52 protein-coding genes, 2 tRNA genes and 4 pseudogenes (2 of these 58 only partly in view) are annotated in these 57,671 nt (G+C 32.1%); 19 read left to right on the forward strand and 39 right to left on the reverse strand.

Features of this window, described 5'->3' with window-relative positions; translation table 11 throughout:
* Positions 1–87: the start of a DNA-3-methyladenine glycosylase gene (locus AAHM86_RS03695; RefSeq protein WP_342267311.1), read on the reverse strand. Its footprint begins 420 nt before the window's first position; 87 of the gene's 507 nt are visible here — the first part of the coding sequence; the start codon lies at positions 85–87; the stop codon falls past the left edge of the window.
* A gap of 153 nt (positions 88–240) precedes the next feature.
* Between AAHM86_RS03695 and AAHM86_RS03700 the strand changes: the two genes are divergently transcribed.
* Both AAHM86_RS03700 and AAHM86_RS03705 read left to right on the forward strand, forming a co-directional pair.
* On the forward strand, positions 241–444 hold the full coding sequence (locus tag AAHM86_RS03700) for a hypothetical protein (protein WP_341748342.1): 204 nt from the start codon (positions 241–243) through the stop codon (positions 442–444).
* 80 nt (positions 445–524) lie between these two features.
* Positions 525–599, forward strand: a tRNA-Ala gene (locus AAHM86_RS03705).
* A 23-nt stretch (positions 600–622) separates the two neighbouring features.
* Here AAHM86_RS03705 and AAHM86_RS03710 read toward each other — a convergent pair.
* On the reverse strand, positions 623–1,066 hold the full coding sequence (locus tag AAHM86_RS03710; protein ID WP_342267312.1) for a hypothetical protein: 444 nt from the start codon (positions 1,064–1,066) through the stop codon (positions 623–625).
* 627 nt (positions 1,067–1,693) lie between these two features.
* Here AAHM86_RS03710 and AAHM86_RS07180 point away from each other — a divergent pair.
* Positions 1,694–1,786 (forward strand): annotated as a pseudogene (locus tag AAHM86_RS07180) (transcriptional regulator); the annotation flags it as partial.
* Positions 1,787–1,872: 86 nt separating this feature from the next.
* Here the strand turns inward: AAHM86_RS07180 and AAHM86_RS03715 are convergent.
* Positions 1,873–1,949 (reverse strand) — tRNA-Arg (locus AAHM86_RS03715).
* Positions 1,950–3,035: 1,086 nt separating this feature from the next.
* On the opposite strand from AAHM86_RS03715, the gene AAHM86_RS03720 reads away from it, so the two are divergent.
* On the forward strand, positions 3,036–3,263 hold the full coding sequence (locus tag AAHM86_RS03720; protein WP_342267313.1) for a hypothetical protein: 228 nt from the start codon (positions 3,036–3,038) through the stop codon (positions 3,261–3,263).
* A 39-nt stretch (positions 3,264–3,302) separates the two neighbouring features.
* Positions 3,303–3,557 (forward strand): annotated as a pseudogene (locus AAHM86_RS07185) (transposase); the annotation flags it as partial.
* A gap of 328 nt (positions 3,558–3,885) precedes the next feature.
* Here AAHM86_RS07185 and AAHM86_RS03735 read toward each other — a convergent pair.
* The 5 genes from AAHM86_RS03735 to AAHM86_RS03755 form a co-directional block, all read right to left on the reverse strand.
* On the reverse strand, positions 3,886–4,485 hold the full coding sequence (locus AAHM86_RS03735; protein ID WP_342267315.1) for a phosphatidylglycerophosphatase A: 600 nt from the start codon (positions 4,483–4,485) through the stop codon (positions 3,886–3,888).
* 8 nt (positions 4,486–4,493) lie between these two features.
* A complete protein-coding gene (locus AAHM86_RS03740; protein WP_342267316.1) occupies positions 4,494–5,714 on the reverse strand; it encodes an aspartate kinase in 1,221 nt (406 codons plus the stop codon).
* A gap of 160 nt (positions 5,715–5,874) precedes the next feature.
* On the reverse strand, positions 5,875–6,123 hold the full coding sequence (gene rpmA / locus AAHM86_RS03745) for a 50S ribosomal protein L27 (RefSeq protein ID WP_341748346.1): 249 nt from the start codon (positions 6,121–6,123) through the stop codon (positions 5,875–5,877).
* Between the two features lie 24 nt (positions 6,124–6,147).
* Positions 6,148–6,465: a 50S ribosomal protein L21 gene (gene rplU / locus AAHM86_RS03750; RefSeq protein ID WP_341748347.1), complete on the reverse strand. Its 318-nt coding sequence runs from the start codon at positions 6,463–6,465 to the stop codon at positions 6,148–6,150.
* 328 nt (positions 6,466–6,793) lie between these two features.
* Positions 6,794–7,141 (reverse strand): hypothetical protein, encoded by a 348-nt coding sequence (locus tag AAHM86_RS03755; protein ID WP_342267317.1) that lies wholly within the window; start codon positions 7,139–7,141, stop codon positions 6,794–6,796.
* A 538-nt stretch (positions 7,142–7,679) separates the two neighbouring features.
* Here AAHM86_RS03755 and AAHM86_RS03760 point away from each other — a divergent pair.
* Positions 7,680–8,099 (forward strand): helix-turn-helix transcriptional regulator, encoded by a 420-nt coding sequence (locus AAHM86_RS03760; protein WP_341761763.1) that lies wholly within the window; start codon positions 7,680–7,682, stop codon positions 8,097–8,099.
* 59 nt (positions 8,100–8,158) lie between these two features.
* Here AAHM86_RS03760 and AAHM86_RS03765 read toward each other — a convergent pair whose 3' ends face one another.
* From AAHM86_RS03765 to AAHM86_RS03805, 9 genes are all read right to left on the reverse strand, one after another.
* Positions 8,159–10,468: an NB-ARC domain-containing protein gene (locus tag AAHM86_RS03765; protein WP_342267318.1), complete on the reverse strand. Its 2,310-nt coding sequence runs from the start codon at positions 10,466–10,468 to the stop codon at positions 8,159–8,161.
* A complete protein-coding gene (locus AAHM86_RS03770) occupies positions 10,465–11,799 on the reverse strand; it encodes a hypothetical protein (RefSeq protein WP_342267319.1) in 1,335 nt (444 codons plus the stop codon). The genes AAHM86_RS03765 and AAHM86_RS03770 overlap by 4 nt, the downstream gene beginning before the upstream one ends.
* 620 nt (positions 11,800–12,419) lie before the next feature.
* Positions 12,420–12,902, reverse strand: a complete 483-nt coding sequence (locus AAHM86_RS03775; RefSeq protein ID WP_342267320.1) for a hypothetical protein — start codon at positions 12,900–12,902, stop codon at positions 12,420–12,422.
* A gap of 160 nt (positions 12,903–13,062) precedes the next feature.
* Positions 13,063–13,395, reverse strand: a complete 333-nt coding sequence (locus AAHM86_RS03780) for an iron-sulfur cluster assembly accessory protein (protein ID WP_342267321.1) — start codon at positions 13,393–13,395, stop codon at positions 13,063–13,065.
* 9 nt (positions 13,396–13,404) lie between these two features.
* Complete coding sequence (gene iscU, locus AAHM86_RS03785; RefSeq protein ID WP_342267322.1) at positions 13,405–13,785, reverse strand: Fe-S cluster assembly scaffold IscU; 381 nt, start codon at positions 13,783–13,785, stop codon at positions 13,405–13,407.
* 15 nt (positions 13,786–13,800) lie between these two features.
* Complete coding sequence (locus tag AAHM86_RS03790) at positions 13,801–15,060, reverse strand: hypothetical protein (protein WP_342267323.1); 1,260 nt, start codon at positions 15,058–15,060, stop codon at positions 13,801–13,803.
* 217 nt (positions 15,061–15,277) lie between these two features.
* Entirely contained in the window at positions 15,278–16,534 is a 1,257-nt protein-coding gene (locus tag AAHM86_RS03795) for an IscS subfamily cysteine desulfurase (protein WP_342267324.1), read from the reverse strand.
* A gap of 133 nt (positions 16,535–16,667) precedes the next feature.
* Positions 16,668–17,807 carry a cysteine desulfurase family protein gene (locus AAHM86_RS03800; protein WP_342267325.1) on the reverse strand — a complete coding sequence of 380 codons (1,140 nt, stop codon included), beginning with the start codon at positions 17,805–17,807 and terminating at the stop codon, positions 16,668–16,670.
* Between the two features lie 65 nt (positions 17,808–17,872).
* Complete coding sequence (locus tag AAHM86_RS03805; RefSeq protein ID WP_341748359.1) at positions 17,873–18,289, reverse strand: Rrf2 family transcriptional regulator; 417 nt, start codon at positions 18,287–18,289, stop codon at positions 17,873–17,875.
* Between the two features lie 556 nt (positions 18,290–18,845).
* Between AAHM86_RS03805 and AAHM86_RS03810 the strand changes: the two genes are divergently transcribed.
* From AAHM86_RS03810 to AAHM86_RS03825, 4 genes are all read left to right on the forward strand, one after another.
* On the forward strand, positions 18,846–20,996 hold the full coding sequence (locus AAHM86_RS03810; protein WP_342268374.1) for an LPS-assembly protein LptD: 2,151 nt from the start codon (positions 18,846–18,848) through the stop codon (positions 20,994–20,996).
* A gap of 10 nt (positions 20,997–21,006) precedes the next feature.
* On the forward strand, positions 21,007–21,894 hold the full coding sequence (locus AAHM86_RS03815; protein ID WP_341748361.1) for a SurA N-terminal domain-containing protein: 888 nt from the start codon (positions 21,007–21,009) through the stop codon (positions 21,892–21,894).
* 14 nt (positions 21,895–21,908) lie between these two features.
* The gene (rsmA, locus tag AAHM86_RS03820; RefSeq protein ID WP_342268375.1) at positions 21,909–22,757 is read left to right on the forward strand and encodes a 16S rRNA (adenine(1518)-N(6)/adenine(1519)-N(6))-dimethyltransferase RsmA; all 849 of its coding nucleotides are present in this window, start codon (positions 21,909–21,911) and stop codon (positions 22,755–22,757) included.
* A gap of 282 nt (positions 22,758–23,039) precedes the next feature.
* Entirely contained in the window at positions 23,040–23,804 is a 765-nt protein-coding gene (locus tag AAHM86_RS03825; protein ID WP_342267326.1) for a polysaccharide deacetylase family protein, read from the forward strand.
* Positions 23,805–24,099: 295 nt separating this feature from the next.
* On the opposite strand, the gene AAHM86_RS03830 is transcribed toward AAHM86_RS03825, so the two are convergent.
* From AAHM86_RS03830 to AAHM86_RS03845, 4 genes are all read right to left on the reverse strand, one after another.
* A complete protein-coding gene (locus AAHM86_RS03830; RefSeq protein ID WP_341748364.1) occupies positions 24,100–24,885 on the reverse strand; it encodes a succinate dehydrogenase iron-sulfur subunit in 786 nt (261 codons plus the stop codon).
* Positions 24,886–25,201: 316 nt separating this feature from the next.
* Complete coding sequence (gene ftsH / locus AAHM86_RS03835) at positions 25,202–27,091, reverse strand: ATP-dependent zinc metalloprotease FtsH (protein ID WP_342267327.1); 1,890 nt, start codon at positions 27,089–27,091, stop codon at positions 25,202–25,204.
* Between the two features lie 11 nt (positions 27,092–27,102).
* The gene (gene tilS / locus AAHM86_RS03840; RefSeq protein WP_342267328.1) at positions 27,103–28,539 is read right to left on the reverse strand and encodes a tRNA lysidine(34) synthetase TilS; all 1,437 of its coding nucleotides are present in this window, start codon (positions 28,537–28,539) and stop codon (positions 27,103–27,105) included.
* Positions 28,539–28,946: a hypothetical protein gene (locus tag AAHM86_RS03845; RefSeq protein ID WP_341748367.1), complete on the reverse strand. Its 408-nt coding sequence runs from the start codon at positions 28,944–28,946 to the stop codon at positions 28,539–28,541. The genes tilS and AAHM86_RS03845 overlap by 1 nt, the downstream gene beginning before the upstream one ends.
* 191 nt (positions 28,947–29,137) lie before the next feature.
* Between AAHM86_RS03845 and AAHM86_RS03850 the strand changes: the two genes are divergently transcribed.
* Positions 29,138–29,797 (forward strand): hypothetical protein, encoded by a 660-nt coding sequence (locus AAHM86_RS03850; protein WP_342267329.1) that lies wholly within the window; start codon positions 29,138–29,140, stop codon positions 29,795–29,797.
* 495 nt (positions 29,798–30,292) lie between these two features.
* Positions 30,293–31,834 carry an Npt1/Npt2 family nucleotide transporter gene (locus AAHM86_RS03860; protein ID WP_342267330.1) on the forward strand — a complete coding sequence of 514 codons (1,542 nt, stop codon included), beginning with the start codon at positions 30,293–30,295 and terminating at the stop codon, positions 31,832–31,834.
* Positions 31,835–32,132: 298 nt separating this feature from the next.
* On the opposite strand, the gene cyaY is transcribed toward AAHM86_RS03860, so the two are convergent.
* The gene (cyaY, locus tag AAHM86_RS03865; protein ID WP_341751403.1) at positions 32,133–32,444 is read right to left on the reverse strand and encodes an iron donor protein CyaY; all 312 of its coding nucleotides are present in this window, start codon (positions 32,442–32,444) and stop codon (positions 32,133–32,135) included.
* A gap of 2 nt (positions 32,445–32,446) precedes the next feature.
* Entirely contained in the window at positions 32,447–33,415 is a 969-nt protein-coding gene (gene mltG, locus AAHM86_RS03870) for an endolytic transglycosylase MltG (protein ID WP_410521575.1), read from the reverse strand.
* Positions 33,416–33,678: 263 nt separating this feature from the next.
* Between mltG and AAHM86_RS03875 the strand changes: the two genes are divergently transcribed.
* A complete protein-coding gene (locus AAHM86_RS03875) occupies positions 33,679–34,395 on the forward strand; it encodes a hemerythrin domain-containing protein (protein ID WP_342267332.1) in 717 nt (238 codons plus the stop codon).
* 87 nt (positions 34,396–34,482) lie between these two features.
* Here the strand turns inward: AAHM86_RS03875 and AAHM86_RS03880 are convergent, their stop codons facing one another.
* The 11 genes from AAHM86_RS03880 to AAHM86_RS03930 all read right to left on the reverse strand — a co-directional run bounded on the left by AAHM86_RS03880 (position 34,483) and on the right by AAHM86_RS03930 (position 43,888).
* Positions 34,483–34,686 carry a hypothetical protein gene (locus tag AAHM86_RS03880; protein WP_341748374.1) on the reverse strand — a complete coding sequence of 68 codons (204 nt, stop codon included), beginning with the start codon at positions 34,684–34,686 and terminating at the stop codon, positions 34,483–34,485.
* Positions 34,687–34,695: 9 nt separating this feature from the next.
* Positions 34,696–35,058 (reverse strand): TfoX/Sxy family protein, encoded by a 363-nt coding sequence (locus AAHM86_RS03885; RefSeq protein ID WP_342259741.1) that lies wholly within the window; start codon positions 35,056–35,058, stop codon positions 34,696–34,698.
* Positions 35,036–35,365, reverse strand: a complete 330-nt coding sequence (locus tag AAHM86_RS03890; protein ID WP_341748376.1) for a DUF2672 domain-containing protein — start codon at positions 35,363–35,365, stop codon at positions 35,036–35,038. Before AAHM86_RS03890 ends, AAHM86_RS03885 begins: the two co-directional genes overlap by 23 nt.
* Before the next feature lie 216 nt (positions 35,366–35,581).
* Entirely contained in the window at positions 35,582–37,249 is a 1,668-nt protein-coding gene (ettA, locus tag AAHM86_RS03895) for an energy-dependent translational throttle protein EttA (RefSeq protein WP_342267333.1), read from the reverse strand.
* 117 nt (positions 37,250–37,366) lie between these two features.
* Complete coding sequence (gene fsa / locus AAHM86_RS03900) at positions 37,367–38,023, reverse strand: fructose-6-phosphate aldolase (RefSeq protein WP_342267334.1); 657 nt, start codon at positions 38,021–38,023, stop codon at positions 37,367–37,369.
* The gene (locus AAHM86_RS03905; protein WP_342267335.1) at positions 38,024–38,896 is read right to left on the reverse strand and encodes a ParB/RepB/Spo0J family partition protein; all 873 of its coding nucleotides are present in this window, start codon (positions 38,894–38,896) and stop codon (positions 38,024–38,026) included.
* A complete protein-coding gene (locus tag AAHM86_RS03910) occupies positions 38,893–39,657 on the reverse strand; it encodes an AAA family ATPase (RefSeq protein WP_341748380.1) in 765 nt (254 codons plus the stop codon). Before AAHM86_RS03910 ends, AAHM86_RS03905 begins: the two co-directional genes overlap by 4 nt.
* Positions 39,632–40,231 (reverse strand): 16S rRNA (guanine(527)-N(7))-methyltransferase RsmG, encoded by a 600-nt coding sequence (gene rsmG / locus AAHM86_RS03915; protein WP_342267336.1) that lies wholly within the window; start codon positions 40,229–40,231, stop codon positions 39,632–39,634. The genes AAHM86_RS03910 and rsmG overlap by 26 nt, the downstream gene beginning before the upstream one ends.
* Positions 40,231–42,078 (reverse strand): tRNA uridine-5-carboxymethylaminomethyl(34) synthesis enzyme MnmG, encoded by a 1,848-nt coding sequence (gene mnmG / locus AAHM86_RS03920; RefSeq protein WP_342267337.1) that lies wholly within the window; start codon positions 42,076–42,078, stop codon positions 40,231–40,233. Before mnmG ends, rsmG begins: the two co-directional genes overlap by 1 nt.
* 11 nt (positions 42,079–42,089) lie before the next feature.
* Positions 42,090–42,512 carry a nucleoside-diphosphate kinase gene (gene ndk, locus AAHM86_RS03925; RefSeq protein ID WP_341748383.1) on the reverse strand — a complete coding sequence of 141 codons (423 nt, stop codon included), beginning with the start codon at positions 42,510–42,512 and terminating at the stop codon, positions 42,090–42,092.
* Between the two features lie 89 nt (positions 42,513–42,601).
* A complete protein-coding gene (locus AAHM86_RS03930) occupies positions 42,602–43,888 on the reverse strand; it encodes an MFS transporter (protein WP_342267338.1) in 1,287 nt (428 codons plus the stop codon).
* Between the two features lie 187 nt (positions 43,889–44,075).
* On the opposite strand from AAHM86_RS03930, the gene AAHM86_RS03935 reads away from it, so the two are divergent.
* Positions 44,076–44,255: a DUF2706 domain-containing protein gene (locus AAHM86_RS03935; protein WP_341748385.1), complete on the forward strand. Its 180-nt coding sequence runs from the start codon at positions 44,076–44,078 to the stop codon at positions 44,253–44,255.
* Positions 44,256–44,273: 18 nt separating this feature from the next.
* Positions 44,274–44,990, forward strand: coding sequence for a ComF family protein (locus AAHM86_RS03940; RefSeq protein ID WP_342267339.1), 717 nt, complete (start codon positions 44,274–44,276; stop codon positions 44,988–44,990).
* A 48-nt stretch (positions 44,991–45,038) separates the two neighbouring features.
* Here the strand turns inward: AAHM86_RS03940 and AAHM86_RS03945 are convergent, their stop codons facing one another.
* From AAHM86_RS03945 to AAHM86_RS03965, 5 genes are all read right to left on the reverse strand, one after another.
* Positions 45,039–51,056: an autotransporter domain-containing protein gene (locus AAHM86_RS03945; protein WP_342267340.1), complete on the reverse strand. Its 6,018-nt coding sequence runs from the start codon at positions 51,054–51,056 to the stop codon at positions 45,039–45,041.
* Between the two features lie 817 nt (positions 51,057–51,873).
* Positions 51,874–52,569, reverse strand: coding sequence for a DNA polymerase III subunit epsilon (dnaQ, locus tag AAHM86_RS03950; protein WP_342267341.1), 696 nt, complete (start codon positions 52,567–52,569; stop codon positions 51,874–51,876).
* Positions 52,557–53,132: a dephospho-CoA kinase gene (gene coaE / locus AAHM86_RS03955; RefSeq protein WP_342267342.1), complete on the reverse strand. Its 576-nt coding sequence runs from the start codon at positions 53,130–53,132 to the stop codon at positions 52,557–52,559. The genes dnaQ and coaE overlap by 13 nt, the downstream gene beginning before the upstream one ends.
* Positions 53,133–53,185: 53 nt before the next feature.
* Positions 53,186–53,908: a hypothetical protein gene (locus tag AAHM86_RS03960; protein WP_342267343.1), complete on the reverse strand. Its 723-nt coding sequence runs from the start codon at positions 53,906–53,908 to the stop codon at positions 53,186–53,188.
* A 2-nt stretch (positions 53,909–53,910) separates the two neighbouring features.
* Positions 53,911–54,849, reverse strand: a complete 939-nt coding sequence (locus AAHM86_RS03965) for a DNA cytosine methyltransferase (protein ID WP_341751424.1) — start codon at positions 54,847–54,849, stop codon at positions 53,911–53,913.
* 876 nt (positions 54,850–55,725) lie between these two features.
* On the opposite strand from AAHM86_RS03965, the gene AAHM86_RS03970 reads away from it, so the two are divergent.
* The 4 genes and pseudogenes from AAHM86_RS03970 to AAHM86_RS03985 all read left to right on the forward strand — a co-directional run.
* A complete protein-coding gene (locus tag AAHM86_RS03970) occupies positions 55,726–56,385 on the forward strand; it encodes a transposase (protein ID WP_342267344.1) in 660 nt (219 codons plus the stop codon).
* Between the two features lie 51 nt (positions 56,386–56,436).
* Positions 56,437–56,673, forward strand: a pseudogene (locus AAHM86_RS03975) (DDE-type integrase/transposase/recombinase); the annotation flags it as partial.
* A 45-nt stretch (positions 56,674–56,718) separates the two neighbouring features.
* Positions 56,719–57,484, forward strand: a pseudogene (locus tag AAHM86_RS03980) (IS5 family transposase).
* Positions 57,481–57,671, forward strand: the 5' portion of a protein-coding gene (locus AAHM86_RS03985; RefSeq protein WP_342267345.1) for an integrase core domain-containing protein. The gene runs 106 nt beyond the window's last position; 191 of the gene's 297 nt are visible here — the first part of the coding sequence; it begins with the start codon at positions 57,481–57,483; its stop codon lies beyond the right edge, outside the window. Before AAHM86_RS03980 ends, AAHM86_RS03985 begins: the two are co-directional and overlap by 4 nt.

Raw genomic sequence — 57,671 nt, forward strand, 5'->3', positions numbered from 1 at the left:
ACCAAAACACAAAACCTTTCCAAGTAACTCTTGTGAGACAATAAGCGTATTTCTTTCATAAAATGTTTTTGGAAGTATTTTAAACATCTTAGTGGTTTAATAAAATATGATATAATTGTATTGATGCACTATAATTCACTATTACATCATTTCACAGCTTTTTCTTGACAAATATTAAAGGTAAGATATTTTGTACTTAGGTTTGTATATTATAGAAAAATATTTGAGATTATTACATATATGTCAAAAGCTAAAACAGCGTCTAAAAATAACCCAACCTCTAGAGAACAAGCAAAGGAGTATTTTCATAATGGACAAAAAATTAGACCTGTAAAACTTATATCCGGTAAATCTTCTTTTTTGGCAGCAGAATATGATGTATCAGGAGATTTGGTACTTGGATCTGATGGCAAGGCATTACCTTGGGACAGAACAAAAATTTAGCCTAAATATTAAGTTTTCAAACAAGTTTGTTGACCTTACATGTAAAAAGGTATATAAGCTACCTATCATTAATATGGTTTGGGGATGTAGCTCAGGGGTAGAGCATCTGCCTTGCACGCAGAGGGTCGGGGGTTCGATTCCCTTCGTCTCCACCACTCTCCTATTTTAATTAATAAGTTTATTCATCTATATTTAAATTTGGTTTTTTACTACCAAATGTATGGTATCTCTTACAATAAGTAGCAGCAACGTATAAAAAATAATCATCCTCTATATTCACTTTTTTCAAGAGTACTTTTTTATAGAATCTTTCGTAAGTAGTAACGGTAATTAAGCCGGCAGATGACAAAGTACCAAGCACAGCCCAAAGTAACGTATTAATTGGTGTATATAGCAAGTCCTCGTCAATTAGAATGATGACAGATTTATCACTACAAATCATTACTCGGCGAATTAATTTGCCAAGAGTACAATAATCATAAGGTCCTTTAGATTCAATAATTTCTACTATTGTTAGTCCTTCTTGTTGGCTGGTAATAATGACATCATCTCTAAGATTAAGGTCATAAGCTAGATCAGAAAAAATTATTGCTTTGGAAGGTAAAGTTGTTTTATCTATCATGATGGTATCCCCTTTATGATTAAACTTAAAGTTATTAAGTTTTAACCACCAAAGAATCTTGAGAGATTACTTTGGCGATCGGGGAGTTAGTAAAACTGCCGCTAGACAGCTACGTTAGCCTTTAGACCTAAGGTTTACACCTTAAGCCTTGAACATAGCTAATATCTCCCCGACCATTACAGTCGAGGATACATCATTTAATGGTTGATGCTTACCACTAACGGACTACAGGTTAATACACCCAAAGTAACTTTGCAGTTACTTCACTTTTAATTTTAAACTATACTCCCCTAAAGTCAATAACAGTTTTTTTACTGTGAATTGTTATTTTCGTTGTCTTCCTTGGTACGTTCATTACATTCTTTTATAGGTATAATATTTTAGCTCTTTTTATTTTTATAATTTTATCTTAGCATCCAACATAATTTTATATTACACAACTGTGAATTCATGACATGTAATAAAAAATAATTTGTTTTTTAAGATTTTGTTGCATTTAACTTTAATTTTAGCTTTGTAAGTGATATACTCACCTTACGCATAACCCCCATGGCAATTTAAAAATTGCAGAAAAGTACAAGACGTCTATTAGCGAGACCACGTGAGTGTAGTAGCAATCCACATTTATTGGAAAAAATTTCTTCTCTGAGATTGGCAAAAGGTTACACACGGCAACAACTTACTGATTTAATTGAAGTAACCCATCAACAATTACAACAAGTGAGATAAGGTTTCCTTTATGCTATTGTCTGAAGTAGCTACATTAATAGCACATCAGCCAGTAAAGCCATAATGTGGAAAGAGTTTGGCGCACCCGAGAGGAGTCGAACCCCTAACCTTATGATCCGTAGTCATATACTCTATCCAATTGAGCTACGGGTGCTATATATATTCTTCTGTTTTAAAGAATTGCTTTTTGAGATATTATTGGATTCACGTACCAAAGTACGCTGAGTGCGTTCCTAATTCATTTTCAATTCGTAAGACCATTCGAGTATACTTGAATCCTAGATAGCATAGTGTGTTTATTTTTATAAAACATCTTAAAATTGAAAATTTTTAGAAAGAGTATATTATATCCCTAAACTCCTATTATGTCAAGATCATAAGTTTCCAAACCTAGAACAGAGCAGTTTAAAAATCGCAACTGTGAGTAGAAAGAAGATGCAAATGTTTAGAACAAGAATAAAAGAACTAAAAGATAAGCTAGGAGATAAGGTATCTAGAAAGAGATAAAGATAGTAAGAAAGAGTTGTAATGAATAGTTGTAAAATGTAAAAGTTTGTATAAAATACTCCGTTAATAGATTTACAACTTAAAATAACGGAGCTATTTATAAGCATAATTACATATTTAGAAAAAGTCAAAGATTTTAGAAAAGTGTGGGGACGAAGGTACGATACTGTAAGTGTAGTTAAACTAATAGTAGCAGGGTTGTTAAGCAATAAGAATAACTTAGAATAGATATCGAGGTTTGCAAAAAGTTTTAGCAAAGAAGAATTGAAAATGCTAGGTTTTCATAGGCAACAAGTGCCGTGCTATAGTAATTTAACATTAATGATTTGTAAATTTTGTCCTAATAGTGTAAAAGAGGTGATATCAGAATGTATCAAGTATATATACTCGGTGAACTTCAAGAATTGGCGTCGTCGTGTCTAAAGATCGAAGCTGCTCACGTACTAATGTACGCCTAGCAGCTTGACTTTGACACTCCTAGCTCTTCTTGAAGTTGACCTTCGTCTACCAACTCTTCATTTACGAGCCAGTATATGCCAAAGTAAGGGTACAAATTATGATCTAATACCATTTTTCCGAAAACTAATCATCACGTGTCGTCGTACTTCAGATCTCCGCTCCTCATGTACTAGTTGTATGCTAAGATCAAGTACAAATTTTAACATCGTTTAGTAGTCATCTCAAGCCTCTTACTGGTTTTAGAGAAATAGAAAATAAAGATGAATATAAGTCAATGTTTGAATTTTTATCAAACTACGACATGCAAGGAAAAATTGTAACATCAGATGCATCCTTTACTCATGAAGCTATATGTGAAAAAATTGTTGAACAAGGTGGAGAGTTTGTGCTTACTCTTAAAGCTAATGAACCTAATTTACATTACCATAGTACACAAATATTTGATAAAATACAGGTAGAAGGTCAAGAAATTAAGAGTTTTGCAGAGAATATAGATTTATAGCATGGGAGAATAGAAAGAAGAAAAATTGAGATAATTGATATGCCATTTGAATATTTAAATGGGTTTCGTCATATCAAACAAATATGCAAAATTACCCGAAAAAGAGAAAAGAAGAACAAGGCTAATAGCTGTGAAACAGAGAATGTATTAATGATTACTAGCTTAGAGAAAAAGTTTAGTCCAGAAGAATTGTTAAAATTTAACAGAAGTCATTGGTCATGCGAAAATAATTTACACTGGATAAAAGATAAGGTTTTTGAAGAAGATAAGTCAACTATTAGTACTGGAGAAGCTCCGTTAATAATAGACCTCTTTCGAAACTCGCTTGTGCTGAAGGATTTGAAGGAGACGCGGAACGCAGAACCGCAGCGTACTCTAATGTACGTGAGGATTCGAGTACCGCATCGACGTACAAATCACCAGCAGAAGTAGAGTTTCGAAAGAAGTCTAATGTCATTATTGAGGACAACAACTCTTTCTATAATAACTTTATTTTCAAACAACATTACTGAAACTAGAGAAAATTTTAACAATTATAGACATAGGTTATTTAAATTATTCTCAACTTAAAGTTAGGTTTTTAAACTGCCCTGAACCTAGAACAGCCTAATTAAAATATTATTTAGACAAACCAATTTATTAAAGTAAAAGTGATAGCATAATGCATGACTGAAGCAAAGATTGCTGCTGCAATGTCATCTACCATAATACCAACACCCCCTTTGATATTAGCATCGAGCCAATTTATTGGCCATAGTTTTATTATATCAAAAAATCTAAATAACACTAAGGGCAAAGCAAATAAAAAGATGAAATTTATTAGTTGTGAACTTAAATATTTTGTAAGTCCTGAGTAGTTTACGAAAACCACAGAAAAACAACTTAGTATTATTGTTAGCATTTGACCAACTACCTCATCAATTACTACTTCTTTTGGATCGTCCTGTGTATCATACTGTATGTATATTGAAGAGAAGTACGTGCCTAATATAAATAACAATAGGCAAATCAAAAGAGTAATAATAAAGAGAGTAATAAGTTGTGCTTGTAAAGTTGTGAAATTAGTAAATGAAAAAATTAGTTGATTAGTTATAGAAAGATATAAGATCAAGTAGCACAAAGGGAAAGCAGCTAAAGACCCAAATGTACCAGGACAATATTTTATTCTACCTATATAGAAAAAAGTTACAAAAAGTTCTACAAATTTTTTTCTTTTAGACATAATTCTGCTTAATTTTCTGATAATTCAAATAATTGATGCAAACAACGTATTGTTTTCTTGGTATCTAGGTCTTTTATTAGGATAGAAATTTTAATTTCTGAGATTTGTATCTTTTTCACTGATATATTTTCTTTTTCTAGTTCATTTAATACCATACCAAGTAGGGTCTGATCATTTTTAATACCATAACCAATAATTGATACTATAGAAATTTGACTGTCAATGATAAAATTATTTATTTGATTAGTATTTTTTAGATCATCTAGTAAATGTTGTAATTTATTTTTATCGGATAGTTGGATAATGAAACTATATTGTATATTTGTCTTAATATTTTCCATTAATTCTAGGTGAATATTATGGTCAGCAATGAGTTTGCATATCTTAGAAAAACTCAATTGGGAGAATACCAGTAATTGTAATAAATTTTTGTTGGAAGTAATACCAGTAATTTGCCTATTTTCCATAATTTTATCTCTAGATGTTATTAGTGTACCATTTTTTTCGTGGTATAATGGGAATAAAAACGACGATAAAACGCGTATGGGTACATTATATCTAATAGCAACCTCTAAGGAACGTGGATGCAGCACTTTAGCTCCACAAGATGTAAATTCTAGCATTTCTTCAAAACTAATCTGTGATAATTTTGTTGCACCCGGGACAATGCGAGGATCGGCAGTAAACACTCCTTCCACATCAGTGTATATATCACATCTATCAGCTTTCATAGCAGCTGCAATTAAAGAGGCGGTAGTATCTGATCCTCCTCGACCAAGCGTTGTCAACCTATTATTATTGGTAACACCTTGGAATCCAGCAACTATTGGAATGATGTTTTGCTTAATACATTCTATTAACAAACTAGTAGAGAGTTGTTCAACCAAAGCTTTGCTATAATTATCATTGGTTAAAATCGGTAATTGCCATGCCAGCACAGATCTTGCACTCATGCCTTGTTCTTGTAGTTTAAGGGCTAGTAAAGATGCTGTTACCATCTCCCCGCTACAAAGAGCGGCATCATATTCTGCGAGTTCTGAATTGGTCTTAAGACTAGAGACTTCATTACATAGAGTAACTAGTTGGTTGGTAACCCCGGTCATAGCTGAAACGACAATTATTACTTGATTGCCTTGCTGCTTTTCAAGCTTAATTATTGGAATAATTTCTTTTATTCTTGCAATGTTAGCAACGGAAGTTCCACCAAATTTTTGAACTATTATTGACATAAATCTGCAAGCGTAATTTTCGATATCATTCCTACGTAGGTAGCAGAACCTAAAAAAATAGACCAAGAGAGGGTTTGTTAGACTTTTTTAGCCCCCCGTCTACGCAGGGGTAACATTGTGTGGTGAATAGGGATGACACCTGCAAGCAGAAATAGCATCATCACTGCACAATATTGACTATTTTATAGTCTCTCTTACTAGAAAATTCTACTTTGCCTGCAATCAATGCAAATAACGTATGATCTCTACCAAGTCCAACATTTTTACCTGGGTGAAATTTAGTACCACGTTGTCTAACAATAATGTTACCTGGTATCACATATTGTCCATCATATTTTTTAACACCCAACCTACGACCGATCGAGTCTCTGCCGTTTCTAGAACTACCACCAGCTTTTTTAGTTGCCATTTATATATCCTTAAATAAATCCTATTATAGTTTAGTAATGTCTAATATTTTCAGTTCGGTCAATTCCTGCCTATGACCAGTCTTGCGACGATAATTCTGACGACGTTTTTTCTTAAAGACAATAACCTTATTATCTTTAAACTGGTTAGTAATTTCGGCAGTAACAAGAGCTCCTTTAACCATTGGCGTACCTATAAAAGATGGCTTTGAATCTTCACCAATCATCAATATTTGGTCAAATTGGATTTTTGCACCTCTTTCACCGTCAATTTTTTCTACTTTGATGACACTGTTTTTGCCGACTTTATACTGTTTCCCGCCTGATTTGACGATTGCGAACATGAAAAATATCCTAACTAAAATTTAAACAAATTAAGTCGGCATTATATTACCAGCAACTATTTTAGTCAATAGCAATTCGTAATTAAATAGATAATGCTATAAATAAAAGATAGCCCGTATTATTTATAATAATACAGTTTCTAATCATTATCATTGACCTTGTATTGTTGACATGATTAGTATACTCTTCTGCTCCTACGAATTGTTTTTTGAAAATATCATGGATTCGCATGCTCACCATTCATTTTCAAATCCAATTCTTCAAATCATTTGAGTATAACAGCGATAGTTGCTTGCCTTATCACAACCACACATTCTATCTTCTATGCTATAATTTTATTTTGGTTTTACTATTACTTATTTTGGATTTATTTGTTGACTCTTCAGTTGTCTTACACTTTTCTTGTTGTTCAAGTATGCTCAAAATACTTTTGATATACAGTTCGATATCCTCTAAGTGATACACTACGCTTAAAATGTTATCATCTCTTTTACTGGTTACAGCACTTAACTGTTGTAGTTCTTTAAATAAACGAGAGCTATCTGCCTTAGCTTTGCCAAATATATTTGAGAAATCTTTACTAGTTATATTTATCTGATGCAAATATTTCAAAGATATTAAGATTAATAAACCTTCAATAATAATTAATATTATTGCTAAGTATTGCTGCCACATTCTAATTTCTTATTGTTTTGTTATAATATCGCTTCAACATGTTTTTTTGTGAACTATCTTGTTCTTTTAATATTAGGATTAAAATATCTTGAGTTGCATCTTGCTGTTCCATAGATACTACCCCAATTCGTAATAAGAATTAGTTAATTCTTATTACGAATTGGCTTTAATATAAGGAAAAATGCATTCTTGAATCGGTTCTGCAAGTGCATTTTAACTTTTTTCATCATTCAATATGTGATTTTAATTATTAAAATCACATATTGAATGGAGTGTTATATTTTAACAATCAGGTGGGCAGCCGCTTCAAACCTGATTGTTTCTATATATAATACTGAATTCGATGTAACTTGTTACATCGAATTCAGGTTATTTAAATAAATACTTTGATAAACTACTTTACCTTGTACAAACTTTAGTATATCAATACAGTTAATACTTATAATATTATGCATAATAATATACATTTATTTTTAGTGTATATAAATACATAATATTGTCAACTGAAATGTCTAACTAAATTCATTTATTTATAAGAATGTCACACTTAATTATTAAGAAAAATATTGAAAGGCTATTAAAAGAAAAAAATTGGCGTGTTGCTGATCTTGAAAATAAGATTGGACAAGGTAGAAGCGTTACAAATATATTCAGGGGTACTTCCAAAAATCCTACTATAGAAGTATTGCAATCTATAGCAGGTGCTTTTAATATTGAAATTCAAGAATTATTATTAGATCACGATAACCAAGATTCTATACTTAATATTTCTTTGCTTCGTGATACTTGTGATAAAATCATTAATGAACTTGAGCTAATTCACTATCCTATTGCTGTAAGGTATAGTAACGTATTTGCTCTTATTAAAGAAGTATACGAATACTCTTCACAGTTGAGTTTAGATAAAGCTGACGAAAATTTTACTAAATGGCTTATTCAAAAACATTATAAAAAATAACTCTAATATTTAGATTAACACTGGGTTCTAGAGTATTATTCACTTCAGACAATATGCTTTTATGGGCATACTCCATATAATTTTTTACTCCTAGGGTGATCAGAACCAAAATATGTCAAAAGAAGTGAGTAAAAATAAGTGCATTGTATATGTCTGTCACTTTTATTGGTTAATTTTGTAGCAGTTTTTGCTGCCTGAGAGAAGGCATAACTTACATTATCCATATTGCCGATGTTTTTGATATTAAATATGTTCCAATAAATATTTTTAGCTAATCTATAATTAATCATAGCCTCTTCTACTTTCCCTAAAGTACTTAATATATTTGCTTTTACTACTAAAGCATTAGCTAAAAATATATCTATGGAATTCTCTAACTCATTTTCCCTATTGTTTCTATCTTGGTCTTGTATCAGTATATCAACTGCTTTTACTATATGTTTCCAAGCATCATTCTGCCTCTTTAGTCCTAATTCAGATTTTGACAACTCTGTTAAACAATATGCTATTGTTGTAGATGTGATATCTTTAATTTCATTTAGATCACTACTCATTATCTTAGTATATACATCGTTAGTTATAGCGTAAGCCTCTTCAAATTTTTGCATATTATTTAGTATTTCTGCTTGCAAAGTATAAATGGGTGCAAGCCATGCATTTTCTTGTCTTAATTCTACATCACTTATTTGTGCCAATATCCTAGATTTATTTAGCTGAGCTTTTTCTTTACTTATCGTATCTATAATTTCTAATAAAGCCTGCTGATACTTTCCTTGAGTTAATAATATTCTAGCCATACCATAATCTATCATGCTTGCTTTATGTATAAAGTTTTTATTATTAAGCATTATACTTTGTATAATATGTAAGTTATCTTCTGCCTCCTTTATTTGCCCTGTGAATACCTGAACTTGAAACATTTCATAATAAATTGATGATTTTGCTACCTCATTGTTTGGTAAACTATTTATGGCGTTTTTAGCCTTCACTAAATATTGCATGACTATATCTGAATGGTGATTAACAACAAAGTATTCATATCGTCCTATACGTCCTAAATACCTACTATACGCTACTTGCTCTAATTCTGTCATATTTTGCCAAATCAACTTATGTTCGTGTTCTTTAAACCAACTTACCATTTTTTTAGCATTATATGGTTCTCTAGAACGTAAGTAGTAGCCAAGTAGGCTATTATGCAAGACCATGCTTGTATAAATATTACTATTATACTTATCTGCATTAGCTAGCAGTACTTCTACATTACTTTCAAAGGTATTATCCTGCATAATTAAATAAAATTGATTTACCATCTCCCCTGACATTAAATGTTGTATTTTAATAAGTAGTTTATCAATAGTTTTCTTATTAGTAGCTAAATCGTATATATTTAATATCTCATATTTTACTGCATCATGCATTCGAAATACTTTTTTATTTCTATTGTTACTAATTTGTTCAATTAAACCAAATCTTACTATCTCATCAATTAAATCGGATAATTTCTCCTTATCATCTACTAGATGTTCTAGTAAATTATTACCTATTTTTTGATTATTTAATAACGCCATATAGTATAATAGTGTTTTGGCTTCTGATGTAATTTCATCTAATACTATTGATAAATGTGCATTTAATTTGTTATCATGTTTTCGTATATAATTTATATACTCTTTGATTGTCATGTGGTTATTGCTTTGTAAAAAAATAGCACTATGTCCAATTATATTAGTTGGATAACCTTTTAAATTACATGCCAAATCTTTTTTAAATTCCTCTGATCGCTCGTCTATAAGCTTATTAATTGCCATAAAAATGTCTTTTTCTTGTAAATAAGGAACTGAGATTCTTGGTAGTAAATATTGACTATCTTGCGAACAAATCATAATATGTCCATTATGATGCCAATCAATAATATCCTTAATTTTGTTATTTTCATTAATATGTAAATTATCGAATATTAATAACCACCTCCCCTGAGGTTTAAGATATGTCATAAGGTTTTGTTTAACGCTTCCGGTACTTTCTGAAATGAAACACCCCATTTTTGAACATATTTTTTGATTTATTTCTTTGGCCAACAAAACAAATTGTGGGATTAAATCTATACTTGCATCTAAAAACGCAATAATATCGTAATCTTGTTGATATTTTTGTGCATATTTTCTAGCTATTTCACTTTTTCCTATACCACTGATACCTGTAATACCTACTATTTTGTCTCTTATTAATAACTTTCTTATGTTGTTAATTTGTTCCTCATGATTAACGAAATAGTATACTGGCTCTTCTTTATTAAAAAGAAGTACTGCATATGCTTCACAAGTAGAAATTACTACTATAAATAGTAATAGTATAAAGTTTCTCATTTTAAATCGTTAAGTTTTCTATACTTATTCATTTTAATTATCTGTGCCTTTTGGGTAGTGTCGGTATTTAACTCTGTTGGTACATTATCTAATTTTATTTCTATTGTTGTAGAGTACTTATTTTTAGTTACTTGATAATTTATTTTAAAACTTTTTAACAAAATAAATATTTGTCCCAAATTTAATATGTATAAATTAGCTGTATCATTAAATATTTTTTCAGAATATCTTACTGCTAAATTTTGGTCTAAACTAAACCCTTCACCGATAAAGGTAATCAAGTTGTTTTGAAATATTAACTTTACACATCTCGATCTTTCTGTATTTTTATTAAAGTACAAGATATTAGATAATACACTAACCATAATTTGGTTAAATATTTCCGATTCAAAAGGCACTTCAAGTGTCTCTATATTACTGACTATATCTAATTTAATATTAGAATTATAGCAAGCTGTGTATCCTGTATAATAACTTTGTAGATATAAAATTATCGGAGTTAGTTTTATTGTATGGTAGTTAATTTCATTGTGGAACTCTAATGTTGTTATTGGTAATGGAAAATATTCACTATTATATCCTAGTTCTTCTTCTACATTAACAGTATTAGAGATATTAAATGATTTTTTATTATTACTACTTTTAGAATAGTGATAACATTTTAGAGTAAACTCTTCGTTTATTTTGTGAAATAATAGAATATTTTTACTATGTTCCATACTGTTAGTTAAATCTGTCTCTAACTTGTTAAGTTTAAGTTTAATTTTTTTATCTCTATAAGATAGATACAATACTATTATACATAGTACTAAAATTGTAAATACAGAACCTATATTTAATAATAAAATTTGCTGCTTAACCCTAGAGATAGCTTGTTGTGTATAATAAGAATTAGGAGAAATTTGTATTGATATATTATAAGTGAGGTCTTTATTAATGTAATACTGCTTGTTCACACTCTCCTGAAATTCTACCACACCATTAGATATAATTGAATGATTATTAATAGTAATATTGTATTTAAATGCTTGGTTTGATACTATATCTAGTAGTTCTTGTAGAGTGGTATAAGGTAGATCATTCTTGCCATACACGCTATTTGGTATATGATACTTCGAAATGAAAACATGATTCCTAATATGTTCTTTTAAAATAGAGATTTGATCAGATATATCATTACTACTTAATATATAATTAATATTAAATTTATCAACTAAAAGCGATCTAATTATATTATGATATTCTTCTAATTTTATTAGGTTTTGCTGATGATATTCATGATTGATACAACGATGTACCAATATATTTGTTAATATAACAAAGCTAATCACAAATATCATAGATATTGCACTTGCTTTTAAAATGTTCTTCCTTTTAATAAACATTTTTGTTTTTTTCGTTCATGATTTAATAACATTTTGTTAAGTATTATGGAAAGCAATTTAAGCTCAATAGTATGTAATACCAATCCTCGAATTTAATTTAGCAAATAATTCATACAACAAATTGATTTAATTAGTGAAGCATTTAAATATCTCCCATGCAGCTCACTTCCTCATACATGGAATAATCTTTCGGAAAAACATCACACTTTAAAGGATAATCTTCTATATGCGTACTATGATCTACACCCCCAAAAACTTTTATACACTCAATATTCTCAGCACGCAATGCCCTTTTTATGCCATCATGATCAGTTTTTTTATCAAAAACACTAAAACAGCCCCATTATCATTTTCATAAATTTTGCTTGCGTATAACCGAGCATCTGCATTTATTTTAAGTTCTAGAAAACATGAGCCTAATCATTTTAACCCCATTAAGGTTAGGATTTTTTACTATACCTTTCTTTAAAGCAGTGGTAAATTGTTGCTGCTCGGATATCTCTAATGATCCTAACAGTTCAGGGTCACAATGCTAGCATAATTATTATGTTTCTTACTAAGACGTACTACAACATCTTTATTCTTTGTTGTATATGATACTTCGTCAGAAATGTTCCAACTTTGATAAGTTTCTTGGTGATTATCAGACTTTTTATCATGAAAAAAGCGAGCAATTTTTTTAATATTTTGATAACATTTTCCTCACCTTTCTTTAAATGCTCACGAATTAATACAAGATTATATAATTGTATCCAAAATTTTAATTTTTCTATTGCATCCTTATCCATTTCTTGAACAAACTTTGATACAAATTCCTCTAGAATCTTTATATATTTTATTTTTTCTCCATTAGTTATATTAGTTGCATCAAGGGAACATAAAATATGATTGACTATAAAATTTCCTATTTTACTCGTACCTAAAGAACTATTTAAAATTGCTTGTAATTTATCATCAAATTGTTGTTGTTTAATACTAGAGTCATGTACTGAACTACTAGCTAATAAGCTAACACTTGTAGACGCTTTTGTAGAGTGTTTATGTTTCATATAAGAACCAGTGTTAAGAATGAGCCGTTTTGCTGCCACTTAGAATTAAATTACGCAAATTCGGGATATATTGAAACTCAAGGTGAGTAACGTCTTACATTCTACACGCTAAAGACATATGGGGTTTTACGGCATCTTTTATAAAAACAGAAATATTTTATTATATATTAAACGACTTCCCACACCCACAACTACCTTTTTCGTTTGGGTTATTAAAAGTAAACCCAGATTTAAACTTGTCTTCTACATAATCCATTTCACTTGCTAGGATATACATCAGAGCTTTTGGGTCGATTAATATTCGTACACCTTTATCTTCTATCACCTCATCAAACTTATTCTTGTTATCCGCATATTCTACGTAATAAGATAGACCAGAACAACCACCAGATTTTACCCCAACCCTAATACCAAAAGATGGTTTATTACGTTTGTCTATCAATAGCTTTATTTGCCTAGCTGCTGCATCAGTCAATGACATAACATTTTTCATAATAGCTACTTATGGTTTTTTAGTTCTATAATCAGCTATTGCCGCTTTTATGGCATCTTCTGCCAATAAAGAACAATGGAGTTTTACTGGTGGCAAAGATAATTCCTTAGCTATTTCAGTATTTTTTATATTACCAGCCTCATCAAGAGATTTACCCTTAACCCATTCAGTTACTAAAGAGCTTGAAGCAATAGCAGAACCACAACCAAATGTTTTAAATTTTGCATCTGTAATAATTCCATCCTCACTAACTTCAATTTGTAGCTTCATTACATCACCACAGGCAGGAGCTCCCACGAGACCTGTACCAACATATGCGTCATTTTTGTCTAATGACCCTACGTTACGCGGATTTTCGTAATGATCCAGTACTTTTAGACTATATGCCATTTTATTGCCTCTTTATTAATGTTCTGCACTATCACTTATGGTACTTCCTAGTAGCTCAGCAGATAGTTGCCTGTCAAGAAGAGCTGTATGATCACCACAAGGGAATGTATGATCAGGAAATCTGTTAATTAAGTACATATGAAGATATGGATATTGAGTATCAAGGTCATCAAATGAACGCCCCTGACTATCTTTATCATTAATGTCCAAAGGATATTGCTCAGAATCGTCTAAAATATGTTGAGCATATTTTATTCCTGGTTTAACAACCTTCTTTTCCTCTGTATATTCATCTTTAATCTCAATCTTAACCTCACATAATTTAAATATAATATCTATTAACGATAATGTTTTATTATATATAGCTTCTAACAACTTATCTAAATTTTTATCAAATGAAGTCTCTCTCTCCTTATCAACACTCCATTTTTTGACCTCCATAACCATAATCGGATATACAGTATTACCAGCAAAACACAACTTCTTAAGTTTTTGTAAATTCTTAGATGTTATTATATCGCTCATTCCTTCATCATGAATATTATTACCTTCTATATCTAGAACTTTAAGATTTTTTAAATTCTTAGATTTTGCAATATATTCAGCCCCTGTATCAGTTATCTCTTGTGCAGCGAATGACAAATTAGTAAGATTAGGAAATCCTTCTGAGTTCACTATGGCTTTAACCCCTTCATCACCAATAAACTCATCTTCACAACCAGCATTATCAAATGATAATGTATGAAGATTTTTAAAGCAGTCGTCAGTATTTACTAAATCTCTCACTCCTTTTTCAGTAATAGAGTTAGCACCAATATAAAGCTCCTGTAACCCATTTAATCCATCATCGTTATCATAATATTTTTTTATATCCTCCATCGTTTGATCAGTAATAGCGTTGAAAGATAGATTAAGTACCTTAAGATTTGATAAGCCACTATAGGTTAATATAGCTGTACTCCTTTCATCACCTATCGAATTACTTGCTAAATTAAGCTCTATTAAATTCTCAAAATCAGCATTTGCTATATATTCTGCCCCTGCATCTTCAATCTCGTTACCACTTAAGTCAAGATTGGTAAGCTGCTGCACCAAATTAGATTTTACTATAACCTCCACATCATCATTTTCCATGCAATTATTATATAATCTAATAATAGTCACTTTACTTAAAAATTGCTTATTGAATGGTATAACACTCATATCACCATCCGCAAGTTGATTATTACTTAAATCCAACTCCGTAATATCATTTAATGCACCACTCTGAATCAACAGCTGTAAATCTTCACATGAAATATCAGTATCCGCTAATTTCAGTATTGTAACATTTTGGTTGTCCTATATAAGCTGTATTAAATCTTCTATCTTCCAATTTTTACACTCATATCTAGTTAGATCAACAATACCCTTTTCCTTCTCTAAATATCCTTCCAATTCTTTCATTATTCTTCCATATTTTTAGTTAATTATTATTAATACAATATATCCATTAATGCATTGCCCATTTGATCTGCTTTAAATCAACTCCCTCTTGCACCATCTCCCAAAGAGGGCTTAGCTCTCTTAACTTGTTAATTTTTGACTTTATTAACTCTACAGCATAATCTATTTCTTCTTTAGTGGTAAATCTACCAATACCAAACCTAATAGAGGTATGTGCCATTTCTTCATCAACACCCATAGCTTTTAGCACATATGATGGTTCAAGCGAAGATGAGGTACAAGCCGAACCAGATGAAACGGCTAAATCTTTAATAGCTAGTATCATAGACTCACCTTCGACATAAGCAAAACTTAAATTTAGATTTCCCTTATATCTCATATTCATATCACCGTTTAGATAGACATCAGCAATTTGTTTAGTAATATTATTATAAAATCTATCAAAAAGCCCTTCTACATGTTTAGCATCTTTTGCCATTTCAGATAAAGCCAATTCGCTAGCCGCCCCGAGTCCAACAATTAAAGGGGTTGGTAGAGTTCCAGAACGCATGCCTCTTTCCTGCCCACCACCATTTAAAATTGGCACCAATCGTACTCTAGGTTTTTTCCTTACATATAAAGCTCCAATACCTTTGGGACCATAAATTTTATGCCCGGAAATACTTGCCAGATCAATGTTACAATCATTAACATCTATAGGAATTTTACCATATCCTTGGGCGATATCTGAATGAAAAAATACCCCTAATTCCCGACAAATTTTACCAATTTCTTTAATTGGTTGGATGACACCTATTTCATTATTTACCGCCATCACTGATACCAACATAGTTTGGTCAGTTATGGCATCTCTTAATTGTTGTAAATCAATCAAACCACTTGACTGAATTGGCAAATATGTTACCTTAAAACCTTCATTTTCTAAATGCCGACAAGCATCTAAAACGCATTTATGTTCACTTATCACTGTCACTATGTGATTTTTTTTACTACCATAGAATTTAGCAATACCTTTTATTGCTAAATTATTAGACTCCGTAGCTCCAGAAGTAAAAATAATTTCTTTAGGATCGGCACCAATAAGCTTTGCTACTTGTCCTCTTGACTTTTCCACAGCCTCTTCGGCTTCCCAGCCAAAAGAATGACTCCTAGAGTGCGGATTACCAAACTTAGTGGTAAAATATGGCAACATACATTCCAAGACCCTTGGATCCATAGGAGTTGTCGATTGATAATCCATATAAATCGGTAGTGATTTACCACTTAATTTTACTTTTTGTCTTAATTCTTCTAATTCATCCATACTAGTTATTCTTTTAGTGTTCCTGCGATTTTTAAGATCATCCCTGTACCTAGAGGGTTATCCATCATTGCTAGGAAGTAGTAAAGCACGACGAAGCAATCCAAGAAAATTAGATATGGATGCTTCGTCGCTACTACAAGTAGCTCCTTGCAATGACGTTTAAGTTAGAAGCGTATATTTCTTCAAATGCTTTAATAAATGTCATAACATCTTGGGTAGTTTGTTGATAATCAAAGCTGACTCTAATCGAAGACCTAGTGTCATCCTCACTAAACCCCATACTCGATAAAACATGTGACTTACCAACTTTCCCTGATGAACAAGCAGAACCGGAACTAACTGCTATACCCCGTAAATCGAAAGCTATCAATTTGGTTTGTGCATCAGTGTTAGGTACGATTATCAATGTGGTATTTGGTAATCTTTCAACATCTTTCGACACTATTTTAACATTTTTATAGTTGCACAAATTTTGTTCCAAATATGTCTGTAATTTCTTCATTTTTTTGTATCTATCTTCTATCTCTGCAGTCGCTATTGATGACACAAGACCGAACGAAGCAATCGCTAGTACATTTTCTGTACCTGAGCGAATGTTTCTCTCTTGCCCTCCACCAATCATCATTGCTTTAAGCGTATGTTCTGCTTTAGCAATCAACGCACTACTTCCCTGCACTCCTCCTAATTTATGACTTGATATAGTAGCAAAATCAACTCCTAATTCTTTAATATTGACCGATATTTTGCCAACTGCTTGAACACAATCACTATGAAATACTGCCCCATATTTTTGGGCAATTTTAACTAGCTCTTGTACATTTTGTACAACACCACTTTCATTATTAGCTAGCATTATAGACACGAGCTTTTTATTGCTATGACTAACCGATAGTAGTTCTCCTAAATGCTGAGCATCAACAACACCATCACTATCTACCCTAATAATTTTAATATTATTTCTATATTTAACATGATCAAAGATCGATAAATGTTCTATGCTAGAAATAAAAATTTCTCCGTCATAATAACTATTCATCAACAAATTATTACTTTCTGTGCCAGAGGAAGTAAAAATAACCTGATATTCTCTAGAATTTATGTCAATGCCTACAGATCTTGCAACTTGCTCCCTAGCTATTTCTACTAAACTCCTAGCATAACGCCCTTTGGTATGAATAGAAGACGGATTATATGCTTCTTCGAGCAAATTCTTCATAAGTTCCTTAACCTTAGGATGAACGTTAGTAGTGGAATTATGGTCTAAATATAACATATATATAACATAATTTATTCGTCCACTAATACATAAGTTAAAATAATTTTCAAAAACTTTTAGAGCTAATCTAGTGTATCAGCTAGCATGTCAGCTACAGAGATGGTGTCAAAATAGTTCCTTATATGCTTACTTAAACCTAACCATAAATGATGAGCGTTACATTTTACTTTATTAGGTACGCAACTATTCTGAGATTTTCTTAAACATCTTGTCATTTCAATATTCTCATCTACCGCATCAATAATATCAGTAATCTTGATATTATTTAATTTTTCATTAATGATGTAACCACCTTTTGGACCTTTCGCTGATCTAACTATATTAGCTTTCTTAAGCTTTGCAAAAATTTGTTCCAAGTAGTTGACCGGTATATTTTGTTTCACCGAAATTTCAGCCAAGGTAACAGGTATATCCGACATTTGCGATGCGATTTCTAAGATAGCCATTACAGCATATCGCCCCTTTGTAGTTAATTGCATACAAACAACTCCACTATAATAACATTACTATATAATACCCTACTAATTTAGTCAAGTATTATTTTATCATGGCGGTTTAAAAATCGCAGTCAATAATTAATATAAAACTTAAGTTTAACTACTACTGATATCATCTGAGCTATAGTGGGGATTCAAAAAATAACCTGAAAGGCTAGATGATATAGAAAGTAAATTGAAGGTTATATCTCTTACTTTACAAGCTTGCAGCCTAATTTTAAAAATTACTACTATTTAACGTCGAATTATCGTATAAATATATCAAATTTAGTATATAACTAAGCGTTCAAGTTTTGTTAACTTAAGCAGCCTCGGTGTTATTCCAGTCTTAGCTGTCACCCCTGCGAAAGTAGAGGTCTAAAAAACCAGCTGGGAAGACTATAAACATTTTTAGATCCCGCTACCTACGCTGGGATAACATCACTCTTAGAACATCGAGGACTATTATACCTACTTAAACTTGCACACTTGGTTATATAGTACTATGATACTAAATGACTGCATTTTACATACCCCCTCACTTCAAAAGTTATCTTTAATGCGAGTTTTCTGCAATATATTGATTATTATTACTTTGTTATCGGTTTTTGGTTTTGCAATAGCTGATAAGCAAGGGATGAACAAACAATTTAGCTTTATGTCAGCGGATTATATTGAATATAACCAAAAAGAACAGTTTATTTATGCTAAAGGTGATGTTCAAGTTATATTGGATAATTACTTCCTAACAGCTAATTCTTTGATTTATGATATAGGGCAAGATAAACTTTGGGCTGAAGGTGATATTAGAATTAAAGATCAGCAAAATAGAGTTATTCTAGGAGATATTGTCATATTAAAAGACAAACTAAAGGCAGGGATAATCTCAGATTTTATTTTATATTTTGGTGATAATACACTATTAGTATCAAAACTAGCAGAAAGAGTAAATGAAGATATTTTTCGTCTGCATAATAGTACCTTTACTCCATGCAAAATACTATGTAACCAAAAACCTATTTGGCAAGTTTCTGCAAAAAATACTGAGATATATCTTAATAAGAATAAAATGGTTTATAATCACCTATTTTTTGAGGTATATGGTGTACCAATCTTGTATATACCATATTTTTCTCATCCAACACCTAAGGCTTCCGCAGAATCGGGAATATTGATACCTAGAGTGCGGGATAATGCTTTGGGAATACCGCTATATTATAGAGCTAAACCTAATCTAGACTTTACTCTAACCCCTAGGATTTTTTGGCAAAAGCATAATATTATATATAAAATTCTCGAACTAGAAGCTCGTTACAAACCGAATAAAACTGATTATATATCTTTAGACGCTAATTATGGTAAAGTGCCATATTCCATAAAGGATGGTGATGTAACGATAAAAAACCTTAAGGTGAACTCATATTATCTATTAAGCAATGGTAATTTTATCAAAAACGATTATAGATATGGATTTAGGTTACAACGTACTTCTGATAAAGCTTATTTAAAAAATTACTATAACAATTATACTCCGTATTTGATGTCTAAGTTATATTTAGAGCATGTCAATAATTATAATTACTTATTGACGGAAGGAATATATTTTGAGGGATTGGGAACAAATGATTCTAGTAGTACGAATCCATTAATTTTCCCCAAGGTTAGAACTAAGAATGTTATACCTCTAAATGACGAAGAAACTAGTAACTTAGTTGTAGAGAATAATGCATTAATTTATAAAGAAAGAAGCGGAAAGGAACTAGGTCGAGTTGCATTACAACTGGCAGTGGATAATAATTTTTTAACTGAGGCAGGTCATTTATTTAATGTTACCTTACGGAATAGATCAGATGTATATTTTATTAATCACCTATATCTAAATGATTCTAGGACTAATCATGTTCTAACTAGAAATATACCTGAAATCCAAAATATTTGGAGTTATCCATTAGCTGGAACAATTTTTGATAAAACTAGCCTGTTTGTAGAACCAATTATATCCGTGACTATTGGACGTAGACATAATTATAATAAGAAATTTTCCTTTATTGATCCATCAAAATATGAACTATCAGAAAATAATATATTCAATTCGAATCGTTATAGTGGTATAGATTATCATGAATTTGGCAATAGATTAAGTTATGGGGTTAATTCTTCTATACTATCGGAGGAGAATTATACAAGTTTATTTCTAGGACAAACCTATAACACTACTATTAATACTAACTTTAATACTAACTCTATTAATAGTATCGAAAATGTTGGTAGAATTGCTAGTAGTTTTTCTGATAAGATAGAGCTATTCTATAGATTTAGAAAAAGTAGAAATTTTGATCCAATTAGAGATGAATTAGGTGGAAGTCTTAACTCTAAGAAAATTCAGTTAACTGCTGGATTGGTTCAGATTTCAAATTTACAGAAATATTATTTTACAGATAAATTAACTGATGAGAAAATAAGGCAATTCTACTATAATCTCACTTATCAATTAACAGAAAATTGGTCAGTTGTCTATGATATGAGAGTAAATTGGCTAAAAAGCAAACTAAATGTTCTTTCTAAGAGTATCCAAGTGACATACTTAAATGATTGTGTTAGAATAGCCGGAAAACTTTCAGACAATTACATGGAAGATGGTAGTAGGGGAATAAAAAAGAATTCTGCTGTACCTACTATTTCTATAGGTTTAAAAATATTAAATATGTGAGTCTAAAATTATGAAGAAGTTATTTTGTTTAGTTGCTATCGTTTTTAACCTAGCTATAGCGAAAGCAGAATTATCCAATATAGTTGCATTAGTTAATAATGAGCCAATTACATTACATGAATTTTTAGCTAGAAAACACATGATCATGGCACTTAACAATATTAACAATCCTGATTCTCAAACAGATAAGCAACTTGACAAGATGGCAATTAACAGCGTGATTGATGATTTATTGCTTTATCAGTCTGTAAACGGTAAAAAAAGTTCTGATAGTGAGTTAAATGAGTCTATAGAGACTATTGAGCAACGTAATAAAATGGCAAAAGGACAATTAATGCAACTTTTGAAGAGTAAATCTGTAGATATTAATAGTTTTAAATCTCAGATTGGTGCTGAAATTATCAAAATGAATATTTTATCTAGTATTTCTAGATCAGTTGCTATTAGTGCAAAAGAAGTTGATGCTATAATATTAGCGACTAATTCAAAAGATGCAGAAGTATCGGCTCAAATCTTTACTTCAAAAGATAAACAGGATAAAACTTTGCAAAAGATGTATGGGTTACAAAAACGCCTTACAAATTGTCACGATATCAAAGAATCTTTATATAAAGATTTTTCTACGTTAGAGATAGTCAATCAAAATTTAAGTACTCTAGATTCTACGCTACAAACAATTCTCAAGGATTTAAATACAGGAGAGAAAAGTAGTGTTTTCGAGATGCAAGATGGGTTTAAGTTAATCTTAATGTGTAATAAAAAGATAGTTAATATTACTCTAGATGAAAATAATTATGTAGTAAATCTTCTGACCAATAAAAAAATGTCACAAAAAGCCCAAAAATACTTTGAGGATATGCGTAAGAAAGCATATATCAAAATAATGTTACCTTTGTGATATACTCGAATGATCTGAGTACACTACCTTCAATCGCCAAGCATGCCAGCCAACATGGCATTGTTCCTATTAAGAGATATGGTCAGAATTTCATTTTTGATAGTAGTCTGTGTGATAAAATAGTTCGCGTAAGTGGCCTCCGAGAAAATGACTCTGTATTAGAAGTTGGTCCTGGTACAGCCGGACTCACTAGAGCTATCCTTTCTTACAACCCTAAATCTTTAACTGTGGTTGAAACTGACGCTAGATGCATACAGTTACTGACGGAAATAAGAGAGTTATACCCTAATCTACATATTATTCATTCAGATGCTTCTAAATTTGATCTATCAACCTTAAGTCATGACAAAACACATGATAAAATAACTATTATTTCAAATTTACCTTACCGAATAGGTACAGAGTTAGTCATAAAATGGTTAAAAAAATCATACTTAATAAGTAGTATGACTTTAATGCTGCAAAGAGAGGTTGTAGAGCGAATATGTGGTAAAGTTGGGACAAAATCTTATGGCAGATTATCAATAATATGTCAGTTACTTTGTTCAGTTGAAAAATGCTTTGATGTTAATCCGCAAGCTTTCTACCCTGCACCAAAAGTCCACTCTGCAATAGTTAGACTTGTGCCTTTTAATAATCCATTAACACTTGAACTAATTGGGAAAGTTGAACTAATTACCAAACTAGCCTTTAGTGAACGTCGTAAAATGATTAAATCATCTTTGAAGAAACTAACCCCGCACATAGAAGATTTGTTATCTCAATTAAAGATTGATAATTCTTCTCGATCTGAAAATTTATCATCGCAAGATTATTTGTCCTTAGCAAAATTATATACTACTATGATTTCAAGAGTTGGGTAGACGATAGTATAACTTCAAGAAGAGCTAGGCAGTAGCAAAGTCGAGCTGCTAGGTGTACATGAGTAACGGAGCAGCGGATATCTTTGGTCGCGGGAATGCCAATTCTTGAAGTTCTACCTGAGTATACTCAAATGAATCACTACATTGCTATTAATATCACTACCAGTAAATATTTATTGTTAATTGTCAATTTTTTACTTTGGTATACTTGGTAATGTAATGATACAATTCTATTTACGGTAAAAGCAACCTACTTAACCATATAATCTCAGATATATTTTTATGAGAATAACCAAAATCTTCCTAATATATTGTTTCGTAGCTATAGTAAATCTACCTTATGCATTATGTGCAGATACAAATAAAACAATTTATATAACATCAGATGATGGTCCTCTTGGAGGAACCGAAAATGTTATTAATGTCATGACCCAAAAAAAGACTCCCATTACCATGTTCATGGTAGGATTACATTATGATAATTCGAGTCCTAGCCTAAAGAAAGCTGTTGATCTAGCTAAAAAAAACCCTTTTATTGAAATAGGAAATCACAGCTATACTCACGCTAATAACCACTATAGGAATTTTTATCATCAGCTTCCGGATGTAATTAAGGATCTTAAAAAAAATAATACTGTTTTTGGTTTCACTGGTTCACATGTCAATACTAGACTACCAGGTAGAGATGTATTCCGTCTTCCTAACCTAAGTAAAGATGATCCATATATTTCAAAAGAAGAAGATAAAGTAGAAAGAATAGATGATGATGGAATATATAAAAATGGCTTCTATCTATATGGCTGGGATTTAGAATGGGCTCATAATCAGCATGGCAAGCCAATTCAATCCTTAGATGAATTAGTGCAAGAGATAGAAGATAAATTTAACAGAAATGATACTACCTTACCTAATAAATTAATTTTACTTATGCATGATGAGATGTTTCAAGACCAATTTAATGGCAAAGAAAATTTAAGTCAGTTAGTTGATCTTTTGCATAAAAAAAATTATAAGTTTGATTTTATTAAAAATTATCATGTAGAGTGATTTTTATCTATAAATGCTTTAAAGAATCGGATTTGAAAATAAATGGTGAGCATGCGAATCCATGATATTTCCAAAAAACAATTCTTCAAAGCAGAAGAGTATATATACTGCTCGTAAATGAAGAGTTAATAGATGAAGAGCAAAATCATGAAGTGCTAGGAGTCAAAGGGTCGAGGAGCGGAGCGTACATTAGTACGTGAGCACCGAAGATCCCTGAAGACGACAACGCAACTCTTGATTTTCATCGAGTATACATAATGCTATATCGAACTTAGGTTAAGTAAGTCTATTCGCTTTACACTCCGTGACGTTCTATTATTTGGCTTTTTATCTCTGCAATAGCTTTAGCTGGATTTAAACCTTTCGGACAAGTCTTTGTACAGTTCATAATCGTATGACAACGATATAATTTAAATGGATCTTCTAAAGCATCTAAACGTTCTCCAGTATACTCATCCCTAGAATCAGCAATCCACCGATATGCTTGTAGTAAAATCGCAGGTCCTAAATATTTATCACCATTCCACCAATAACTTGGGCAAGAGGTGGAACAACATGCACATAATATGCATTCATATAAACCATCCAGTTTTTCTCTATCCTTAAGAGACTGCAATCTTTCAGTATTGGAAGGTGGCGGACTGTCAGTTTTTAGCCAAGGTTCTATCGATTCATATTGAGCATAGAAATGCGACATATCAGGTACTAAATCTTTTACTACCTTCATGTGCGGTAGAGGATATATCTTGACATCACCACGAATTTCTTCAATAGCCTTAATGCAAGCAAGTGTGTTAGTTCCATCTATATTCATCGCACAGCTACCACAAATTCCTTCACGACAAGAACGCCTAAAAGTCAATGTAGAATCTATTTCATTTTTTATTTTAATTAAGGCATCTAGAACCATTGGACCTGTTTTGCATAGATCTAACTCATAAATATCAATTCTAGGGTTTTCTTCAGAATTTGGGTCATATCTATAAATTCTGATATTACGTAACTTAACCGCTTCTCCAGAATGTTTATATGTAGTACCTTTACGGACTTTAGAATTAGGTGGTAATCTAAGTTCTGCCATGTTTATTCCTTATCTAAAATTCTAACTATATTTCAGAGCAATTTAAAAGTTGTAATCAATGGTGAAAAGATGTCATCCTCGCGTAGACGGCACAACTGTTGAAAGTTAAAAAATCGTCATTGCGAAGCACCGTTAGGCACTGTGGCAATCTTCATGATAGTCAAAGACCTCCTTGCCACGTCGCCGCGCTTGCAGCGACTCCTCGCAATGACGGTTTAAGACTTACAACAGCGCTTCGCTAATAGACGATTTTTAACTTTCAACAGTTGTGGGGTGACATCAAGCACACTTCTTTACCGTAGCCACGACTTTTAAATTACCCAGCTGTTCTTTTCTGATTTAGTTTCTTAACTTTTACAGTACCACCATAGTCATTTTTTATTGGAAATAAATTTTCCTCTTCTGAATTCATTGATCTATCACTCAGCAAGTTTTTAATTTGCTGACCAGACAATGTCTCATGTTCAATCAATAATTTAGCTAACAAATGAAGTTGATCAATATGTGTAGTTAATATATTTTTGGCAAAATCATAACCTTTTTCAATAATTTTTCTTACTTCTGTATCAATTAATTCTGCTGTATGTACAGAAGTATGACCTGCTCCCCTACCACTAGTATATAGATCTTCATTACTCGAACCATGATATACTGGTCCTATTGCATCACTTAATCCCCAATCCGTTACCATAGCTCTAGCCATTTGGGTTGCCATTTTAATATCTGAAGAAGCCCCAGAAGTAACTTTATCTCTGCCAAAAATAAGCTCCTCAGCTACCCTACCAGCCATTGCCACCGCTATGTCAGCTTCCATTTTATCACGTGGCATAGAAAAACGATCATTTTCAGGAAGTCGCATAACCATTCCAAGTGACCTACCTCTTGGAATAATAGTTGCTTTGTGAATTGGATCAGAAGCAGGACAATACAACCCAACCAATGCATGCCCTCCCTCATGATAAGCAGTTAGTTTTTTCTGCTCATCTGACATAACCATAGAACGTCTTTCTACACCCATTAACACTTTATCTTTTGCCTCTTCTAAATCTGTCATACTTACTTCTTTTTTACCCTTGCGAGCAGCAATTAATGCAGATTCATTGACAAGATTAGCAAGATCTGCTCCTGAAGATCCAGGAGTTCCTCTAGCTATGATTCTAGCGACTATATTTGAGGCACATTTTATTTTCTTCAAATGTACTTGTAAAATTTGTTCTCTACCATCAATATCTGGATTAGGAACAGTAATTTGGCGATCAAATCTCCCAGGTCTTAGCAACGCTGGATCCAATACATCCGGTCTGTTAGTTGCAGCAATAATAACTACCCCTTCATTATCCTCAAACCCATCCATTTCGACCAACATTTGATTTAGTGTTTGTTCACGTTCATCGTTGCCACCACCCATACCAATACCTCTGTGGCGACCTACTGCATCTATTTCGTCAATAAAAATTATACAAGGAGCATTGCGTTTACCTTGTTCGAACATATCACGAACACGGCTAGCACCAACGCCAACGAACATTTCAACAAAATCAGAGCCAGATATACTAAAGAATGGGACATTTGCCTCGCCGGCTATAGCTTTTGCTAGGAGAGTTTTACCTGTTCCAGGTGATCCTATAAGTAAACATCCCTTTGGAATTTTACCACCAAGTTTTTGGAATTTGCTTGGGTCTCTAAGGAAATCAACAATTTCAGTTAATTCTTCTTTAGCTTCGTTAATTCCAGCAACATCTTTAAAAGTAATTTTTGGGCCTTTGTCTGAAACTAGCTTAGCTTTAGATTTACCAAAACCCATGGCTTTTCCTCCACCTTGCATTTGACGCATGAAAAACACCCACCCACCTATCAAAAGAATCATTGGAAACCACGAAACAAATATGTTAAACAACAAGTTCATTTTTGTATCAGGTGGCACTATTTCAATATGAACCGAATTGCTATTTAGGCGATTTATTAGATCTGGATAGTCAGCAGCATAAGTCGAAAAAGAATATCCATCGCTTAGAGTTCCCTCAATCATTCTACCCTGAATTTTAACAGCACTAATTGCTTTTTCATCAATTTTGGTTAAAAAATCTGAAAAAGCGATATTACTTCTTCCTCCAATAAAACCATCATTTTGAAATGCATGAAAAACAAGTATCATTAAAACAAAAACCGACACCCAAATTAGAACATTCTTACTTTGATTATTCATCTACTACTCACCTAACAGAAATGTGTAAAACGCGACATAAAATTGGGAGAGAAAGAAACACTAAGCCTTCTTCTCAAACCTTGGTCATTATAATACGATATATGGGGTATGGCTATAACTTTTTCAAGTATCTTGACTACTGGTAGGGTGAATAAAATAGCTATATGATTGTTAAAACTTGCGTCTTTCAGTATTTTAAAATCTAAATCTTGCCTTATTTTACTATAATCCTTGATCGTTAGGTTACTGATCAAATAGCCTGAATTATTAGACTTCTTGTATAATTCTACTTCTGATGGTAATTTGGACGTCGGTGCGGTACTCGAATCCTCACATGCATTTGAGTATGATGTGGTTCTGCGTTCCGGATATCCTGCAAATTCCTGAGCTAGATCAAATTCTACAAGAGGTCTATTGATATAGAAATGAAATCTACCATCCCATGCATCTACATTATTAAGTCTAATATCTATAGGTAAATTCCTACCAAATTCTCGGTAAATTATTAGATTATTACTAATTTTTTTAATCACGCAACCATGGAGTGTCTTAATAAAGTCTATTTTTTGTTGTAATAGTTCTGTTATCATGCTTATTGAGCCTGATCTACTGGCACGGTTCTTACCGCTAATAATGATAAGTACAAAACTGATTACCTGTAGTATTATTGCACTAGAAAATTCTGCAAATTTTAATAAATTTACAGTAGCAAAACCAAAATCATAAATTTTTACTGATTCTGCGATGCAAGCAATCAATTCCGGTTGCCATTTCTCTTCTACTACTTGGTTAATTCTAGATTGTTGAGAAGTTATTTGATTCTTTATATATTCTCCTTCTAGGGATAGCTTTTTTCTAATGATATTTCGTTGATATTTGTCAGATTTATTAGATTCATCTTCAAACCATTTTACATTATTGGTAACTAAATATGCAATTAACTGTTGTTTTGGAATGTTAAACAATGGTCTCACTATTTTAACATTATTATACCAATTAATATTGCTAGCACTAAGTCCAAATAGACTACTTTTTTTTTCTAATCTCAGACAATAATTTTCAATATAATCATCCAAGTGATGTGCTGTTAAAATTGTCAATATATCTAATTTGCTACATAAATCAGTCATTAATTTATAACGACCTTCTCTAGCCCTTGCTTGTAAATTAGAAAAATTATTTTGGTGATCGAAATGAAGCTGGTGATATCTATGTCCCAATTTATGGCTTAAGTCTCGTACATACTCATGCTCCAACTTAGCCTGCTCTCGTAAATGATGATTAACTAACATCACTACTAGCTTAATACTATTAGTGCTAGCCCATTTATGTGTTAACATTAAAAGGGCTATGGAATCAGAACCACCTGAAATAGCCAATGCGATAGACCTCAGGTGAGGTCTATCAACTAGCTTTTCAATATTCTGCTGAAATTGTTCATAAAGCATTATTTAGGCAAATCTTTTTTGTCAGATTTTTTCTCAATAGAGCTAGTATCCTCTTGGTTTTTAGCTGAATTTTTGCTTAAGGATAGTATTCTTTTTTTATAGTCTCGTTCTTTGGCAAGATAGTTTTGAGCTTCTTGTGAGATTTTTTTATATAATTCACGTTTTTGACCATTAATTTTAGCCACTTCTATTCTATATTTTGTTATTTCTTCTCTTAGTTCTGCTGAAATTCCCGCAGCATAAGACTTGAAATCACTCTCAATTTTTTGTAATTCATCATTAGTGCCACTACTACTAATATTAGTTTTATTGGCATTTGATTTTGCAGCTGTTGTACTTGCTAAGCTATTTGAACTTAGTAATAGTAATCCTATTATAGTAGTAATTAATCTATTTTTTTTTATCATCATATGCTCCTAAAATGTTTTTATATATTTTTTGCTAAACGTGAAATCTAGCAAAATTTAATATACACTATAATAATCCTATTTAGTCAATCATAAAGATACTGAAATAATCTTTTTAACACCAAACAATATAGTAATTTTTAATATGCTATTATATTTAGAATATTAGCTATTAAATATAATAATTTTTTTTGATATTAATTAATACTTTATCTAAAGTAGTCGAACGCAACAAATTTGTTAATGTACAAGGAGGAAAAAATATGGGACGTAACAAACATAATCAGGGAGACTGGGCTAATCATTACCAGGAACATAATTTTTTAAAACAAGATAAACCTCTTTCTAAAGAAGTAGAGCCTCTTAAGTTATATACAGCTAAAGATATGCTGTTATTGACAACTCTTTCTATGATTCGTCCTAACTCGATAGATGATAAAGATAATCTGTCAGCACATTATATTGCAAAACGTACAATAAGTGAGGGTTACACAAATGCTGGTTATACATTAGAAAATACTACTCCTAAACATACTACTCCTGAAAAATCAACTTCTCACAATCAGGATAGTGGAACAATAATGTTAAGCATAGGTGGTGCAGCTACTGGTTGTGTTATTATAGGTTTTGTCGGGATTGCTGCATGCAAAGCATATAAAAGTTTTGGCAGTAAGAACAAAAACGTTGATCACCCAATAGTTTTTCCAATAGAAGTATGTGAAAGTTCTGATAGTAAGAACGAAAATATTGATTGCTCAGTAGATACTAACTTGTCAATAATAACAATACCACTAGAAGAGATTCAAGATATATCTTTAGCAGGTAATACAACAACGCAGGTAGAACAGTAATAAAAATAAAGACCTCTTGCATAATTCTACTTCTACTGGTAATTTGTGCGTCGGTACGGTAGTCGAATCCTCACGTACGTTTGAGTACGCTGCGGTTCTGCGTTCCGGTCCTCCTACAAATTCCCTAGCAGAAGCGAATTCTGCAAGAGGTCTAATATTAGTATCAATTCTTCGCTGCTTTCAAAAATTATTTTTTGAAAGTAGCATGGATGAGCCGTAGTCACATATAGCTAACTCTAGAAGGTTTTAGGCAAAAACGATCATTCCTAGCTAAAAGCGGGAATCCAAAAAATAACCTGCAAAGGCTATTAGATATTATGGATTCCCGCTTTTAGTATAAGAATGATATCAGGAGCGGTTAAACTTATGTTTATATCAACTATTGATTATAATTTTTAATTACCCTGCTCAAATTCGTGCTTATTATTCTTGACACTAAAGACAATAAGCTTTAATATGTAGCCCTAGCCAATAAATAAGTAGGTTAGGCCTTATATGGCAGTCATTTCTAGAATTCTTTCGTATTTTTCTATAACTCACAATACATTCTCACCCTCAAAATTAACAAATAAATTATTAGAATATATTTGGCCTGTTGAAAGACATGAATTATCCAAATTTCTATACATAACATTATTGATGTTTTGTATTTTGTTTATACAAAACATTATCAGGGCCTTAAAAGACAGCCTTGTTAATACTATGATTGGTACTGAAACTGTATCATTTCTCAAATTTTGGGGTGTTCTTCCTTCTTCATTTCTAGTCATGATGATCTATGTAAAATTAGTAAATAACATGAAAGGCGAAAATATCTTCTATCTTATACTGTCAATTTTTCTAATATTTTTTGCCTTATTTGCTTTTTATATTTTTCCTAATCATACAATATTTCATTTGAGTAGTGAGCATGCCAGCATTTTAATAAAGTCTTATCCTAATTTGAAGTGGTTTATATTACTTTTATCTAATTGGAGTTTTTCTCTATTCTATATTATAGCAGAATTATGGCCAGGTGTGATGTTTGCATTACTCTTTTGGCAGTTTGTTAATAATGTCACTTCGGTAGAACAATCGAAAAGATTTTATCCTTTATTTGGACTCTTGGCACAAACAGGTATTTATATATCAGGCAAGTTTCTAGAAAATTTAGCTTATTTAAATCAATATTTAATTAAAAATTTTGACTTAAAACATACAAATACAGAACTTTCAGTACAAATTATCTTAGTCTGTGTACTTGTTCTTGGTATAATAGCAGTGGCAACTTTTTGGATGTTAAACCATAAAATATTAGCTAAAGATCAGGTAGAACAACTAAAATTTTCAGTCAAGAAGCAATCAATAACTCTTGTGGAAAGTTTTAAAATGATTATCGCTTCAAGATATATTAGACTAATTGCTACACTACTTATTTGCTATGGCATAGCTATAAATCTAGTTGAAGGACCTTGGAAGGCATCAGCTGCAAAAATTTATAAAACGCCAACTGAATTCGCTGCTTTTGTTGGCAACTATCTAAGTATTACTGGCATATTTACTATTCTATTTGTTATTCTTGGTTCTAATATTGTAAGAAGGTTGGGTTGGTTTACAGCAGCAATTATAACGCCAATAATAGTTTTTGTAACTGGTATGTTATTTTTTGCAGTATCCGACTTTGATGGATTTGCTGCCTTAATTGTGGTTAGCTTTATGTTAACCGACCCTTCTTTGATTGCTATTACAATGGGACTAATTAATAATGTGTTAAGTAAATCAAGTAAGTATACTTTATTTGATTCTACTAAAGAAATGTCATATGTTCCTTTAGATACTGAACTTAAAACAAAAGGTAAGGCAGCTGCAGACATAATTGGCACTAAGCTTGGAAAGTCAACAAGTGCATTTCTCCAATCTTTAATATTTATTATTATGCCTTCTGCAACTTTTCAATCCATCTCTATCTATTTAATGGTAGTCTTTGGTATAATCTGTATCATATGGATTTGGACAGTTAGAGAATTAAATAAAGAGTACAATGATATAACATCATGAATCTTAGACATTATTCCTTAAATCTAAGATAACCTCAGCAAGTATCGATATAAGAATTAATAATTCTTATATCGATACTTGCTTTGTTATAAGGAAAAATGTACTCTTGAAGAGGTTCTACGAGTGCATTTTAACTTTTTTCATCATTCAATATGTGATTTTAATAATTAAAATCACATATTGAATGGAGTGTTATATTTTAACAATCAGGTGGGCAGCCGCTTCAAACCTGATTGTTTCTATATATAATACTGAATTCGATGTAACAAGTTACATCGAATTCAGGTTAAGATAACAACTAATAGCTACAATTTAGCATATTAATTTTTAACTCCTGCTCTAAAATAACAACTAGATCATCAGAGGATTTTGATTTCCATTTACCAGCAACATAATAAAAATGGTAAGGACCACTAATCGGTGAAGATAACCAAATTTCTTTAGCAGCTGAGTGTTTGTTAATAACAAATACTCCTTGGTTAGTAGTTAGGGTTAGAATATCACCTTGAAAATCAATATCGATAAGACAATTCTTATCTTCTGCCTCAATTGTATCGGCAATTAAAGATATTGTTTTTTCAGCCAATTTGGCAAATTCAGTATTGTCCATACTTAATGCTCCTTTAAACTTTTGCGATACATCTCAACGTACTTATTGTGATCGTTAAGGTTATTAGAAAAATTATGCCCTCCCATAATGTTAACGACAAAATATAATGAATCAATTTTAGCAGGATTTACTACAGCTTCTAAAGATTTTACTCCAGGACAAGAAATAGCTCCAGGTGATAAATTAAAGACATAATATGTATTATAGGGTGATTGGATAGCTAAGTCTTTTTTAGTTAATCGCCTTGCTAGTTTATCTTTCCCAAGTGTTATAGCATAAATCGTCGTTGGATCTGCTTGCAATTTCATATGTTTGGTAAGGCGATTTAGAAATACAGCAGCAATCAAAGGTTTTTCTGCGTCTAAGCTAGCTTCCTTCTCCACAATGGACGCTAAAATTAAGACGTCAAGACGGGTTTTTAATGGGGAATTGGGTGATAATTTTTCCATGACTTTGTCAAGATGCAGGGACATTAATTTTCGCATTTTATCAATGATCTGCTCTTTTTGATCACCATATGAAAAAAAATAAGTAGATGGCATTAAAAATCCTTCAGGAATTGTTCCTAGAATCTCACCAATTAAGCGTTCTTCATTATTAATCTTTTGTATTATTTCATATACAAGCATACCCTCAGGTATAATCATTTTATGAATAATCGATTTGCCACTGGACAATATTTTTAAAGTTTGCATTGGAGAAATATTTTGAGTAAAAGTATATTCCCCACTTTTTATAGGATGTTTTAATGAATATATTTTTGTAAGAAATGCAAATAAATAAGGATATTTTATGATTTTGTTATCATTTAATATCGTAGTAATTTGATCAATCGACAACTTAGGCTTAATTATTAGAGTTTTACTTTCTGCAAGTAAACCAGGTACAAATAAGTAAAATATACAAAAATTGATTCCGCTGATCAGCAAAATCAATGTAATAGTTACAAAAACAAATTTTATTTTTAGTATTTTCTTAAACAAGCTATACCTAATTAGAATTAGATGATTTCAGAAGATTATAACATAACCTCAACCATCGATGTAATAAATTAATAATAGGCGGAACAGTAATATCAGTAATATAGGTAGTGATAACATTTAAATAATATGTTATCATGCAGATAATTAACATTCATAAAAATTATTAATATGTAAATATAGAAATGCTATCGCGTTATTTTTCAAACCTATGATCAATCTAATCCTCTAATTTAGTTAAGGAATATAATCAAATGCTAAGATATGATTTGTATAGAAGTGTACATAAGTTCATTCGTAAGAAGCTGTACCAGTTCGGAGAGGAGCTAGGTAAAACAGATTTTCGAAAAATAGCAGCTGTAATTGATATTAAAGATTCTTTTAATAATATTGCAGTTGATCTAAAAATGCATGCACAAAAAGAAGAAAAATATTTTACCCCATTGTTTAATGAAAAAGGATCAACCGTGCATAAGCATGTTGAACAAGAGCATTTCAACCAGCAAGATGAGCTGATGGAGTTTCAAGGGATTTTTGAAAATGCGATAAAAATAGTGGATGATGAAGAACGGGTTATACAGGGCTGCCATATCTGCTCCTTATATGATAAGTTTTTGTCTAACAATCTTCTACATTTTTATCAAGAAGAAACCATATTAATGCCTGAATTATGGCATCTTTATTCTGATACAGAGCTGCAGCAGGTTACCGTAGATAGTTATAGAGGTCTGCCTAAACATGTTTTATTAGATAGCTCGAGCTTCTTCCCGTTTTTGAATTTTCTTGAAAAGCGTACTTATTTACAAGATCTTAAAGAAGCTTGCTCACCTGAAATGTTTCTTGAAATTTGGAAGCGTACATTAGTCTCAGAAGGCTGTTTCACTAATGATGAAAAATCTGCTTTCGCCATGGAGTTTGATTTGCCCTTAAAAGACACTACTGCAGACAGTACAGAACTTGTGAAACCGTAATATATTTAGTGATTTCAACATATTTACGCTGCATTTAATACAGCAGTTTGCCGCTTACGCGAATTCGGGATAAGAATTTGTCAATTCTTATCCCGAATTGGGGTCACTTGTTATACCATTCTCCCTTACTATGTAAAACAGTCCTGATCTACAACAACGGATTAAGACCATCTCTAGAGCAACGCATATGTTGGTGACCTTTGCACAACGATTAATTAAACTTTCTACCGTAGACTCAGCTAAATTACTAGTAAATACAATATCAGATTTTTGGTGTCCTTCATAATTCACAATTCTACCTCAATGATTTAAAGCATGAGGTATTTTCTTGGAATTAATAGATACATTAAATGCCATAGAGACCCATTTTCCAAGTTCTTCCTGTTGATCTAAAATCTCAGGTAATACTTTCCAATATGATATAGTTACTAGCTTATTTTTGCTATTATAGGTAAATGGCTGTGAGCCAAAAGATTTAAAATATTTAGCAGTGAAGCTATCTGCTTTAAAATATAGCTCACTTTCTGCAATAATCCCTATTATCACTCTATCTTTATATATGCCATAACCACCAAACATCGCACGAGTAGTTATTTGACCAAAAGGTGCTAATATATCTTTTATATATTCAATAAATTCATTATTTCTTACAATCTTGTACATACTTTGTACTTTTTATTTTTATAAGCTCATCATACTTTGCTTTAAGCTCATCTAGAGAATAATTACCATCATAATAGCCTTGGATATTAATGATTCTTTCTAAATAAAAATTCAACTGCTCAGCATTACTCTCTAGAATATCATTATCAATTTTTAGGTCTTTCGTAATATAGGCCAATGCTTGATTTTTGATAGCTGAGCAGTATAATTTAAATTCTTGGACTTTTTTTATAATGATTGGAATATCTTCTGGCTTCACTACTATCAGTGCTACTAACATAACCACTAATATTTCTCCTAGAGACATAATATACCTCTAATATCAGAAAAATGCATTCTTGAAGCGGCTGGGGTTACGAATGCATTTTAATTTATTATCGCTAATAATCTTATTTTTATTGGTATAAAAATAAGATTATTAGCAAATGAAATATTTAACAATCTGGCATCAAACCGCTTTAAGCCTAATTGTTTACATTCTCATTCCAATTTCGGATTAATGAAATTAATCCAAAATTGAGGTTTATACTAACTTTTTATGACGATATTTAGGATTAATAATATTTTCCCCTGTTAAATTAATCATATAATCATGGTAATCTTGGTAATTTCCTTCAAACCACGTAGCATTTCCATCTTTATCAAAAGCAATAATATGTGTTGCTATTCTGTCTAAAAACCAACGATCATGGCTTATTACTAATACACATCCAGCAAAATCTAAAATAGCATCTTCTAAGGCTCGTAATGTGTCAACATCAAGATCATTAGATGGTTCATCAAGTAATATAACGTTAGCTCCCTCTTTTAGTAATTTGGCTATATGTACCCTATTGCGTTCACCACCAGAAAGTTGCCCTACTTTCTTCTGCTGGTCTCCACCCCTAAAATTAAAGGCTGCACAATAAGCTCGACTTTTCATTGATCTAGAACCAAGTTGCAACTCTTCAAGACCTGAGGAAATCTCATCCCACACAGTCTTGTTATCATCTAAATCATCTCTTGATTGATCAACGTAACCAAGTTTAACAGTCTGTCCTAATTTAATAGAGCCGTGATTTGGATCAGTCTTGCCAGTGATAATATTAAATAAAGTAGATTTACCTGCTCCATTTGGACCTATAATACCAACAATAGCTCCTGGAACAACCTTAAAGCTAAAGTCTGATAACAATACCTTATCACCGTATCTCTTCGCTATATGCTCTGCCTCTATAACTAAATCGCCTAGGCGTGGACCATTAGGTATAATAATTTGTGCAGTGCCGGATCTTTGTTCTTTTTGTTTGGTCAACAAATCCTGATAAGCGGTAATTCTAGCCTTACTTTTTGATTGCCTAGCTTTTGGTGATTGACGTATCCATTCAAGTTCTCTTTTTAATTGTTTACTTCTATCATCTTCTTCTTTATCTTCAAGCTCTAATTTTGCTTGCTTTTGCTCGAGCCAAGCAGTGTAATTAGAATGCCATGGAACACATCTACCACGATCCACCTCTAATATCCAATCCGTTACATTATCAAGAAAATATCGATCATGGGTAATAACTACTACAGTACCTTTATAATTTTTTAAATAATTTTCTAGCCAAGATACCGATTCAGCATCTAAATGGTTTGTTGGTTCATCGAGTAATAACATATCAGGCTTTTCTAGTAAAAGTTTACATAACCCAACTCGTCTTTTTTCCCCACCTGAGATTTTTGTAACATCGGCATCTTTATTTGGACACCTTAATGCAAACATAGCAATCTCTATTTCCCTCTCTAAACTCCAAGCATCACAACTATCTATTTTCTCCTGTAGATCAGCCTGTTTTGCTAGAAGTTCGTTCATTGCATCATCTGACATTTCCTCAGCAAATTTATAGCTTATTTCATTAAATTCATCGATTAAAGCTTTCTTATCACTTAAACTTTCCATAATATTATCAAAAACATTTTTAGTAGGATCAAGATGCGGCTCCTGAGCTAAATAGCCAACTCTAACCCCACTAGCTACAAACGCCTCACCGTCATATTCTTTGTCAATACCTGCCATAATTTTTAAAAGAGTAGATTTACCAGCACCATTTGGACCAATAATACCGATTTTTGCCCCTGGTAAGAAGGATAAATACGTTTCTTTTAAGATTTGTTTACCATTGATAGTCTTACTTAGACCATTCATAACATAAACATATTGATATGACATGACTCTTAATTCCTTATAATCTCTAAATAGTTGATGAAAAAGATTAACCTTGCGGTATAAATTAATTTTATAAATTTTGTAACATTTATATTGGAAGTAAGTACCTTATTAAAATTTTCAATTCTCAATTTTTAATCCAGATTTATCCCAATCTCTATTAAAAACCTCTAAACCTGAATCTGTTAGTGGATGATCTAATAATTGTTTGATAATTTTACTAGACATTGTAGCAACATCAGCTCCATACATAGCAGATTGATAAACATGGTTCGGGTTTCTTATAGATGCAGCAAGGATTTTTGTTTGATACTGATAATTATCATATACTTGTCTTATATCACTTATTAAACTAATACCATTTTGACCTATATCATCAAGTCTACCGATAAAAGGCGATATATAATATGCTGCGGCTTTTGCAGCGATAAGAGCCTGATTCACAGAAAAGCATAAGGTCATGTTCACTTTTTTTTCTTTATTTGCAAAATATTGGCACGCCTTAATACCATTCCATGTCATAGGTAATTTAATAACAATATTGCTGGATATTTCTAAAATTTTATTTCCTTGACTAATCATAGTATCAACATCATTGGCAGCTACTTCCACACTAACATCGGAAGTTATTATCTTACATATTTCTGCAATAGTTGAGACAAAATCATCTTTTGTCTTAGACATTAAGGAAGGATTAGTAGTTATACCATCAATTATACCTAATTGATTAATCTCATCAATTTCTTTAATATCAGCACTATCTAAAAAAATTTGCATTTAATTTAACCTCGACAAAATTGAATCAAGTTCTTCTAAATTGCTATAGTGAAATATTAATTTTCCACCAATTGGGTAGTCTTCAATAGTTACTTTTATATTAAATCTTTCTGACAATGATTTAGCTAATAATTGCAGATCATTCTCTTTACTATTTTCTTTTAGAAATCTTTTCCCTACATGTCTATCATGTTCTGGGATTTTTGTATATTCATTTTTAGACCAATTTTTTACTATATCTTCAGTTTGTCGAACGCTTAAATCATTTTCAATAATATGGTTAGCTATTACCTCGGCCTGCTGATGATTAATTAGGCATCTTGCATGTCCCATAGTTAAAAGCCCTTCATTTACTTTATCTTTGATAGATTGTGGTAATTGATTTAGTCTTAATAAATTAGCTACATGACTACGACTCTTGCTAAGTTTTTCTGCTAATTTCTCTTGTGTATAACCAAACTCTTTTATTAATCGCTCAAATCCTTCTGATTCTTCTATAACAGATAATTCCTCTCTTTGAATATTTTCAATTAGTGCTATCTCTATAATTTCTTTATCCCCTATATCTTTTACAATAGCAGGAATATCGCTAAGCTTAGCTATCTTACAAGCCCGCCAACGTCTCTCACCAGCTATAATTTTATATTTTCCATTACTGGTTGAATTAACAATGATTGGTTGCAATAAACCATTATTACTTATGGAGTCAGCTAATTCTTTTATTTTATCATATTCAAATTTTTTCCTTGGTTGATTATTCCTAGCTTCAATTTTATCAATATCTATAATTTTTACTAACTCATCTTTTTCTACAGTAAAAACCTCTTCTCCAAGCAAAGCCGATAACCCTTTGCCTAAACCTTTGTTTTTCATATATTTCTACCTAAAATCTCTTTTGTAAGTTCTATATAAGCAATAGAGCCAGTACATTTATGATCATAAATAATTGCTGGCTGACCGTAAGATGGTGCCTCAGATAATTTTACATTCCGCGGAATAACTGTCTTAAATACCAATCTTCCTAAGCATTTTCTAACATCATCCTCTACTTGCTCAGTTAATCGATTGCGCTTATCATACATAGTAAATAAAATACCGGCAATTTTTATTTTCGGATTTAAATTCTTTTCTACAATTTCAATTGTTTTTAGTAAATGACTTAATCCTTCTAATGAATAAAAATCACACTGCATAGGGATTAATACATAATCACAAGCTACTAACGCATTAACTGTTAGTAGGTTAAGAGCAGGAGGACAATCTATAATAATATAATCATATTTACTGACCAACTTATTTAACAAATCCGATAATAAATATTCACGCTTTTTTATACTTAATAAATCCGATTCAGCACCGGATAAATTAGTGTTAGCTGTAATTAATTGTAAATTTGGAATATTTGTTTGTATTATGGCTTCTTCAATCGTTCTTAAACCAATTAATACCTGATAAATAGTAACTTTTCTATCTTGTTGGTTTATACCAAAACCAGTACTACTATTTCCTTGAGGATCTAAATCTATAACCAAGATTTTTTTATCCATTACAGATAAAGCTGTCGATAAATTTACAGTAGTTGTAGTTTTAGCAACTCCACCTTTTTGATTAACTATCGCAACTATTTTTGTCATATATGTTACTAATTTCTAGAATCTTACTATTATTAGAAGTCTCACTATCATACATAGAATGACAAAAAGACCATCTCTTTTTAGCAATTTCAATTTCTTTTTGATATTGCTCACCTTTAAATAATAAATACTTATTTCTTACATTAATATGTTGGGTATAAACAAATATTTTCTCTAACTGAGCACAGGCTCTAGAAGTTAATATATCACAATCTAATTTAATATTTTCTATTCGTTGATTAACCACATTGACTTTATTAGTAGAAATTTTAGAAGCTTGCAATAAAAAAATAGATTTTCTTACATCAGATTCTACTAAAGTAACATTTTTTATTCCAGCAATAGACAAAACTATCCCTGGAAATCCACCACCCGAACCAACATCTATTAAATGAATATTTTGGTTATTTATATACTTCATTAGCTGTAAAGAATCTAAAATATGTCTTACCCAAAACTCACGCTCGGTATTACAAGAAACGAGATTAATAGTTTTATTCCATTTTAATGTCAATGATTGATACTTCTCAAGGGCATCTAATATTTCACGTGGAACATTACGACAGTCATACATTAATGTTTATATCTTGTTTTTATATAAATTATAATTGCTATTAAAGCAGCTGGAGTAACTCCAGATATTCTTCTAGCCGCACCAATAGTCGCCGGTTTATGATAATGGAGCTTTTCTCTTACTTCTGTAGACAAGTTTGGTATTTTAAAGTAGTCAATATTCTCATCTAATAATTCCAACTCTTCTTCTTTAAATAATTGAATATCTGCATTTTGTCTAATCAAATAAGAAGAATATCTTGATTCAATACAAAGATAATGAAGAATTTTTTTATTTAATGAAATAAGTTCTGGAAATATCTCTATTGTTTTATCAACACCAAAATTTGGTAGTCCTAGTAAATCAAAGGCTGTTTTATATGAACCATCTTGTGCAATAGACACACCCAAGTTAGCTAACTTAGTGGTTGTTAAAGAAATAGTTTTTACAATATTTTCTACCTTATGAATATCCTCACATTTTTTGTTAAAAATCTCTTTGCGTAAATCAGATACAATACCAAAATCTATAGCCATTTGAGTTAGTCTTAAATCTGCATTATCTGCCCTAACTGAAAGCCTATATTCAGATCTAGAAGTAAACATTCTATAAGGCTCTGCTGTACCAAGGGTAATTAAATCATCAATCATAACACCAATATAAGCATCTGCTCTGGTCAAAATAAAATCTGATTGATTTTTTATTGATAAGGCTGCATTAATGCCAGCCATAATTCCTTGCCCCGCAGCTTCTTCATAGCCAGTGGTACCATTAATTTGACCAGCAAAATACAAACCTTTAATTTTTTTTGTTTCTAACGTTACTTTTAATTCTCTCGGATCAACATAATCATATTCTATTGCATATCCTGGTTTTAACATAGTGGCATTTTTAAGACCAGGAATTGTTTTTAGCAATGCTAATTGTATATCTTCAGGCAACGATGTAGATATACCATTTGGGTATATAGTATGGTCGTCCAAGCCTTCAGGTTCTAAAAATATTTGATGACTTGCTTTAGAGAATCTAGTAACCTTATCCTCGATGGATGGACAATATCTTGGTCCTATACCCTTGATTTGTCCAGAATACATAGCTGATTTATCTAAATTATTCCTAATAATTTCGTGGGTTTGTTCAGTTGTTCTAGTAACGAAACAATTTATTTGCTTTATCTTAACAGAATTTGTAAGTTCGGAGAAAGGACGTGGCACGGTATCTCCAGCCTGCACTTCTACTTCGTTATAATCAATTGTTCTTCCATCTATTCTTGGAGGGGTACCAGTTTTTAACCTACCAAGAGAAAAACCAAAAGATTTTAAAGTGTTAGATAAACCGTATGACGGCTTTTCACCTATTCTACCAGATGGGATTTTTTTAGTTCCTATGTGAATGAGTCCGGATAAAAATGTACCTGTAGTTAACACAACTTTTTGACACTCAATACACGTACCATTATCTAAGGTTAATGCCTTTACTCTAGAGTCGTGGACTTCAATATTTTCTACAAACGCACATAAAATTGTCAAATTTGGGTGATTTATCAAGACATTATGCATAGCTTTTTTATAAAGTTTTCTATCAGCTTGAGCTCTTGGTCCCCAAACTGCCGGTCCTTTACTTTCATTGAGCATTTTATAATGGATACCGGCTTGGTCTATAATTTTACCCATGAGTCCGTCAAGTGCATCTATTTCTTTTACTAAAGTGCCTTTTGCTACCCCACCTATTGCAGGATTGCAAGACATTTCACCAAGATTATCTAATTTTAGAGTAATTAAAAGAGTATCTACACCTAAACGCGCAGAAGCCGAAGCTGCCTCGCAACCAGCATGACCACCACCAATAACTACAACACTATATCTCATATAGACTATAATTATTCTACAATTTCTTTTTCAGTAAAAAATAATTTCACTTCTCTTTCTGCACTTTCTAAACTATCAGAACCATGGATACTATTAGCCTCAATATTCTCTGCAAAATCTTTTCGAATTGTGCCTAGTTCAGCATCATTTGGATTAGTAGCTCCCATTATTCTACGATTTTTTAAAACAGCGTTTTCCCCTTTAAGCACCTGCAAGACGACTGGACCAGAAATGATATATTCCACTAAACTATTAAAAAATGCCTTTGACCTATGTTCTGCATAGAAATTTTCTGCTTGATCTCTAGTTAAAATAGTCATTCTTTGAGCTACTATTTTTAGTCCAGTATTTTCTAAGTAAGAAATAATTTTACCAATTAGATTTCTTTTCGTAGCATCTGGCTTAATCATTGAAAATGTATATTCTTGAGTCACAGTAAACCTTTATTAATTTATTGTTAATATTTATATAAATTTATATATTTTTGGCAAGCAAATTCTGATAGCATGGTTAAAGTGGTACTTTATGCAATTTTTCTAGAACTATAATTCCAAGTTAAGGAAAAAAGTATTGCCCCCAAGAAAGCAGACAAGATAAAAAATAAAAAAACACTATTCCAACCTAAATTATCAGAAATCCAACCAACACATACCCCAGCCAATGCAGCACCAAGATAACCAAATAAGCCTGAAAGACCATTAGCTGTACCAACTGCTTGTTTATTAGTAAAATCTGCTGTAGCAACACCTATTAAGACTTGCGGTCCAGATACAAAAAAACCAACCAAAGCAAGAATAATCATGCTAAATATTTCATACTCGTTTGGTATTTGCCAAAATAAAATAAGAGTAAAAGCCAAAACAAACATAAATACTGAACCAACTGGACCACGTCGTCCTTGAAATAGCTTGTCTGACATCCATCCAGCAACAACACCACCAATTAAACCTAAAATATCATAAGAAGCAACTTGTAGACCAGCTTGAGCAATAGTAACATTTTTTAGTTCACGTAAAAATACGGGTGCCCAAAAAATTACACCTGACCGTACAATATAAACAAACATATTAGCAAAACACACATACCACACCAACTTATTACAAAATACAATTTTTATTAGTTGACGCGTTAATAAATTATCACCATTGTTTCCAAGAGATATATCACATTCTTTATACTCTTCTACTATGGGCAAATTAACCTCATTGGGAGAATTACGTAATCTATTAAATAAAAATAACGATATTAATAATGCCACTATTCCAGGAATTATAAATGCTGCTTTCCAACCATAAACGTCTATTAAATAGCCACACACTATCATAGTAGTTGCTCCGCCAATTTGATTAGAAGTAGCCCCTAAAGACCATTTCATTCCTAATTCCTTAGAAGCGTACCAATAAGTCAACATACGTGTTGCAGGCGGCCATCCCATGGATTGAAACCAATTATTCAGAATCCATAAAAGACCCAGTAAGGTTATACTAGAAGCAAAACCCGATAACAATGTTATGATGCCTACAAGGGCAAGACCAACCACCATAAATATACGAGCATTTGATCTATCGCTAAAGAATCCATTACACAACTTTCCTACACCATAAACTATAGAAGAGACTGTTAAAATCCAGCCAAGTTGAGTTTTTGTTACCTCAAAATGATCCATTAAAGCAGGCATTGCAATATTAAAATTCTGACGACAAAATATGAATGTTGAATAACCAATAATTATTGCATATAAAATTCTAATACGCCAGCTATTATACTTTCTAGCATAAGGAGGTCTTTCTTTGAAGGATGTACTTACCATCGTTTCCTTAGGTTATTACTTGCAAACATTTGAAGAGAGTATATATGCTTGTCAGGAAAAATGCCACAAGCTATTATGTATTTTGTATCTAAAACTTATTTTTTATCAAATGTACTTGAGATTTATTGCGAGCTAGGTTAACCTCCTATAGAATCTAAGACAATAAAATTAATTCCAAACGACAATTATGACAAAATTATTAAGGTTTTCTCTGTTTTTTGTTATACTCTTGCAATTATTATCATGCACTCCTGGTCCTCCTTACGAGATTAAAAGCCCTTGTGTATCTGTTGAATCAACAGATTCTTCGAGTAGTGGCAACCCATGTGTTCGTAGACCGGTAAACTTAACTAGAGATATTGCCTAAAGGTTTGCTTTTATAATAATGTACAAAATCAGTAGATTGTATAATTACCTAATAGATTATATCTTGCCAGCAAGATGTTTGTCTTGTGCTGAAATAACTGCCACTAAAGAGGGTTTTTGTCTAAATTGTTGGAAGAAACTTGATTTTATTACAAAACCTTACTGCAATATTTGTGGTTGTAGATTAGATATATCAATTTTAGATAATATGTGTTGTGCAAAATGCTTTCAACATAAACCTTGGTATGATGTATCTCGTAGCTTAATTAAATTTAATGAGCATAGCAAAGAAATAATTCATGCCTTTAAATATCAAGATAAGACTATTTTCTCCAAAACTTTCAGCAAATTACTTTATATACAATATCACAGCGAATTTCAAGATATTGACCTGATTATTCCAGTTCCAATGAATAGATTCAAAAGATTGTTTAGAATGTATAATCCTGCTTTGATTATGGCTCAAGAAATCAGCAGACTACTAAAAAAACCGGTAAGTCCTGACGTATTAATTAAGTCAAGATGGATCAAATCCCAAACTTTTTTATCTAAAAAAGAACGAGAGAAAAACTTATCAAATAGCCTTATATTCAATAAAAAATATCAAATTATAGACCAAAAAATATTATTAGTAGATGATGTATTAACCACTGGCACTACCATTAACAAATGTGCTAAAATCTTAAAGGATTCCGGGGCTAAGAGTGTTTATGTTATGACAATTGCCATGACATAAATACTCTTATATCCCCATTTTGCACTCATTAAATTGAGGATAAGCTACTTAAAAATTCACTTTAACCTTCAAACTACCTTGGTGACCAATATATTTGCTGGCAATGTTAACATTATAGATAATACCACATTCCATCATATTATATTTCGCAGTGAAACCAGTACCAACAGTGAAGAAGGTCTTAACAGGTTTAACTGATTTAGTCGGTAATGGTTCATTTATCCCATCTAACCTTGCATCAATAATTGGTGCTTTTCCTTTGAAGTCATGATTAACGTAACCATGCAATTCTGGTATTAACAGTACTTTGTTAGCCTTCAGGGTTGCCGCAGTTCTTAACCCCAAAATACCTTCAAATTTATTGTACGACCTTTTCTTAACAACTAGATTTTGGAATTTTGTACCAGTTTCCGTATAGCCAGCATCCTTAAATTTCGAATATCTGAACCCAATTGTTGGGGTAATCATTAACTTTTCAGAAGCTATATAATTATACCCTGTAAGTAATTGACCACTATAAGAGATAGATTTATACTTAGCAGCAGCAGTCTCTAGAGCAGTAACATTTCTTTTCACATTCGTTGCAATTAGGCATCCTTCTGAGTTCCTAACCCTAGTTATACCATATGATGCTATAGCTTCAGTAAACCAATTATTGGTAAGATTATATAAACTATATAAGGAGAAGATATTAGTCTTACCGTTAGTTTTATCACCAAATTTCTTATCCTGATGAGACATTTGTGTGTTAATTCGGCTATAAGCTGCACCAAGTAGCAGATTATCATTTACTAAACCATCAAATCCAACTATTCCACCAGCTGATTTCGCTTTATAACCACTAACTCCTTTATACGTTTCTTGGCAAGCAGTACCATAGAATGGACTACCCCATACTCCATACCTTAGCGTATCATCATCACCAGAGCCTATAGCTGATGCAGCATTTTGCATAGGTACTGAATTTCCCATCCTTGTTGCAGTAATTTGGGTATCAGCTTGAGCCATCAATCCTCTAATTATTTCAGATGTTGGATTTCTTGCAAGGCTCTCTCCTATTGGATTTTCATTACCAGGCAATATTCTATCCATCGCTTGAAGGGCATGCTCTCTATCCATCAAACCTATATTGTTCCTGAACTTACCAGCAGAACTATTACGATCTGTTACATTATTCAATTGTATATAAAATTCCCGTTCTTCCTGTGATAGGGATTTATCAGCAATTTCTTTAGCTATAACTTCCTTAGAAATGTCAGTTATATATAGTTTTAGATCACTAGAATCCATGGACCACTGTACAAAACGGTTTTGTTCACCAGTTGGGTCAAGCTTAATTTCACTGTTATCAATTGCAACAAGACCATTACCATTAACTGACGAAATCACAACATACTGAGCACCACCCTTAAGAATTTTGTTAATATCAGTCTGAGCTTTCACTTTTATAATCAGCTCGTCTGCTTTCGATAGATCCAATTTACTACCTGTCTGAACCTCTATATTACCACCTGCTCCGCTTGATGTGTCGTAGGCAGTAACTAGTTCTACCTTTCCTGTCAGCTGTGCCTGACCAGTATATTTTAATTGATTAGCTGCAAGATCTACGGTTAAACCTTTAGCTGCTAAATTACCAGTTATAGAGGCTGTTTTAGGTAATATAATTATCTTAGCTTGATCTGCTTTAATATTAGCAAAGTTAATATTTTGTTCTAATATTACAAACTTATCTGCAGCAAAATTTACTTCTTTCCCATTAGCAGTCTGTTTAAACCAAACATTATCGGTAAACGTTACCTTGCCACCAGTAATTTTGGCATCAACCAGTACTGCCTTATCAAATTTTGCAATACCTTCATTTTTTATTTCATCCGAACCAATTTGTGTACTATAGGCAAAACTTTTCAATGATCTTGATATGCTAGCTCCATCTACAGTGAAGTTTGGCACAGATATAGTTCTGTTTATAGCACCAGCAAAAGTTGCAGTCTTATCACTAGCAATTGTTATTTGCTTAGAATAAACATCACCTCTTACCGTAGCATTCTTATCAAAGGTTACATCAGACAATTTTAAATCATTTGTTCCTAAATTATAAGCAAAACTTCTATCCGAGTTGAAAACTACTTTACCAGTATTATTAGTTTTAGTTGATATATCGGAATATAAACCACTATTAATAGTAATTTTATGATCACCCAGTAATTTAATAGATTTTAACCTGTTATTCTCTAACCCAATATCTTGTATTCCAGTGGTAAAATCTGCAGCCAATGCAAGAATATGAACATTATTACCATTAGTCCTAATACCACCTACAGTACTTGTCCCTTCTAACGTTAAAGTTGCCTCTTTATTAGCATTAGAGAAGTTAATATAATTCGCTGAAACTGCTTGGGTAATCTTTACATCTGCTCCCGCTATGTCTAGAGTATCTACTGCATTAGTAGCACCTATTGCACTATTAACGATTATAGTTTCAGCATTACTAAATTGAACTGTACCTTGGTCAGCTGCATATCCCTTAATATTACGAGTTGTCACGCTGTTAGCAAACTTAGCAGTTGCCCCCTTAGATATTATGATGTCCTGATCATTAGCAGTTTGAACTTTGTCGCCAAAGACGGTAGTACCTTGGACTTGTATACTACCAACAGGACTTGTTGCCGTTCCAACTACACCAGTAACGTTATTGTTGCCTTCGAATATTAAACCAACTGCATTTCCTCCTGTTGAGTTAATAGAACCTGTTAAATTAAAGTTATTAGCAAAAGTTAAATTACCAACACCTTTACCTTGAATTTCAGTAATATTATAATTGCCACCTACTAATCTTACATCACCTACCCCAGCTCTTAACATCTTTAACTTAGTAATCGGACTTGTTACTACACCAATTCCTAGGAATTCTAATGTTCCATTAACACCACCAGTACTAGTTATACTACCAGTGATGGTATTACCAGCTTTCAACTTAACTTTACCATCATGATTTTGGAAATCTACATTACCTGTAATATCACCAACAGTAAGTACAGTATTCTTAATAAATAAAATATTGCTATTAACATCACCCAATGTTAGTTCATTTACATTTAATTCTATATTTTTACTATTAATGGTAATCTGCTGAGTGTTAAATTTGCCATCACCAGAAAAAATTACCTTTTGTAATTTATTAACAGCAGTACCTAAAGATAAGCCAACTCCAGCAATCGTCAATGTTCTTCCAGCCACAACAGAATGAAGCTCAACTATACCCTTACCATCAGCACCTGGATTTAAATTATTTACCAAAGTTATTGTTTTATCTGCAGCATCACTATTCTTTAAGGTTAACTGAGCATCTGTATGGTCAAAAGTAATCTGATTATCAGCATGAGCATTTAAATCAAAATCAATGTGTTCTGCATCAAGTATATAATTTGCTGGACCGGCAGGTGTAGGCACATCAGCAGACGCTGCTCCAATATGAATATTGGCAATCTTTGCAGAGGTAGTACTTTTATCGGTAAATGTTGCCCCATTAATAATGTTCAACGCATTCGCATTCTTGACATCAAGCTTATTATGAACAGCAGGAGTATTATCCCCTGCGATGGTAACTCGACGAGAAATACGTAATTCACCTAGCTTATTAGCAACAGTACCAAGGGTTTCTGCACCGGTTGCAGATTGCACAGTTAAAGTGTAACCTGGAGTTGTATCATCACCATCTAGCCACACGATTCCTCCATCAGCAGGCAAAAAACCACCATGACCATCAGGAACTCCTCCTGATAAGTTAGCATGAAAGGTTACAGTACTATCATGTCCCCTTGTAAATAAGGCCAATGCCGAATTTGCATGCATAAAATTAATATTTGTACCATCAAGAAGATTAACATTAGCATCTGAGGCATTTATTGCTAGAGCTTTAGCATCTCCCCCAACCATACCTATATTTATGGTATCAATCTCCCCAATTTCCACATTGTTAGCTACGAGCATGCTAGTATTAACATTTAAAATACCATTAGCACCACCTTGTATTGTTAAATTGAAAATACGAGCTATTTTTACTGGATTACCATGAGGATCAACACCATCAGCACCGTTAAATTCTAATGTTCCACCAGCATTAAAATTAACTTCTCCTACAAAATCACCACCAATTTTTACAGTATTAGCACCACCAAAGTGAAGTGTATCAGTGTAGACATTTTTTCTTAATATAACATCCTTACCAGCTCCATTAATATTAATTTGGGAAATAAGCCTATTAAGAGCAGGATTAGCATTAATAGCACCAATATCCTCAGTTACTTCACCAGCTCCTTCGAAGGTTAATATTCCTTCACCAGCACCTTGCGTAGTGATACTACCATCGATTGTCTTTCCATCTGCTAGCTTAATTGTACCATCATAACCTTTGAAATGCACATTACCAGTAATATTATTGTTAGCATTAAATACAGTAGCTTTATTAAACAAAATGTTACCATTAACAACGCCACCCGAAGTCAGCTCAGCTACATTTAATTCTATATTTTGAGCATTAATGGTAGGTACAATATCAATGTTACCATCACCGGAAAAAATCACCTTTTTGAGCTTATGATTAGCAGTACCTAAAGAGAGGGCAGCTCCATCAATGGTTAATGTTTTGGCAACAATAACAGATTGGATTTCAATTATACCTTTGGTAGATGCAGCTGGAGCTAGAGGATCTGGATCTAAATTAGCTTTGAAAGTTATAGTTTTATTATCATTAGCAGTATTCTGTAATATTAACTTGGAATCTACATGGTCAAAATTAATAGTTTGATTAGCAGCACCAAGAAGGTTAACATCACCTAATGCAGCATCTATTGTTAGAGTCTTAGCACCTCTTAGTACATCACCTATACGTATAGTCTTAATACTTCCAATATCTGCATTTGTTGCTATCAGGTTAGTAAAAACTCTTAAAGTACCATTATCACCATTTTGTATTGCTGAGTTAAAAGTATAAGGTATTATATTACCGTGAGGACCAACACGATCAGCACCGTTAAATGTTAGCACTCCTCCTCCATTAAAATCTACTACTCCTGTAAAATTACCACCAATTTGTACAATGTGATTGGCATCTAAGGCAAGTTCATTAGTGAAAACATCTCCTTTTAGTATAACATTGCCCCACTTAGCATTAATTTGGGCAAGCCTCGCACCATCAGTACCAATATTCCCAATTACCGTACCAGCTCCTAGGAAGGTTAATGTTCCCCTGTTATTTCGACCAGTAGTGTTTAATATGTTACCATTGATTGTCCTAGCATCACCCACGTTAAGTATAGAATTATTATTAGTAAGGTTAATACTATCAGCATAAACATCACCATTTAATGTAACTGTTGCAGCCCCTCCTGCATGACCTATATTCACTGTAAGTAATTTATGATCATTCGCACCAATTGCCCCAACACTACCACCTGTTTCGAAGGTTAATACGCCCTGCTGATTCACACCAGCCGAGACACTGCCGACAGCTATATCCCCACCACCAGAATGAACTACAAGAGTTGAGCCTGCATCACCAAGCTCTACATTACCCAAGCCGGTGTAGGTATTGGGGTATGCCTTGAAGCCATGATTAGCCGCAGCAGCTGGAGTACCAGTTAAAGTTAAGGTGTGACCAGCTTCTATCTTTATAGGTAAAGTACCAGCAGCACCAACATTACGCACTATAGAACCGATTGATAGATTTTGACTAACTGTAAGATCGCCGGGCTTATGATCAGCTATGTTGATAGCTGTAATAACAGCATCTAGTCTGTTAGCATTAAGTTTAAAATTACCACCATAGGTCATTGCCTTGTTATCCTGAGGTGCAGCAATATCAGTCATCTGATCCACACCATTCCGACCAATATCGTGCCAATTCGCATTACCTATATTATCCATCAAAGTCGCATTACGTATCATCATAGCACCATCATTTGCAACAGCAAATGCCACGTTACTACTGCTTAAGCTAGCTACAACTGAGGCGATTGCACTACTAGCCAGCAAGTTTTTAAAGAATTTTTGTTTTTTTGCCATCATTTTACCATCCTATAATTAAAAAAATAATTCATTTCTATATCCCTGCCATCATTATGTTACCCCTATCTCTCTTAACGATGTCACCCCCTGCATAGCACAAGTGTTGAAAGTTAAAAAGTCGTCTATTAGCGAGCGAACGTACGTGAGCGTGGCAATCCATGAAACTTGTCATATAGATTGCTTCATCGACCTACGGTCTCCTCGCTAATAGACGGTTTAAGCCTACAACAGCACTTCGCAATGACGGTTTAAGTCTTACAACAGCACTTCGCTAATAGACGACTTTTTAACTTTCAACACTTGTGCTATGCATAGGTAGCGGTCTAAAATAACTTAACTCAACCTGATCTTGGTCATTTTTTATATCCCCTACCTACGCAAGGGATTGACATCAAACTGAGGTTAATACTTAAGTATCATCCCGAATGGGGAGAGTATCTTTGGTTCAAACTTCACCAATCTTATCAGATACTTAGCACATTCTGTAACTCTGCATAAGAACTTTTCTGTTGATTTTACACTAAAGTTACAAAAGGACAACCACAAAAAAACTCTTTCATTTAACTATCATACTAGTTGATTATATTTGAAAATTACCATAAAGCCTTATATCTAACAAATTGTAGCACAAATAAGAAGCATTATGTTGACTAATTTTTAGTATGCCAAAAGCACTACGAGCCTGATTTTTTAGACGTTTCAAGCACTTTTCTGTCTCGAAGATAAAACGTGAGTACGCGAATACCACGCAGTTTTACGAAACCAATTCTTTAAAGCAGAAGAGTATATATGTCATTCTCACTTTCGCACACTGGTTCTACAACCAAATTGGAGAAAGAATTTTTGACAAAAACTCTTTATGTTTTTGTAACTCTTCCTTAGTTGGTTTGATAACTATAGTATTCTTTTTATTTGCCATAGTAGTTTGAACCACTAACTCGTCTATATTTTGTGCCTTTTGGCTATTAATATTGAAACTTATCTGCCTACCTCCAGTGAGTTCAACATAAACTTCTGCCAGTAATGCCGCATCTTTAAGTGCCCCATGCAACTTACGTGAGGAATTGTCAATTTTATATCTTTTACATAATGCGTCAAGATTAGCTTTCATTCCAGGAAACATCTTCCGAGCTAAAGCAAGAGTATCGATAATATTGGAAAGTTCTAAATACTCTGTAGAAGGTCTTTTGAGCAGAGATAACTCATAATTAATAAACTTAATATCGAATGCTGCATTATGTATAATAAGTCTGCTATTGCTAATAAACCCTAAGAACTCGTCAACAATTTCTTCAAAAGGTGGTTTGTCTTTTAAAAATTCTCCCGATATGCCATGTATTCGATAAGCTTCCGTCGGCATATCTTGCTTTGGATTAATATAAAAATGAAAATGTTTGCCGGTTAAAACTTTATTAACCATCTCAATAGCACCAATCTCAACAATTCGGTGACCATTTTTGGGGTCTAAACCAGTTGTCTCAGTATCTAAAATTACTTCTCTTAATTGCTGCATTTTAATTTTTCTATTAGTTGAGTTATTTGTTTATCTAAATCTACTAGATTAACATCAGTATTAATAACAAAATCTGCTTTTTCTATTTTAATCTGTTGTGGCAATTGAATTTGTGCTATTTTATTATAAGCTGTTAAATTAAAAGCCTCTCTAGACATTGCACGTTTTAATCTAGATTCTTCTGAGCAGAATGTTGTAACATAAAAATCAAAATATTGATCAAATCCAGCTTCAAAAAGTAATGGTATCTCAGCAAATGTAATCTCTGATTTACTATTCTGCTGTTTAAAAAGAAACAAACTTTCCACTACAAATGGATGAATAAAATTTTGCAGTTTGTTTCTTGCTAAATCATTAGCATAGATTAGCTCTGCAATTTTTCTTTTATCAAAACTTTTTAGATCAGGTAGTAAGTTAAGAACCATATTTTGTATTTCTGACTCTTCGTATAGGTTCTTAACATATTCGTCAGCAGAAAAAGTTATAAATCCTAGATTAGCTAAATAATTTAAGACAAAAGTTTTCCCTGAAGCATAACTACCGGTGATTCCTACCGCGATCATTCTAATAAATATTTTATTTTTTCTAAGTAATTTTCACTTTAAGGGATTTAAATTTAGATAACGTAATTACCTAACTCATAATTTTTCATTTCTTTTATAAATTCATACATTCTCAGTTGCAATTGAATGTTATTACCTGGGTGAGTTGGGTCGGTTTTTATTTTATGCGAACATAACTTACCATTTCCCCCTTTTCTTTTAAAAGTTATCACATTACCAATAAGCAAATTACCACCTTTAGATGTAAAAGATATGTCATATTTTAAATGTTTTAAAATATTTTTCATTGAATAAATATGCATAATACTTTCTTGTCTATCGTATATTACTAGTATTTCTCGAAATTTTTTATAAGACATAGACCATTCCACTATATCTTTTACAATAGGTTTAAATATTAATACTGCTTTCTCTTTTTCACTTTTTGGAAAAAAATCATATTTTGTAGCTCCTCTTTTGGCTTTTTCAACAAGTAGATTTTGCAACCACGTTAAGCAATCCAAATTAAATTTTTCGCAGAACTTTTCAGGTGTGGTTCTTGTTAGTTGATTTAAACCAGTCTTAAAAGCCTTTATATTGGCATCAATATTTCTCCCACAAGAAAATTCCATTTTTACATCTACTTTTTCATTATGTACTCCACTACAAATCGCAGTTATGAAGTTTCCTTGTATTTTAAAGTTTTCTTGAATTTTTTGTATGATTTTTTGATGATCTCCTATGCTATTTTTAAACAGAACCTCAACATTTTTTCCTATATAAGCATTTCTATTCATAATTATGATATTCCAATTGAATCATAAATATTACTGATCATCTTTGGTATAACAGCATTGCCAAGCTGTTGATAACCTTTTATCCCTTCTATAACATGGTGATTTTTTGGAAATCCCATTAAGTTTTTACATTCATTAACTGATAATCGTCTAATTCTATTATTAATTAAATATAAGCCAGTTCTTGCACCTACTCCTCCACCAAAAGCGGAAAGAGTTATTGCATGTCCCAAGGGGCTATAGATTCTTTCTCCTTGACCGCCTTTATTAACATAACCAATTCTTAGAGGTCTTAAATTTCTTTCAATTTCTTTATTGCCATCTATTACTATGTCATCTCTTTTAATATATAAACTATCATCAACTTTTTCTTCTAAAATATCATCCAAATAAACTTTTGCAAAAGTTTCTTTTGGCGGTAAATATTTAAATTTTAGATCATTATCGTAATCTTTACGTAAACAAACAAAATAAACCCTTTCTCTTGATTGAGGTATACCAAAAAAAGAAGAATTTAGAATATGCCTATAAACTTTATAACCAATTTCATCCAATTTTATATCTATTGTTTTAATTACCGATCCATTATCAATATTAATTATATTTTTGACGTTCTCAAGCAATAAAACATATGGTTTATGATATTGGGCGATTCTAATTATTTCATAAAATAATCTTCCGTTACTGCCTTTTAATCCCAATTGCTTACCAGAAATACTAAAGGGTTGACAAGGAAAACCTGCACATAGAATATCGTGTTTTGGTATTTTTTTTTCTGAGATTTCATTTAAATCGCCATAAGGTCTTTCTCCGAAATTTTTTACATAAGTTTCTTGAATATCCTTATCTATATCTGAAGAAAAAACACACTCCATTCCTTTTCCTTCTAAAGCAATCCTAAATCCACCAATACCGCAAAACAAGTCTATAAATTTATACACATTATTCCTGTTTAAATAAGTTATGATATAGTTAATTCCGTTAGATTTGATCAGGACAATTTAAGAACCGTAACCAATAGTTGGTATAAATATAATCTTAACTACTATCGATGTCATTCCTGCAAAAGTGGAAATGACATCGCTTTTAGCTAAGAGCTCCTTGGGTTAGGTATATAGAATGTTGGCAAAGTCATATAAATGCTATATAAAGCAAATTTTTAAGTAATTCTTTAGTTAAATTGCCAACAAAATAAGTAAAAAAGTAAAATTATATAATATATTCTCAAAATATGACGATAATTTTACTTTATTACTACTTTGCCAACACCCTTTAATATCATTTGAGTATATATGAAAATCAAGAATTGCATCGTCATTATCCAAGATTCTTGCGGTACTCAGCTGTATTTTTTACTCAAAAATTCTTCAGTTCACGGGTAGTCCTATTATTGCAATATACTTTTTGGACTAAAAATGACCCAAAAAATATACATATATAAACTGTTAATGAATATGCACATTTAAATAATACTTCTTTTAAAAACATCGACAAAACTCTACTTGTAGAGAATATATTTACAAAAAATCCTGACATCACAATGCCATCTACAACCGCACCCATCATTAAACCAGCAAAATTTCTTGTATTCAAAGAACATGTTGACTTGAGTAGTACAAATATACTTGTACTACAATATGTTGATAACAATATAGATACAAGTATAATTCCATTAATAACACGACCATGAATATAATAATTGAAGTCCCATAACAAACAAAAGCTTACTATATAATGGACTGAAGAAAATGGACAAAAAAATAGAGTTAAAAGTTTCCTAATTAAGATAAAATAATAAGAAAAAATTAGGAGAAAAAATGACAAAAGAAAAAGTAAGATTTTTTAGTGCTGAAGAAAAAACTAGGATAGTATTAGAAGTGCTGAAAGAAGAGAGTCCATTATCAGTGATAGCATCAAAATATGAGATAAACTCCAAGACAATTAGTAATTGGAAAAAACAATTTATATCAAATGCAGCATTGGCTTTTGAACCAGCAAAACTGGTAAGTAAATATCAGGAACAAATTAATATGCTGAAAGAACAAAATGATGAATTAGCGAAAACTCTTGAAAAAACAATAGTAGAGAGAGATTGGGCTGTGGGAAAGCTACAAAGCTTGGACTTATCAAATAGAAAAGAACTTGTCGATTCCAAGCTAGCAATGTTACCAAAGACAAGGCAATATGAATTATTAAAGATTAATCGTTCTTCAATGTACTATAAAGCAAAACCATTTAGTGGGTATAACTTAAATATTTTAAATAAAATAGATGAAATATATACTGATAATCCTGAATTTGGTTATCGTTATATCCATAGACAATTATTAGAAGACGGCGTGGTTATTGGTAAGGATCGGGTTCTAAAATATATGAACATGATTGGCATAGAGGCTATTTATCCAAAGAGGAAAAAGTTAACGTCTGAAAAAGATAAACAGCATAAAATTTATAGTTATTTGCTTGATAAATATTAGACTAATCTAGGTACAACTAAGACTGTACATGTACCTAACGCTAACGAGGTTTGGAGCGGAGATATCACTTATGTTCGAACTAATTCGGGATTTATGTACATGGCGGCAATTATAGATTGGCATAGTAGAGCTGTGTTGAGTTATAAATTGTCAAATAGTATGGACGTAAGTTTGGTAACTGAAGTATTGCGGGATGCACTTAACAAATATCCTGCACCGCAGATATTTAATAGTGATCAGGGCAGTCAATATACTAGGGCATATCGTCACGAGATTATAGTTGAATAATTTGTGAAGTTGGTTATACTAATTATAGTAATAGGGATAAGAGTTATGGGGCTAGCACATAGAAGACATGATATAAATGATGAACTTTGGAATAAGATACAAAGGCATTTGCCTGGCAGGGAAGGTTGTTGGGGAGGGGTTGCAAAAGATAATAGAACCTTTGTAAATGCAGTAATGTGGATATTTAGGACAGGAGCTCCTTGGAGAGATTTGCCACCTGATTATGGGAATTGGAAGAATGTACACAGAAGATTCTGTAGATGGCGCGATAATGGAGTATGGGAGCATGTACTAAATATTTTTATAAATGCTCCTGATTTCGAATGGTTAATGATAGATTCAACATTTGTAAAAGTTCATAAAGCAGGACTTGGGGCAAAAGGCGGGAATCAAACGATTAGCCGTACAAAAGGGGGCTCAATACAAAGATACATATGGCCGTGGATGCACGCATGGTATGCCGGTCAGAATTATTGTTACAGAAGGTTCCAGAAACGATTGTACTCAAGCTTGTGAATTAACCCAAAATATAGAGGCAGAGTACCTTATAGCAGATAAAGCTTATGACACAAATAGCATCGTAGAATTTGCTGAGCAAGCAAATATAATTCCTGTAATACCATCAAAAAGAAACAGAAAGATTCAAAGAGAGATAGATAAGGATTTATATAAGTTAAGGCACATTATTGAAAATACATTTCAAAAATTTAAAGAATGGCGTGGTATAGCAACAAGATATGCTAAAAATACAAAATCATACATGGCAGGCCTTTGTCTAAGGGGATTACTAATGTGGGCTAAAATCTCGTGACGATATACCCTAGTCATGAACACATTGAAATTTTACAAGAGCATAACATTAAAGTTTCGATGAATAGTAAAGGAAGAAGTATTGATAATATAATTATGGAGAGATTTTTCCGAACTTTAAAATATAATTGTATATTTATTAATGATTTTAAAGATGTTAAAGAGCTAAAGAGTGGTATTGATGATTA

The sequence above is a fragment of the Candidatus Tisiphia endosymbiont of Empis tessellata genome, from assembly GCF_964031035.1.
Taxonomy (GTDB): Bacteria; Pseudomonadota; Alphaproteobacteria; order Rickettsiales; family Rickettsiaceae; genus Tisiphia.

Bases quoted from the DNA above. Each gene is read 5' to 3' on its own strand.
- AAHM86_RS03765 (WP_342267318.1), bottom strand. From the start codon at position 10,468: ATGAGAAACTTTATACTATTACTATTTATAGTAGTAATTTCTACTTGT.
- rsmG (WP_342267336.1), bottom strand. From the start codon at position 40,231: ATGTATGACTGTCGTAATGTTCCACGTGAAATATTAGATGCCCTTGAG.
- AAHM86_RS03940 (WP_342267339.1), top strand. From the start codon at position 44,274: ATGTACAAAATCAGTAGATTGTATAATTACCTAATAGATTATATCTTG.
- rplU (WP_341748347.1), bottom strand. From the start codon at position 6,465: ATGTTCGCAATCGTCAAATCAGGCGGGAAACAGTATAAAGTCGGCAAA.
- tilS (WP_342267328.1), bottom strand. From the start codon at position 28,539: ATGCTTTATGAACAATTTCAGCAGAATATTGAAAAGCTAGTTGATAGA.
- AAHM86_RS03960 (WP_342267343.1), bottom strand. From the start codon at position 53,908: ATGAATAGAAATGCTTATATAGGAAAAAATGTTGAGGTTCTGTTTAAA.
- AAHM86_RS03740 (WP_342267316.1), bottom strand. From the start codon at position 5,714: ATGTCAATAATAGTTCAAAAATTTGGTGGAACTTCCGTTGCTAACATT.
- mnmG (WP_342267337.1), bottom strand. From the start codon at position 42,078: ATGAGATATAGTGTTGTAGTTATTGGTGGTGGTCATGCTGGTTGCGAG.
- AAHM86_RS03710 (WP_342267312.1), bottom strand. From the start codon at position 1,066: ATGATAGATAAAACAACTTTACCTTCCAAAGCAATAATTTTTTCTGAT.
- AAHM86_RS03795 (WP_342267324.1), bottom strand. From the start codon at position 16,534: ATGGATGAATTAGAAGAATTAAGACAAAAAGTAAAATTAAGTGGTAAA.
- AAHM86_RS03800 (WP_342267325.1), bottom strand. From the start codon at position 17,807: ATGTTATATTTAGACCATAATTCCACTACTAACGTTCATCCTAAGGTT.
- AAHM86_RS03970 (WP_342267344.1), top strand. From the start codon at position 55,726: ATGACAAAAGAAAAAGTAAGATTTTTTAGTGCTGAAGAAAAAACTAGG.
- cyaY (WP_341751403.1), bottom strand. From the start codon at position 32,444: ATGGACAATACTGAATTTGCCAAATTGGCTGAAAAAACAATATCTTTA.
- AAHM86_RS03735 (WP_342267315.1), bottom strand. From the start codon at position 4,485: ATGTCTAAAAGAAAAAAATTTGTAGAACTTTTTGTAACTTTTTTCTAT.
- AAHM86_RS03700 (WP_341748342.1), top strand. From the start codon at position 241: ATGTCAAAAGCTAAAACAGCGTCTAAAAATAACCCAACCTCTAGAGAA.
- AAHM86_RS03720 (WP_342267313.1), top strand. From the start codon at position 3,036: ATGTTTGAATTTTTATCAAACTACGACATGCAAGGAAAAATTGTAACA.
- AAHM86_RS03775 (WP_342267320.1), bottom strand. From the start codon at position 12,902: ATGAAACATAAACACTCTACAAAAGCGTCTACAAGTGTTAGCTTATTA.
- AAHM86_RS03780 (WP_342267321.1), bottom strand. From the start codon at position 13,395: ATGAAAAATGTTATGTCATTGACTGATGCAGCAGCTAGGCAAATAAAG.
- AAHM86_RS03815 (WP_341748361.1), top strand. From the start codon at position 21,007: ATGAAGAAGTTATTTTGTTTAGTTGCTATCGTTTTTAACCTAGCTATA.
- coaE (WP_342267342.1), bottom strand. From the start codon at position 53,132: ATGATCGCGGTAGGAATCACCGGTAGTTATGCTTCAGGGAAAACTTTT.
- dnaQ (WP_342267341.1), bottom strand. From the start codon at position 52,569: ATGCAGCAATTAAGAGAAGTAATTTTAGATACTGAGACAACTGGTTTA.
- rpmA (WP_341748346.1), bottom strand. From the start codon at position 6,123: ATGGCAACTAAAAAAGCTGGTGGTAGTTCTAGAAACGGCAGAGACTCG.
- AAHM86_RS03885 (WP_342259741.1), bottom strand. From the start codon at position 35,058: ATGTACAAGATTGTAAGAAATAATGAATTTATTGAATATATAAAAGAT.
- AAHM86_RS03805 (WP_341748359.1), bottom strand. From the start codon at position 18,289: ATGCAATTAACTACAAAGGGGCGATATGCTGTAATGGCTATCTTAGAA.
- AAHM86_RS03825 (WP_342267326.1), top strand. From the start codon at position 23,040: ATGAGAATAACCAAAATCTTCCTAATATATTGTTTCGTAGCTATAGTA.
- AAHM86_RS03890 (WP_341748376.1), bottom strand. From the start codon at position 35,365: ATGTCTCTAGGAGAAATATTAGTGGTTATGTTAGTAGCACTGATAGTA.
- fsa (WP_342267334.1), bottom strand. From the start codon at position 38,023: ATGCAAATTTTTTTAGATAGTGCTGATATTAAAGAAATTGATGAGATT.
- AAHM86_RS03845 (WP_341748367.1), bottom strand. From the start codon at position 28,946: ATGATAAAAAAAAATAGATTAATTACTACTATAATAGGATTACTATTA.
- AAHM86_RS03930 (WP_342267338.1), bottom strand. From the start codon at position 43,888: ATGGTAAGTACATCCTTCAAAGAAAGACCTCCTTATGCTAGAAAGTAT.
- ettA (WP_342267333.1), bottom strand. From the start codon at position 37,249: ATGTCATATCAATATGTTTATGTTATGAATGGTCTAAGTAAGACTATC.
- AAHM86_RS03875 (WP_342267332.1), top strand. From the start codon at position 33,679: ATGCTAAGATATGATTTGTATAGAAGTGTACATAAGTTCATTCGTAAG.
- AAHM86_RS03860 (WP_342267330.1), top strand. From the start codon at position 30,293: ATGGCAGTCATTTCTAGAATTCTTTCGTATTTTTCTATAACTCACAAT.
- AAHM86_RS03905 (WP_342267335.1), bottom strand. From the start codon at position 38,896: ATGAAAAACAAAGGTTTAGGCAAAGGGTTATCGGCTTTGCTTGGAGAA.
- AAHM86_RS03935 (WP_341748385.1), top strand. From the start codon at position 44,076: ATGACAAAATTATTAAGGTTTTCTCTGTTTTTTGTTATACTCTTGCAA.
- ftsH (WP_342267327.1), bottom strand. From the start codon at position 27,091: ATGAATAATCAAAGTAAGAATGTTCTAATTTGGGTGTCGGTTTTTGTT.
- AAHM86_RS03755 (WP_342267317.1), bottom strand. From the start codon at position 7,141: ATGTGGCAGCAATACTTAGCAATAATATTAATTATTATTGAAGGTTTA.
- AAHM86_RS03830 (WP_341748364.1), bottom strand. From the start codon at position 24,885: ATGGCAGAACTTAGATTACCACCTAATTCTAAAGTCCGTAAAGGTACT.
- AAHM86_RS03945 (WP_342267340.1), bottom strand. From the start codon at position 51,056: ATGATGGCAAAAAAACAAAAATTCTTTAAAAACTTGCTGGCTAGTAGT.
- AAHM86_RS03910 (WP_341748380.1), bottom strand. From the start codon at position 39,657: ATGACAAAAATAGTTGCGATAGTTAATCAAAAAGGTGGAGTTGCTAAA.
- AAHM86_RS03760 (WP_341761763.1), top strand. From the start codon at position 7,680: ATGTCACACTTAATTATTAAGAAAAATATTGAAAGGCTATTAAAAGAA.
- AAHM86_RS03810 (WP_342268374.1), top strand. From the start codon at position 18,846: ATGCGAGTTTTCTGCAATATATTGATTATTATTACTTTGTTATCGGTT.
- iscU (WP_342267322.1), bottom strand. From the start codon at position 13,785: ATGGCATATAGTCTAAAAGTACTGGATCATTACGAAAATCCGCGTAAC.